58 protein-coding genes and 1 rRNA gene (1 of these 59 only partly in view) are annotated in these 54183 nt (G+C 68.1%); 30 read left to right on the top strand and 29 right to left on the bottom strand.

The annotated features are described in order from the left end of the window. The 3 genes from EDM04_RS11605 to EDM04_RS11595 all read right to left on the bottom strand — a co-directional run. On the bottom strand, positions 1–275 hold the 5' portion of the coding sequence (locus EDM04_RS11605; protein WP_123622275.1) for a TRC40/GET3/ArsA family transport-energizing ATPase. 703 nt of this gene lie to the left of the window's left edge; 275 of the gene's 978 nt are visible here — the first part of the coding sequence; its start codon is at positions 273–275; the stop codon falls past the left edge of the window. Further along, positions 275–571, bottom strand: coding sequence for a hypothetical protein (locus tag EDM04_RS11600; RefSeq protein ID WP_123622273.1), 297 nt, complete (start codon positions 569–571; stop codon positions 275–277). Before EDM04_RS11600 ends, EDM04_RS11605 begins: the two co-directional genes overlap by 1 nt. A 139-nt stretch (positions 572–710) precedes the next feature. After that, the gene (locus EDM04_RS11595) at positions 711–926 is read right to left on the bottom strand and encodes a hypothetical protein (protein WP_123622271.1); all 216 of its coding nucleotides are present in this window, start codon (positions 924–926) and stop codon (positions 711–713) included. Positions 927–1085: 159 nt separating this feature from the next. On the opposite strand from EDM04_RS11595, the gene EDM04_RS11590 reads away from it, so the two are divergent. The 6 genes from EDM04_RS11590 (at position 1086) to EDM04_RS11565 (ending at position 5461) form a co-directional block, all read left to right on the top strand. Then, the gene (locus EDM04_RS11590; RefSeq protein ID WP_123622269.1) at positions 1086–2399 is read left to right on the top strand and encodes a GTP-binding protein; all 1314 of its coding nucleotides are present in this window, start codon (positions 1086–1088) and stop codon (positions 2397–2399) included. A 192-nt stretch (positions 2400–2591) separates the two neighbouring features. Next, positions 2592–2825, top strand: coding sequence for a hypothetical protein (locus EDM04_RS11585; protein ID WP_123622267.1), 234 nt, complete (start codon positions 2592–2594; stop codon positions 2823–2825). 117 nt (positions 2826–2942) lie between these two features. Beyond that, complete coding sequence (upp, locus tag EDM04_RS11580; protein ID WP_123622265.1) at positions 2943–3620, top strand: uracil phosphoribosyltransferase; 678 nt, start codon at positions 2943–2945, stop codon at positions 3618–3620. 53 nt (positions 3621–3673) lie between these two features. Continuing rightward, positions 3674–3892: a hypothetical protein gene (locus tag EDM04_RS11575; protein WP_123622263.1), complete on the top strand. Its 219-nt coding sequence runs from the start codon at positions 3674–3676 to the stop codon at positions 3890–3892. 95 nt (positions 3893–3987) lie between these two features. Next, positions 3988–5271, top strand: coding sequence for a threonine synthase (thrC, locus tag EDM04_RS11570; RefSeq protein ID WP_123622261.1), 1284 nt, complete (start codon positions 3988–3990; stop codon positions 5269–5271). Positions 5272–5275: 4 nt separating this feature from the next. Then, positions 5276–5461, top strand: coding sequence for a hypothetical protein (locus tag EDM04_RS11565; RefSeq protein ID WP_241154898.1), 186 nt, complete (start codon positions 5276–5278; stop codon positions 5459–5461). Between the two features lie 66 nt (positions 5462–5527). Here the strand turns inward: EDM04_RS11565 and serA are convergent, their stop codons facing one another. Further along, complete coding sequence (gene serA / locus EDM04_RS11560) at positions 5528–7132, bottom strand: phosphoglycerate dehydrogenase (RefSeq protein WP_123622259.1); 1605 nt, start codon at positions 7130–7132, stop codon at positions 5528–5530. Between the two features lie 233 nt (positions 7133–7365). Between serA and EDM04_RS11555 the strand changes: the two genes are divergently transcribed. Beyond that, entirely contained in the window at positions 7366–8706 is a 1341-nt protein-coding gene (locus EDM04_RS11555; protein ID WP_123622256.1) for a hemolysin family protein, read from the top strand. 12 nt (positions 8707–8718) lie between these two features. Here EDM04_RS11555 and thpR read toward each other — a convergent pair whose 3' ends face one another. Together thpR and EDM04_RS11545 are read right to left on the bottom strand one after the other, a co-directional pair. After that, the gene (gene thpR / locus EDM04_RS11550; RefSeq protein WP_123622254.1) at positions 8719–9300 is read right to left on the bottom strand and encodes an RNA 2',3'-cyclic phosphodiesterase; all 582 of its coding nucleotides are present in this window, start codon (positions 9298–9300) and stop codon (positions 8719–8721) included. Between the two features lie 392 nt (positions 9301–9692). Continuing rightward, positions 9693–11459 (bottom strand): excinuclease ABC subunit C, encoded by a 1767-nt coding sequence (locus EDM04_RS11545; protein WP_123622252.1) that lies wholly within the window; start codon positions 11457–11459, stop codon positions 9693–9695. A gap of 143 nt (positions 11460–11602) precedes the next feature. On the opposite strand from EDM04_RS11545, the gene EDM04_RS11540 reads away from it, so the two are divergent. The 4 genes from EDM04_RS11540 to EDM04_RS11525 all read left to right on the top strand — a co-directional run bounded on the left by EDM04_RS11540 (position 11603) and on the right by EDM04_RS11525 (position 15685). Beyond that, positions 11603–13216, top strand: coding sequence for a methyl-accepting chemotaxis protein (locus EDM04_RS11540; protein ID WP_123622250.1), 1614 nt, complete (start codon positions 11603–11605; stop codon positions 13214–13216). Positions 13217–13290: 74 nt separating this feature from the next. Next, positions 13291–14700: a cytochrome P450 gene (locus EDM04_RS11535; RefSeq protein ID WP_123622248.1), complete on the top strand. Its 1410-nt coding sequence runs from the start codon at positions 13291–13293 to the stop codon at positions 14698–14700. Between the two features lie 3 nt (positions 14701–14703). Continuing rightward, a complete protein-coding gene (locus tag EDM04_RS11530; protein WP_123622246.1) occupies positions 14704–14979 on the top strand; it encodes a hypothetical protein in 276 nt (91 codons plus the stop codon). Positions 14980–15490: 511 nt separating this feature from the next. Continuing rightward, a complete protein-coding gene (locus EDM04_RS11525; RefSeq protein ID WP_123622244.1) occupies positions 15491–15685 on the top strand; it encodes a hypothetical protein in 195 nt (64 codons plus the stop codon). 68 nt (positions 15686–15753) lie between these two features. On the opposite strand, the gene EDM04_RS11520 is transcribed toward EDM04_RS11525, so the two are convergent. Both EDM04_RS11520 and EDM04_RS11515 read right to left on the bottom strand, forming a co-directional pair. Next, the gene (locus EDM04_RS11520; protein ID WP_123622242.1) at positions 15754–16368 is read right to left on the bottom strand and encodes a 2'-5' RNA ligase family protein; all 615 of its coding nucleotides are present in this window, start codon (positions 16366–16368) and stop codon (positions 15754–15756) included. 3 nt (positions 16369–16371) lie between these two features. Further along, a complete protein-coding gene (locus EDM04_RS11515) occupies positions 16372–16575 on the bottom strand; it encodes a hypothetical protein (protein ID WP_123622240.1) in 204 nt (67 codons plus the stop codon). A gap of 112 nt (positions 16576–16687) precedes the next feature. Between EDM04_RS11515 and serB the strand changes: the two genes are divergently transcribed. The 3 genes from serB (at position 16688) to EDM04_RS11500 (ending at position 19385) form a co-directional block, all read left to right on the top strand. Further along, positions 16688–17332, top strand: coding sequence for a phosphoserine phosphatase SerB (gene serB, locus EDM04_RS11510; RefSeq protein ID WP_123622237.1), 645 nt, complete (start codon positions 16688–16690; stop codon positions 17330–17332). Positions 17333–17557: 225 nt separating this feature from the next. Next, positions 17558–18352, top strand: coding sequence for a lycopene cyclase domain-containing protein (locus tag EDM04_RS11505; protein ID WP_123622235.1), 795 nt, complete (start codon positions 17558–17560; stop codon positions 18350–18352). Next, positions 18345–19385 (top strand): Brp/Blh family beta-carotene 15,15'-dioxygenase, encoded by a 1041-nt coding sequence (locus tag EDM04_RS11500; RefSeq protein ID WP_123622233.1) that lies wholly within the window; start codon positions 18345–18347, stop codon positions 19383–19385. Before EDM04_RS11505 ends, EDM04_RS11500 begins: the two co-directional genes overlap by 8 nt. A 31-nt stretch (positions 19386–19416) precedes the next feature. On the opposite strand, the gene EDM04_RS11495 is transcribed toward EDM04_RS11500, so the two are convergent. Together EDM04_RS11495 and EDM04_RS11490 are read right to left on the bottom strand one after the other, a co-directional pair. Continuing rightward, the gene (locus EDM04_RS11495) at positions 19417–20304 is read right to left on the bottom strand and encodes a YkgJ family cysteine cluster protein (RefSeq protein WP_123622231.1); all 888 of its coding nucleotides are present in this window, start codon (positions 20302–20304) and stop codon (positions 19417–19419) included. 429 nt (positions 20305–20733) lie between these two features. Then, positions 20734–21411: a class I SAM-dependent methyltransferase gene (locus EDM04_RS11490; protein WP_123622229.1), complete on the bottom strand. Its 678-nt coding sequence runs from the start codon at positions 21409–21411 to the stop codon at positions 20734–20736. Positions 21412–21547: 136 nt separating this feature from the next. Here EDM04_RS11490 and EDM04_RS11485 point away from each other — a divergent pair, with 136 nt between their 5' ends. Then, positions 21548–21991, top strand: a complete 444-nt coding sequence (locus tag EDM04_RS11485; RefSeq protein ID WP_123622226.1) for a DUF2391 domain-containing protein — start codon at positions 21548–21550, stop codon at positions 21989–21991. A 46-nt stretch (positions 21992–22037) separates the two neighbouring features. Here EDM04_RS11485 and EDM04_RS11480 read toward each other — a convergent pair whose 3' ends face one another. Next, on the bottom strand, positions 22038–22553 hold the full coding sequence (locus tag EDM04_RS11480; protein WP_123622711.1) for a magnesium transporter: 516 nt from the start codon (positions 22551–22553) through the stop codon (positions 22038–22040). Positions 22554–22627: 74 nt separating this feature from the next. After that, positions 22628–23200: a magnesium transporter gene (locus EDM04_RS11475; RefSeq protein WP_123622224.1), complete on the bottom strand. Its 573-nt coding sequence runs from the start codon at positions 23198–23200 to the stop codon at positions 22628–22630. A gap of 131 nt (positions 23201–23331) precedes the next feature. On the opposite strand from EDM04_RS11475, the gene EDM04_RS11470 reads away from it, so the two are divergent. Next, positions 23332–23913, top strand: coding sequence for a hypothetical protein (locus EDM04_RS11470; protein ID WP_123622222.1), 582 nt, complete (start codon positions 23332–23334; stop codon positions 23911–23913). Positions 23914–24032: 119 nt separating this feature from the next. Here EDM04_RS11470 and EDM04_RS18980 read toward each other — a convergent pair whose 3' ends face one another. After that, on the bottom strand, positions 24033–24164 hold the full coding sequence (locus tag EDM04_RS18980; RefSeq protein WP_277424148.1) for a hypothetical protein: 132 nt from the start codon (positions 24162–24164) through the stop codon (positions 24033–24035). A 42-nt stretch (positions 24165–24206) separates the two neighbouring features. Between EDM04_RS18980 and EDM04_RS11465 the strand changes: the two genes are divergently transcribed. After that, positions 24207–25550, top strand: a complete 1344-nt coding sequence (locus tag EDM04_RS11465) for an RNA-guided endonuclease TnpB family protein (protein WP_123622220.1) — start codon at positions 24207–24209, stop codon at positions 25548–25550. 47 nt (positions 25551–25597) lie between these two features. Here the strand turns inward: EDM04_RS11465 and EDM04_RS11460 are convergent, their stop codons facing one another. Beyond that, positions 25598–26467, bottom strand: coding sequence for a hypothetical protein (locus EDM04_RS11460; protein ID WP_123622218.1), 870 nt, complete (start codon positions 26465–26467; stop codon positions 25598–25600). A gap of 212 nt (positions 26468–26679) precedes the next feature. Here EDM04_RS11460 and EDM04_RS11455 point away from each other — a divergent pair, with 212 nt between their 5' ends. After that, the gene (locus tag EDM04_RS11455; RefSeq protein WP_123622216.1) at positions 26680–27081 is read left to right on the top strand and encodes a hypothetical protein; all 402 of its coding nucleotides are present in this window, start codon (positions 26680–26682) and stop codon (positions 27079–27081) included. 50 nt (positions 27082–27131) lie between these two features. Here EDM04_RS11455 and EDM04_RS11450 read toward each other — a convergent pair whose 3' ends face one another. The 4 genes from EDM04_RS11450 to EDM04_RS11435 form a co-directional block, all read right to left on the bottom strand. After that, on the bottom strand, positions 27132–28313 hold the full coding sequence (locus EDM04_RS11450; RefSeq protein WP_123622215.1) for an aspartate kinase: 1182 nt from the start codon (positions 28311–28313) through the stop codon (positions 27132–27134). Between the two features lie 304 nt (positions 28314–28617). After that, entirely contained in the window at positions 28618–29313 is a 696-nt protein-coding gene (locus EDM04_RS11445) for a Zn-ribbon containing protein (protein WP_123622213.1), read from the bottom strand. Beyond that, complete coding sequence (locus tag EDM04_RS11440) at positions 29314–29727, bottom strand: DUF2073 domain-containing protein (protein ID WP_123622211.1); 414 nt, start codon at positions 29725–29727, stop codon at positions 29314–29316. It abuts the gene before it with no gap. Continuing rightward, complete coding sequence (locus tag EDM04_RS11435; RefSeq protein ID WP_095637036.1) at positions 29727–30368, bottom strand: Era-like GTP-binding protein; 642 nt, start codon at positions 30366–30368, stop codon at positions 29727–29729. The genes EDM04_RS11440 and EDM04_RS11435 overlap by 1 nt, the downstream gene beginning before the upstream one ends. A 1146-nt stretch (positions 30369–31514) precedes the next feature. Here EDM04_RS11435 and EDM04_RS11430 point away from each other — a divergent pair. Then, positions 31515–33302: a Cdc6/Cdc18 family protein gene (locus EDM04_RS11430; RefSeq protein ID WP_123622209.1), complete on the top strand. Its 1788-nt coding sequence runs from the start codon at positions 31515–31517 to the stop codon at positions 33300–33302. Between the two features lie 48 nt (positions 33303–33350). Here EDM04_RS11430 and EDM04_RS18550 read toward each other — a convergent pair whose 3' ends face one another. Next, positions 33351–34544, bottom strand: coding sequence for a S26 family signal peptidase (locus EDM04_RS18550; RefSeq protein WP_164471122.1), 1194 nt, complete (start codon positions 34542–34544; stop codon positions 33351–33353). Positions 34545–34666: 122 nt separating this feature from the next. Between EDM04_RS18550 and EDM04_RS11420 the strand changes: the two genes are divergently transcribed. Next, positions 34667–36334 (top strand): DNA-directed DNA polymerase II small subunit, encoded by a 1668-nt coding sequence (locus tag EDM04_RS11420; RefSeq protein ID WP_123622207.1) that lies wholly within the window; start codon positions 34667–34669, stop codon positions 36332–36334. Positions 36335–36536: 202 nt separating this feature from the next. Here the strand turns inward: EDM04_RS11420 and EDM04_RS11415 are convergent, their stop codons facing one another. The 4 genes from EDM04_RS11415 to EDM04_RS11400 form a co-directional block, all read right to left on the bottom strand. After that, positions 36537–37169: a YigZ family protein gene (locus EDM04_RS11415; RefSeq protein WP_123622205.1), complete on the bottom strand. Its 633-nt coding sequence runs from the start codon at positions 37167–37169 to the stop codon at positions 36537–36539. Next, positions 37166–37690, bottom strand: a complete 525-nt coding sequence (locus EDM04_RS11410; RefSeq protein WP_123622203.1) for a hypothetical protein — start codon at positions 37688–37690, stop codon at positions 37166–37168. The genes EDM04_RS11415 and EDM04_RS11410 overlap by 4 nt, the downstream gene beginning before the upstream one ends. Before the next feature lie 4 nt (positions 37691–37694). Further along, positions 37695–38300, bottom strand: coding sequence for a hypothetical protein (locus EDM04_RS11405; RefSeq protein WP_123622201.1), 606 nt, complete (start codon positions 38298–38300; stop codon positions 37695–37697). Positions 38301–38383: 83 nt separating this feature from the next. Next, the gene (locus EDM04_RS11400) at positions 38384–39304 is read right to left on the bottom strand and encodes an MBL fold metallo-hydrolase (protein WP_123622199.1); all 921 of its coding nucleotides are present in this window, start codon (positions 39302–39304) and stop codon (positions 38384–38386) included. Between the two features lie 113 nt (positions 39305–39417). On the opposite strand from EDM04_RS11400, the gene EDM04_RS11395 reads away from it, so the two are divergent. Beyond that, positions 39418–40389 carry an NAD(P)H-binding protein gene (locus EDM04_RS11395; protein ID WP_123622197.1) on the top strand — a complete coding sequence of 324 codons (972 nt, stop codon included), beginning with the start codon at positions 39418–39420 and terminating at the stop codon, positions 40387–40389. After that, positions 40386–41054: a hypothetical protein gene (locus EDM04_RS11390; protein ID WP_123622195.1), complete on the top strand. Its 669-nt coding sequence runs from the start codon at positions 40386–40388 to the stop codon at positions 41052–41054. The genes EDM04_RS11395 and EDM04_RS11390 overlap by 4 nt, the downstream gene beginning before the upstream one ends. A 446-nt stretch (positions 41055–41500) precedes the next feature. Here the strand turns inward: EDM04_RS11390 and EDM04_RS18545 are convergent, their stop codons facing one another. Next, a complete protein-coding gene (locus EDM04_RS18545) occupies positions 41501–41668 on the bottom strand; it encodes a DUF5786 family protein (protein ID WP_008005688.1) in 168 nt (55 codons plus the stop codon). A 180-nt stretch (positions 41669–41848) separates the two neighbouring features. On the opposite strand from EDM04_RS18545, the gene EDM04_RS11385 reads away from it, so the two are divergent. Then, positions 41849–42895: a DUF5784 family protein gene (locus tag EDM04_RS11385; protein WP_123622193.1), complete on the top strand. Its 1047-nt coding sequence runs from the start codon at positions 41849–41851 to the stop codon at positions 42893–42895. A gap of 36 nt (positions 42896–42931) precedes the next feature. On the opposite strand, the gene EDM04_RS11380 is transcribed toward EDM04_RS11385, so the two are convergent. After that, the gene (locus EDM04_RS11380) at positions 42932–43216 is read right to left on the bottom strand and encodes a DUF2795 domain-containing protein (RefSeq protein ID WP_123622191.1); all 285 of its coding nucleotides are present in this window, start codon (positions 43214–43216) and stop codon (positions 42932–42934) included. Between the two features lie 200 nt (positions 43217–43416). Here EDM04_RS11380 and EDM04_RS11375 point away from each other — a divergent pair, with 200 nt between their 5' ends. The 3 genes from EDM04_RS11375 (at position 43417) to hemB (ending at position 45611) form a co-directional block, all read left to right on the top strand. Beyond that, positions 43417–44244: a PHP domain-containing protein gene (locus EDM04_RS11375; RefSeq protein WP_123622189.1), complete on the top strand. Its 828-nt coding sequence runs from the start codon at positions 43417–43419 to the stop codon at positions 44242–44244. 72 nt (positions 44245–44316) lie between these two features. Further along, on the top strand, positions 44317–44481 hold the full coding sequence (locus EDM04_RS18540; RefSeq protein WP_008005682.1) for a DUF6757 family protein: 165 nt from the start codon (positions 44317–44319) through the stop codon (positions 44479–44481). A gap of 149 nt (positions 44482–44630) precedes the next feature. Beyond that, positions 44631–45611, top strand: coding sequence for a porphobilinogen synthase (gene hemB / locus EDM04_RS11370; RefSeq protein ID WP_123622187.1), 981 nt, complete (start codon positions 44631–44633; stop codon positions 45609–45611). A gap of 9 nt (positions 45612–45620) precedes the next feature. Here the strand turns inward: hemB and EDM04_RS11365 are convergent, their stop codons facing one another. Together EDM04_RS11365 and EDM04_RS11360 are read right to left on the bottom strand one after the other, a co-directional pair. Then, positions 45621–47258: a rhodanese-like domain-containing protein gene (locus EDM04_RS11365; protein WP_123622185.1), complete on the bottom strand. Its 1638-nt coding sequence runs from the start codon at positions 47256–47258 to the stop codon at positions 45621–45623. A 97-nt stretch (positions 47259–47355) separates the two neighbouring features. Next, the gene (locus EDM04_RS11360) at positions 47356–47598 is read right to left on the bottom strand and encodes a ferredoxin (protein WP_123622183.1); all 243 of its coding nucleotides are present in this window, start codon (positions 47596–47598) and stop codon (positions 47356–47358) included. Between the two features lie 523 nt (positions 47599–48121). Here EDM04_RS11360 and EDM04_RS11355 point away from each other — a divergent pair. Both EDM04_RS11355 and EDM04_RS11350 read left to right on the top strand, forming a co-directional pair. After that, positions 48122–48376: a hypothetical protein gene (locus tag EDM04_RS11355; protein ID WP_123622181.1), complete on the top strand. Its 255-nt coding sequence runs from the start codon at positions 48122–48124 to the stop codon at positions 48374–48376. Between the two features lie 104 nt (positions 48377–48480). Further along, positions 48481–51147 (top strand): valine--tRNA ligase, encoded by a 2667-nt coding sequence (locus tag EDM04_RS11350; RefSeq protein WP_123622179.1) that lies wholly within the window; start codon positions 48481–48483, stop codon positions 51145–51147. Between the two features lie 30 nt (positions 51148–51177). Here the strand turns inward: EDM04_RS11350 and EDM04_RS11345 are convergent, their stop codons facing one another. Both EDM04_RS11345 and EDM04_RS11340 read right to left on the bottom strand, forming a co-directional pair. Continuing rightward, positions 51178–52233: a quinone-dependent dihydroorotate dehydrogenase gene (locus tag EDM04_RS11345; protein ID WP_123622707.1), complete on the bottom strand. Its 1056-nt coding sequence runs from the start codon at positions 52231–52233 to the stop codon at positions 51178–51180. A 128-nt stretch (positions 52234–52361) separates the two neighbouring features. After that, complete coding sequence (locus EDM04_RS11340) at positions 52362–52565, bottom strand: hypothetical protein (protein ID WP_050024870.1); 204 nt, start codon at positions 52563–52565, stop codon at positions 52362–52364. Between the two features lie 331 nt (positions 52566–52896). Here EDM04_RS11340 and EDM04_RS11335 point away from each other — a divergent pair, with 331 nt between their 5' ends. Together EDM04_RS11335 and EDM04_RS11330 are read left to right on the top strand one after the other, a co-directional pair. Continuing rightward, on the top strand, positions 52897–53226 hold the full coding sequence (locus tag EDM04_RS11335) for a non-histone chromosomal MC1 family protein (protein WP_123622177.1): 330 nt from the start codon (positions 52897–52899) through the stop codon (positions 53224–53226). A gap of 435 nt (positions 53227–53661) precedes the next feature. Further along, positions 53662–54183: ribosomal RNA gene (locus tag EDM04_RS11330) — 16S ribosomal RNA — on the top strand; the annotation flags it as partial.

Raw genomic sequence — 54183 nt, 5'->3', positions numbered from 1 at the left:
GACACCTGCTCGGAGAGCCCCTCGCGGATCTCCCGGAGGTGCCGCTGCATCTCGTCTTCGGGGTCGATCTCCATCGCGTCGAGCCCCTCGACGCCGTCGACCGACTCCGGGTCGTCGGTGAACCGCTGATCGAACACGTCGGACACCGAGTGCGCGGGGTCGGTCGAGACGACGAGCGTCCGCAGCCCGGCGTTCGCGCAGCGGGAGGCGTAGGCGCAGGAGACCGTGGTCTTGCCGACCCCGCCCTTCCCGCCGAAGAAGACGAACCGCTCCATCAGAAGTGGTACTGCTGGCCCTTCCGCTCGATGAGGCTCTCGCGGTCCCACAGCCGCCGCTCCCACGCCTCGAACTCGTCTTCGAGGTAGGGGAGCAGCTCGGCGGTGTAGTACGAGACCGGCGAGGGGATCCCGAAGGCGTCGGGGAAGCACGCGAGCATGAACTCGTCTTCCGCGTCCTCCGCCTCCTTCTCGATCTTCTCGTAGGCCGGATGGGTTATCATCCCGTGGTACAGCCCGCGGAGCCACTCCTCGAGCGCGGCTCGAAACGCCTCGATCCGGTCGGCGACTGTCATTACCGATCGTGACGGTCGAGACGTGTTAAAAGGTATCGCGGTCGGGCGGCGGGCGCTCGTGAGCGCTCGTCAGCGGATCGGAGGCGGTTCGCGTCGGCGTCTCAGCGCTCGGTCCGGCGGAGACGGGGTCCGATCGCGGTCAGGCCGAGTCGACGCCGTCGGTCAGCTCGCCCTGCGTCTCCTCCCCGTCGCCCGCCTCGTCGCCGTCGCCGAAGTCGGAGTGTCCCGTTCGATCGGGACTCGGCGTGTGTGCGTCCCCGTCGAGCGCGTCCCAGACGAGGTACAGCATCGCGACGACCATCAGAACGGTCACCGCGATCGCCACGATCCCCACCACGGCTGAGTAATCGATCATGGTCCGCGATCCGCGGGGGCGACGTTTCAACGTATCGGCTTCCGGCGAACACGGGACCCGACGGTCGCCGACGCGGACGGGGAGGTCGGCGTGACACCGGCGATCGCGACCGCTTCCGCCGCCGCGACGTTGAAGGGTCCGGCACGCCCACCGAACGCCATGGACGACGATCGGATCCCGGTGACCGTGCTCTCGGGGAGCCTCGGCGCGGGCAAGACGACCCTGTTGAATCACCTCCTGCGGAACGCCGGCGACCGCGACATCGCGGTGCTGGTCAACGACATGGGGGACGTGAACGTCGACGCCGAGCTGATCGCCGAGGAGTCCGAGATCGACGTCGAGGGCGTCACGGAGCTGTCGAACGGCTGTATCTGCTGTGAGCTGCAGGACGACCTCGAAACGGCCGTGGTGCGGCTCGCGAACGAGCGCTCCTTCGACGCCCTCGTCGTGGAGTCGTCGGGAATCTCCGAGCCCGCGCCGGTCGCGCGGCTGTTCACGACCGAGTCGCGCGCGGCGGCCCGGTACCGGGTCGACGCGCTGGTGACCGTGATCGACACGCGGCAGTTCCTCGACGCCTTCGCGGGCGAGGGGACACCGGAGCGTCGCGTCGACCCGGACGCGGAGGGCGGGAACGGCGGCGTCGGCGCGAACGGGGAGGGAGACGGGAGCGACGCGAACGGGGAGGGAGACGGGAGCGACGACGGCGAGCGCCCCCTTTCGGACCTCCTCGTCGAGCAGATCGAAGTGTCGAACCTCGTGGTCTGCAACAAGGCGGACCTCTGTACCGACGCGGAGATCGACGAGGCGGTCGAGCTCGTCGGCGCGCTCCAGCCCGACGCGGAGACGGTGGTCGCGGAGTTCTCCGCGGTCGATCCGGACCGGATCCTCGGCGTCGGGCTGTTCGACGCGAGCGAGCTCGGCGACCTCCCGGGGTGGAAGCGGGCGCTGGCGGAAGGGAGCGGGGGTCACGGCCACGGGCACGGGAGCGGCGACCGCGACCACCGCCACCCCGACGAGGTGTACGGCGTCACCTCCTTCACCTACCGCCGCCGGCGACCCTTCCACCCGGACCGGGTCGCCGCCCTCCTCCGCGACCTCCCGGACGACGTGGTCCGCTCGAAGGGGACGCTGTGGGTCGCCGGCACCGACCAGCGTCAGCAGGTCGAACAGGCCGGCGCGTCGGTGCGAGTCGAAGCGCTCGGTCCGTGGATCGCGAGCCTCCCGGCCGTCGAGCGCGACATGCTGCGCTCGAACCGACCGAACCTCGACTGGGACGACGAACACGGCGACCGCCTGACGGAGTACGTCGTCATCGGCACCGGCATCGACGAGGCGGCGCTCCGCGAGCGCCTCGACGACGCGCTCGTCACCGACGACGAGTGGACGGCCTTCGAGGAGGACGGCGGCGAGATCGACGGGGAGCTCCCTTTCCCGACCGAGCAGGGCGAGGCGCTGGCGCTCCGGAAGCCGTAAACGGAGTCGACGCCCCGAGCGCGGAATCGCCGGACGAGGGCGGCGCTCTCAGCAGGCGCAGCCCGTTCCGCTCGCGCGCTCGAACCGAATCGGGCCACCGGGACGGTTACGAGGCGCGGCGGGGAGGATGTCACGAGTGCGGTACGTCTCCGACGGACAAGAGCTAAGTGGCGCACACGCGCCAGTCGCCGTATGAGCGAGGAGCGCGGAGAGCCGAGCGACGGCGAGGGGATCCGATCGGGCGTCGAGGAGTCGACCGGCGACCCGCGGGTGGTGCTCGCGCTGAACGCCGTGCTCTCGACGTGGTTCGCGTGGGTCGTCGTCTGGGGGCTCGACTTCCTCGGGTTCATCGCGCTCACCCTTCAGAACGTCGCGACGCTGGCGCTGATCCTCTTCGCGGTGACGTACGTGGCCGTGTTGCGGTAGCGGTCCCCGCGGGCCGGGATCGGCGGCCGCGTTCGGAGACCGAACTCGCGAGCCGACGAGCCGACGAGCCGGCGAGTTTCGTCATCCTTTAACTCGAACGCGGCTCTTTTTCCGACAATGACGATCGAAGACCGCGACGACGCCCACCTCATCACGCACGCGCTGGCGAAGGACACCCTCTCGCGGCTCCGCGACGTCGAGACCGAGCAGGTCGCGTTCCGGAAGGGGCTCGTGAAACTCGGCCGGATCTGCGGCTACGAGATCATCGACGGCGCGATGGAGACGGAGTACGTCCCGGTCGAGACGCCCCTCCAGGAGACGACCGGCGAGCGCGTGAAGGGACTCGACGACGTGGTCATCATTAACGTGCTCCGGGCCGCGACCCCGTTCGTCGAGGGACTCTTAAAGGCGTTCCCGCGGGCGAAGCAGGGCGTCATCTCCGCCGGCCGCGACGAAGAGGCCGGGATGACCGACGAGGGGGAGTTCCCGATCACCATCGACTACGTGAAGCTGCCCGAGATCCGGCCCGAGGACACCGTGATCGTCGCGGACCCGATGCTCGCCACCGGCTCGACGATGTGCGCGGTCCTCGACCACGTCCTCGAGGAGGCCGACGACTTCGAGGACCTGTTCGTCCTCTCGGCGGTCTCCGCGCCCGAGGGGCTCGTGCGCGTGAGCGAGTCGGTGCCCGAGGCCGACCTGCTGACGGTCGCCATCGACGACCGGCTCGACGGCGACGGGTTCATCCTCCCCGGGCTCGGCGACGCCGGCGACCGCGCGTTCCGGACCGTCTGAGGCGACCGTCGCGGCCGACGTACTTTTAAGAGCCGCCCGCGCGACCGATCCGTATGAGCGACGCGCCGACGACCGAGCCCTGCGACGGCTGCGGCGACCCCACCACGGACGCGCTCGCGCGGGTCGTCCGGCTGAGCGTCGACCGGGCGAACATCGACACCCAGCGGCTCTGTCCCGACTGTTTCGCCGACTGGATCGAGCGCTATCAGGACCGGCTCGGCTCCGGCCCCGACGAGGGCGACGGCGGCAGCTCGGAGATCATCGTCGACTGAGCGGTCGGGGACGGTGCCATCCACGCTTCCCGTCCGCACGGCAACGTCCGTCCCGACCGCCCGTCTTAAGCCGCGGCGGCACGGACGACGACGTAATGGACCTCGCCATCGACGCCCCGGCCCCGGCGGCGCCCGACTGCGCCGACGACGGGACGTGGCTCGCCTGTATCGCGTGCGACGAGACGTTCGCCCCCTTCGAGGCGGTCCGGTACACCTGCGACGAGTGCGGCGGCCTCCTGGAGGTGCGCTACGCCGACCCGCCGACCTTCGAGGAGTTCGGCGCGGACGCCCCCTCCGAGGGCCCCGACCGCGGCGTCTGGCGCTACCGCGAGGCGCTCCCCTTCGACCTGGGCGTGACGCTCCCCGAGGGCGACACCCCGCTCCACCGCGTCCCGCGGATCGAGGAGTCCGTGGGGGTCGAGGCGCTCCGGATCAAACACGAGGGGATGAACCCCACCGGCTCGTTCAAGGACCGCGGGATGACGGTCGGCGTCCGGGTCGCGGAGGAGCTGGGCGTCGGCGCGCTCGCCTGCGCGTCCACCGGAAACACCTCCGCCGCGCTCGCGGCCTACGGCGGCCGCGGCGGGATGGAGACGCTCGTGCTCCTCCCGGCGGGGAAGGTCGCCGCCGGGAAGATCGCGCAGGCGAGCCTCCACGGCGCCCGCATTCTGGAAGTCGACGGCAACTTCGACGCCTGCCTCGACATCGTCCAGGAGCTGGCCGCCCGCGGCGAGGCGTACCTGCTCAACTCCCTGAACCCGTTCCGCCTGGAGGGCCAGAAGACGATCGGCTTCGAGATCTTAGAGGAGTTCCGCGACGACTACGGCGAGTTCCCGGACCGGATCGTCCTCCCCGTCGGCAACGCGGGCAACACCTCGGCACTTTATAAAGCGTTCCGCGAGCTGGTCCAGTCGGGCGCACTCGCCGTCGACGAGGTTCCCAAGCTCACCGGCGTGCAGGCCGAGGGCGCCGCACCGATGGTCGAGGCGATCGAGGAGGGGAACGACGAGGTCCGGCGCTGGGAGGAGGTCGAGACCCGCGCGACCGCGATCCGCATCGGCAACCCGGTCAACGCGCCGAAGGCGCTCCCCGGCATCCGGAACACGGGCGGCACCGCGGTCGCCGTGAGCGATTCGGAGATCACCGACGCGCAGCGCGACCTCGCCGAGGAGGGCGTCGGCGTCGAGCCGGCCTCCGCAGCGAGCCTCGCCGGGCTCCGGAAGCTCCGCCGCGAGGGCGTCGTCGACGACGACGAGCGGGTCGTCTGCCTGACGACGGGACACCTCTTGAAAGACCCCGACGCCGCCTACGAGGCCGGCGGCGACCCCGAGCCGGTCCCGAACGACGTGGACGCGGTCGTGGAGCACCTGCGGGACTGATCGAGTGAATCGGCTGATCGACGAGAGCGAGGGCGACTGGCGCGACGGCTTCGGGGCGCTGTCGGCCGAGGAGACGGAGTCGCTTCGCGAGGCCGCGGCCGCGTCGCGAGAACGCTTCGACGAGTCTGCGGGCGACCGACAGACCGCGGCGATCGATCGGTTGGTGGGCACCACTGACGGGGACGAATGACCGTCGTCACCCGGAACGTCGACGACTTCGAGCCGTTCGTCCCGGTCGCCGAGTACTGACCGACGCCTACTCCGCCGGCCGCTCGTCCGCCTCGTCCAGCGTGATCTCGGTGACCTCGACGATCCGGTCGTCGGCGAGCAGCGCCTCGACGGCCTCGTCCGGCACGTCCTGATCGAGGTTGTAGACGGTGAGCGCCTCGCCGCCCTGCGTCTCGCGGGCGTTGTACATCCCGGCGATGTTCACGTCGTGGTCGCCGAGCACGGTGCCGATGAGCCCGATGACGCCCGGCTCGTCGGTGTTGCGCGCGACCAGCATGTGCCCGTACGGGACCGCGTCGACGCGGAAGCCGTCGATGCGGACGATTCGGGGGTCCTCGCCCGCGAACAGCGTCCCCTCGACCGCGATCGAGTCCTCGCCGTTGTGGACGGTGACGCGGATCAGGCTCTGGAAGTCGTCGGTCTGGCGGGTCTTCGACTCGGTCACGTCGATGCCGCGCTCCTCGGCGAGCCGGGGCGCGTTCACCGAGTTCACCTGCCACTCCAGCGGCTCGAAGACGCCCTTCAGCGCGCTCGCGGTGACGAGCTCCACGTCCTCCTCGGCGATGTCTCCCTCGTAGGTCGCTTCCACCTCAGTGATCCGGCCGTCGAGCAGCTGCGCGGCGACCTTGCCGGCGGTCTCCGCCACGGCGATGTACGGCTTGATCCGAGGGAACGCCGTCTCGTCGACGGAGGGCGCGTTGAGCGCCGTCAGGACCGGCTCGTCGGCGAACGCCGAGAGCACGGCCTCCGCGGTGTCGACCGCGACGTTCTCCTGTGCGGCCTCCGTCGAGGCGCCGAGGTGCGGCGTTAAGACGACCTCCTCGACGTCGAGAAGCGGCGAGTCCTTCGAGAGCGGCTCCTCGGCGAAGGAGTCGAGCGCGGCGCCCGCGAGGACGCCGTCGTCGACGGCCTCGGCGAGCGCGTCCTCGTCGACGATCCCGCCGCGGGCGCAGTTGATGAGGTAGCCGCCCTCCAGCTGGGCCAGCTCGTCTTCGCCGATCATCCCCTCGGTCTCGGGGAGGAGCGGGGTGTGGACCGTCGCGAAGTCGCCGCGCGCGAGCGCGTCGTGGAGGTCCTCGACGAGTTCGGCGCCGAGCCGGTCGGCGCGCTCCTCGGAGATGTACGGGTCGTAGACGACCAGATCCATCCCGAGCGAGTCGAGCCGCTTGGCGACCTGCTGGCCCACGCGGCCGAGCCCGACGATGGTGAGCGTCTTGTTGTTGATCTCGGTGCCGAGGAACTCGCCTTTCGCCCACTCGCCGCCGACGAGGCGGCCGTGCGCCTGCGGGATCGAGCGCGCGACGGCGAACGTCATCGCGACCGTGTGTTCGGCGGCGGCCCGGACGTTCCCCTCGGGTGCGTTGGCGACGATGACCCCGTGGTCGGTGGCGGCCTCGATGTCGATGTTGTCGACGCCGATGCCGGCCCGCCCGACGATGACGAGCTCGGGAGCGGCCTCGAACACCGCCTCGTTCACGTCGGTCCCGGAGCGAACGATCAGCGCGTTGGCATCGCTCACGGCGTCGAGCAGGTCGTCGCCCTCGATCTCGTAGTCCGTCACGACCTCGTGGCCGGCGTCTCGGAGTCGGTCCAACCCCGCGTCCGCGATGGGGTCGGTCACGAGTACCTTCATGGGCGATTTCACCGGCGGCGCGAGGTTAACCCTTTCCTCATCGCTCCGTTTTGCCGGGCAGTACGATCCGCTATCATGCATTAGTAACCCCTTCGTTTCGGATGGAGACCCCTCGTTCGTGGGTACCGATCGTCCGCGACGGATACCGGTCCGTTCTCCGCGAATTCGTCCGCCTGATCCGGAACCGCGCCGCCCGGCGGTACTCCCTTTTATATCGGGACGTTTGGTCGGGTATGGACATCACGATCGCGTTCGCCGGCGTGGCCGCGATCCTCGTGTTGACGGGGATCAGCGCCTTCTTCTCCAGCTCCGAGCTGGCCGTCTTCTCGGTTCCGACCCACCGCGTCGACTCGCTGCTCGCCGCCGACGTGCCCGGCGCGCGGGCGCTCTCGGCGCTACGAGGGGACTCGCACCGCTTCCTCGTCACCGCCCTCGTAAGCAACAACGTCGCCAACATCGCGGCCGCGTCGGTCGCGACCGCGGTGTTCGTCCGGTTCGGCTTCTCCGGCGGCGAGGCGGCCACGGGCTCGACGCTCGTCACCTCGGTGTTCGTCATCGTCTTCGGCGAGATCGCGCCGAAGTCCTACGCGGTCGCGAACGCCGAGAGGCACGCGCTCCGCGTCTCGCGGCCGGTGGTCGCGATCCAGCGCGTCATCCGTCCGGTGCTGTACGTCTTCGAGGCCCTTTCCGGGATCGTCAACCGGTTCACGGGCGGCGAGTCCGCCATCGAGTCGTACCTCACGCGCGAGGAGATCGAGACGCTGGTGCTCTCGGGGGAGGCCGGCGGCGCGCTCGATCCCGAGGAAGGGGCGATGATCCGCGGCGTCCTCGATCTGGAGGCGACCCGCGTGTCGGCGGTGATGGTCCCCCGGACCGACATGGTCGCGCTGCCCGACACCGTCACGCCCGCGGAGGCGGTCTCGACCGCCGCCGCGGAGGGGGTGACGCGGATGCCGGTGTACGGCGAGAACCGCGACGACGTGGTCGGGATCCTCGACATGCGCGACGCGGTCGCCGCCAACGAGCGCGGCGAGCCCCTCGCGAGCGCGCTCCGCGAGCCGACCTTCGTCCCGGAGACGCAGGCGGTCGACGAGCTGTTCGCGACGATGCGGTCGAGCGACCTCCGGATGGCGGTCGTCGTCGACGAGTTCGGCGCGGTGGTCGGGATCGTGACCTTAGAGGACGTGGTCGAGGAGGTCGTCGGCGAGCTGGTCGGGCGGTGGGAGACCGACCACGTCGACGTGGTCGCGCCCGACGCCGCGGTCGCGCGGGGGTGGACCACCGTCGCGCACCTCAACGAGACGCTCGGGCTGGCCCTCCCGGTCGACGGGGGCGCCGAGACCGTCGCGGGGCTGATCACCCAGCGGCTCGGGCGGATTCCCGCCGAGGGCGACCGCGTCGAGATCGGCGACGTGACGCTCGCGGTCACGGGCGCGACCCCGACGAGGGTGACCCGCGTGCGGGTGGAGCATCCGGGAGAGGCGAGAAGAGAGGGAGGCGGCGATAGCGTCGGGAGCGACGAGGGACCCGGAGGCGAGGGCGACGCTGAGGGCGATACCGACGAGGCCGAGTGACCGCGGTGCCCGCTAGAGCCCGAACGACGCGACCGTCTCGTACTCCGGCCCGTCGCTCGTCAGCGTCGACTTCACGAGCCGGACCGCGTCGACCTCGAACCGACCGATCTCGGGGTCGCGCTCGCGGACGACCTCCTGCACCAGCTCCTTCCCGCGAGCGTCGTTCATCCGCGCGAGCGTGACGTGCGGCGTGAACTCGTGGTCCTCGGGGTCGACGCCGAGCGCGGTCGTCTCCGCTTCGAGGGCCTCGTGGAGCGCGGTCAGTTCGGGAGTTCCCCGATCGACCCCCGCCCAGACGACCGAGACGTAGTCGAGGCTCGGGAAGACGCCGAACCCCTCGACGGCGCACTCGAAGGGGTCGATATCGGTGTTCGCGACCGCCTGTTCGCCGGCCGCGATCACGTCGTCGACGGCGGGGACGTTCGGGTCGCTTCCCGCGCCGTCTTCGGCGATGTCACCGAGGAACTTCAGCGTCACGTGCGTCCGTTCGGGATCGACGAACCGCAGGCCGTCGGCGTCCTCGAAGGCGGACTGTGCCTCCGCGACGGCGGGCGCGAGCTCGTCCGGGAGGTCGACGGCGAAGAACGCGCGCATGACGAGTGGGACGTTGGGCGAGACCGCTTATAAGTCGTTGATGACGTGGGGAACGAGTTCGAAAGGGTGGCCGTTCGCTTATAAATAGCGAACAGCAGATCGGCGGTGAACGCCCCCAAAGCCCCAGCCGCGAGGGCGCCGCACACTCGCTGCGCTCCTCACTCGGTCGCTCACGGTGTTCGCTCCCTCGTTGCGGTGCTTGGGTCGTCTGCGCCGCCCTCGCGGCTGCCCCTTTGAGTCCCACCCAACCGCATCGCAACCGCGCCCCACGCCTCCCCAGCCTCGCCGCTCGCTCGGGGCTCCCTCCGGTCGCCCGTCGCTCACGGCGTCCCTCGCGCGTGCACCTCGCGCCCTGCGGGCGCTCGGCGGCACGCGCCGACCGCATCGCTCACTTATAAACGCTCTCGCAGCGTCTGGGCGGTCGCGTCGCCGATGCCGTCGACGTCGGTGAGATCGTCCGCGGAGGCGTCGCGCACGCTCTCGACCGATCCGAACCGGCGGAGGAGCCGGCGGCGGGTCTGGGGGCCGACGCCGGGCACGTCGTCGAGGACCGTCTTGACCTCGTCGCGGACGGTCTGGTGGTAGGAGACGGCGAAGCGGTGCGCCTCGTCGCGGACGCGCTGGAGCAGGTGAAGCTCCGGGGCGTCGTCGGGCCATTTTTGCGTGCCGGTCGGGGTCACCACCAGCTCCTCGGCCTTCGCCAAGGCGACGACCGGCACGTCCCAGCCCGTCTCCGCCAGGGCGTCGCGGGCGGCCCCGAGCTGGCCCTCGCCACCGTCGATCAGGAGGAGGTCGGGGTCGGGGCGATCGTCCTCGCCGGCGAGCGCGCGCTCGGCGCGCCACCGGACCAGCTCGCGCATGTTCGCGTAGTCGTCGTTGCGGTCGGTGAGCTTCTTCCGGCGGTAGCCGCTCGTCTCCGCGCTCCCGTCGGCGAAGCACACGTCGGAGCCGACCACGGCCGTCCCCTGCGCGTGGCTCACGTCGAACCCCTCGATCCGGGCGGGGCGGGAGACGCCGAGCCGCTCGCCGAGCGCGCCGACCGGGTCCTCGCGGCCGCCGCGCTTCCGAGCGTTCTTCAGCGCGAGCTCGACGAGCTTCGCCTCCCGCCCCGCGCCGGGGACGTGGACCGAGACCCCTTCGGCCTCCAGCCAGTCGACCACGTCCGGGTCGGAGGGGTGCTCGGCGAGGAGGACCGCGTCCGGGAACTCCCGCTCGGCGTAGTACTGCGCGAGGAACGCGGACAGCACCGCGGCGGGGGTGTTGGCGTCCTCTCCGGCGTGGTCTCCCTCGTCTTCGTCCCCGGCCGCCGCGTCCAACTGGTGTCGGCTGCGGTCGACCAGCTGGCCGCGCTCGCTGTGGAGCCGCGCGACGCGGGCAGTGTCGCCCTCGACCGCGGCCGCGAGCACGTCGACGGTGCGGTCGTCGGTGCGGTCGCTGACGGCCTCGCCGCCCTCGCCGTGGAACGCCTCGACCGCCTCGAGCCGGTCCCGGAGGTTCGCGGCGCGCTCGAACTCGTTCGCCTCGGCGGCGGCCTCCATCCGCCGGCGCAGGGGGTCGGCGAGGACGCCCGTCTCGCCCTCGAAGAACCGGCGGGCGGCCGCCACGTCCTCGGCGTAGCTCTCGGGGTCGATCTCGCCGGTGCAGGGGGCCGAACAGATCCCCATCTCGTAGTCGAGACAGGGGCGGTCGCGGTTCGCGTACTTGTGGTCGGAACACCCCCGGAGGAGGTACTCGTCGCGGATCGCCTTCACGACGGCGTCCACGCGGCCCTTGTTCGTGAACGGGCCGTACGCGACCGCGCCAGCCTCGGGGTCCCGCGTCACCTCGATCCGCGGGACCTCGTGGTCGGAGAAGGCGACCAGCGGATACGACTTGTCGTCTTTCAGCCGGACGTTGTATCGGGGGCGGAGCCGCTTTATCAGGTTCGCCTCCAGTAAGAGCGCCTGCGTCTCCGTGTCGGTGACCGCGAACTCGATCCGGTCGGCGCGCCCGACCATCCCCCGAATGCGCCCCGAGCGCGGGTCGGCGTACGACCTGACGCGGTCGCGGAGGTCGACCGCCTTGCCGACGTACAGCGTCGTCTCCCCGACCCGGAACTGGTAGACGCCGGGCTCGGTCGGGAGGTCCGCGGCCCGCTCGCGCACGGCGTCGGCGTCCATCGAATAGTCGTAGCCGCCGAACGCGTTTGAACGCTACGGGCGGATTTCGAGACCGTCACGTCGCCTGACAAGTCGGCCGATTATCAGTCGTGAATAACGGGGGGAACGGTTTATCTGAGTGCTTGGGAGAGTCCCGCGTAGAAATGACGGGTATTCGAGGGCTACTCCGACGCGCGTTCGGTCGGGACCGCGACTCGCGGTCAGTCCCGGACGGCGGGGTCGTCGTGGACGATACCGCCGCCGACGCGACCGGAACGGACGCGCGCGAGGGGGACGGGTACGATATCGCGGGAGAGAACGGGAGCGGCCGCGCCGAGACGATCGCCGCCGCCGGTCTCGATCAGGTGTTCAACTCGACCGGCGTCCCGACGTTCATCCTCGACGACGAGGGGAGCGTCGTCGAGTGGAACGAGTCCATCGCGTCGCTCACCGGGAGCGAGCGCGCGGAGGCGATCGGCCACGCGCACGTCTCGGAGCTGTTCTACCCCGACGGGCGGCGGGCCGACACCCTGGCCGACAAGGTGCTCGACGCGCCGGAGAACGCCGACGAGGCGTACGGCGTCGAGCGCTGCGACTCGGCGCAGACCCGCTACCGCGACACCAGCACGATGGTCGACCGCCACGGCGACGAGAAACACATCGAGTTCACGGCGTCGCCCCTCTACGACGGCGACGAGCTCGTCGGCGTCACCGAGGTCGTCATCGACCGGACGCAGAACATCAACCAGCGGACCGCGACCGAGACGCTGGTCACGGAGGTCCGCGAGACGGCCGAGGCGATCGGCGAGGGGAACCTCGAGGCCCGGGCCGTCCGTCACGAGGAGTGCGAGATCCTCGACGAGGAGCTGTTGAGCGTCGTCGACGTCGTCAACCGGATGGCGGAGAACCTCCAGGACCTCTCCGAGAGCGTCCACGAGCAGGCTCGCCAGATCGACCAGACGGTCCAGAAGGCCAGCACCGCGGCCGCGGACATCGCCGAGAACGTCGACGAGCAGAACGAGCTGTTAGAGGAGAGCGTCTCGGAGATGCAGTCCTTCTCGGCCGGCATGGAGGAGGTCGCCGCGACGGCCGACCAGGTCGACTCCGCCGCGGTCGCCGCCAGCGAGGCCGCCGACCAGGGGCTCGACGCCAGCGAGGACGCCCGACGAGCGACCGAGGACGTGGTCGAGATCGGCGACGAGCTCGTCGAGAGCGTCGGCGCGCTCTCCGAGCGCATGGACGACATCGAGGAGGTCATCGAGGTCATCTCCGACGTGGCCGAGCAGACGAACCTGCTCGCGCTCAACGCCAACATCGAGGCCGCCCGCGCCGGCGAGGGCGGGGACGGCTTCGCGGTCGTCGCCGAGGAGGTCAAGAAGCTCGCCGACGAGACCCGCGGCTACACCGAGGAGATCACGGAGAGCCTCGCGGAGCTGCAGGCGCAGTCCGACGAGACGAGCACCGCCGTCGAGCGCTCGCACGACCGCATCGAGGACGCGGGCACCGAGATCGAGACGGTTCTCGACTCCCTCGAGGACATCGCGGACGCGGTCGACGAGGCCGCGGCCGGCGTCGCCGAGGTCGCCCGGACCACGGACGACCAGGCCGCCACCGTCGAGGAGCTCACCTCGTCGCTGGAGGCGGTCCGAGAGCGCTCCGACCGCACCGAGGAGGCGACCGACCGCATCGTCGACGCCACCGACGACCAGGAGGTCGCCGTCGACGAGCTGATCACCCGCGTCGAGCGGCTGGACGCGAAGCGGGACCGGGGGCAGTAGCGTTCCCACCCCTCCGCAGCCACCGTTCTCTCCGCCGCCGAACGTTTAACCGCGCCGAGCCCTCCGATCCCTCCATGTCCGCCACGCCGCCCGGACCCATCGGGGATCCCCTCTTCGGGAACGGTCGTCAGTACGCCGCCGACCCGTTCTCGTTCATGCGCGCCTGCGCCGACAGCTACGGCGACGTGGTCCGCTTCGACCTCGGCCCGCGCGAGACGTACATGCTCACGAACCCGGCCGACGTCGAGCGCGTGCTCGTCGCCGACGCCGAGCGGTATCGCAAACCGGACTTCGGCGACGACGCCATCGACACCCTGCTCGGGAACGGACTCCTGATGAGCGAGGGGGAGACGTGGCAGCGCCAGCGCGAGCTCGCGAACCCCTCGTTCCACAACCAGCGGATCGGGGCGCTCGCGGGGACGATGGTCGACCACACCGAGTCGCAGCTCGCGGACTGGAACGACGGCGACGTCGTCGACGTGCACCTCGAGGTCGCCCGGCTCACCGTCAAGATCATCGTCTCGGCGATGTTCGGCGCCGATATCACCGACGAAGAGGTGAAGACGGTGCAAGCGAAGCTGGAGCCGCTCGGCGCTCGCTTCGAGCCCGACCCCCGTCGCTTCCTGATCCCGAACTGGATGCCGACCCGCGAGAACCGCGAGTTCGACGCCGCCATCGGCACCCTCGAGTCCGTCATCGACGGGATCGTCGACCGGCGCCGCGGGACCGAGCGCGACCCCGCCGTCGACCCGGCCGGCCCGAAGGGCGTCGCGGTGCGCGGTCCCGCGGGGGACGGTCCCGCCGGAGACGGCGGCGGCGACCTCCCCATAGACCTGCTCTCCGTCCTGCTTCGCGCCCGCGACCGCGGCGAGCAGACCGACGAGAACCTCCGCGACGAGATGGTGACGATGCTGTTAGCCGGCCACGACACCACCGCGATCGCGTTAACGTACACCTTCTACCTGCTCTCGAACCACCCCGAGGCCCGAGAGCGCGTCGCACGGGAGTCGACAGTGGCGACTTCCGACGGCCCGCCGACTGCCACTGACGCCCGCGAGATGCGGTACACCGAGCGCGTGCTCGACGAGTCGATGCGGCTGTACCCGCCCGTCTACACCCTCTTTCGCGAGCCGAAACTCGACGTGAAACTGGGGGGCTACCGGATCCCCGAGGGCGCCGCGCTGATGTGCCCGCAGTGGGTGGTTCACCGTTCGCCGCGGTGGTACGGCGACCCCGACGCCTTCGATCCGAGTCGCTGGGAGCCGAAACGCCGGAGTCAACGTCCTCGGTTCGCCTTCTTCCCGTTCGGCGGCGGCCCGCGCCACTGTATCGGCAAGGCGTTCTCGCTGCTGGAGGCCAAGCTGATCCTCGCGACGGTCTGCTCGCAGTACGACCTGGAGTACGAGGGTCCCGACCTCTCGCTGCGGGGCTCGCTGACGATGCACCCGGACCATCCGGTGCCGATGCGCATCCGGGAGCGCTGAGCGATGGCGGGCGACGAGGAGTCGTACTGCCGCCTCTGCGGGGAGCCCCTCTCTCGGGGCGCCATCGCGAGCCAGCAGCGCGCCTGCTGTCTCAACGCGACCCCGATCGCCGGCGTCTGTCTGACGCACGGGCCGGTCGGGCCGCATCACGCGGTCGGTGAGCCGGACGGGAGCGACGGCGAGAGAGGCGACGGCGAGAGAGGCGACGACGAGAGAGGCGACGACGAGAGAGGCGACGATGACCTCGATCGGAGTAGCCGTCAGCGTAGTGGTTTATAACCGAACTGCGGTGGCGCGCGCCTGTGAGCGGGCCTCCGGCCCGCGAGCGGCGCCGCGCGAGGGAGTCGGGCGGCCGGAGCGAAGCGGAGGGCGACCGACGAGGCTGGGGAGGCGTGAGGTGCGGGGCGGTGCTGTGCGGGGTGGGACTCAAAGGGGCAGTCGCGAGGACGCCGCAGGCGACGTAAGCACCGGAAGGAGCGAGTGAAGCGAGCGACTGAGGAGCGAGTGAAGCGAGCGACTGAGGAGCGAGTGAAGCGAGCGACTGAGGAGCGCAGCGAGCGTGCGGCGTCCTCGCGACTGGGGCTTTGGAGGCGTTCACCGTCGATCCGGTGTGAGCAATCACTTATAAACGAGCGGTTGGGGCTTGGAAGGTGTTCGTCGATCCGTCATCGACATTTTATGTCCGAGCGACTGGGAGCTTTGGAGAGGTCGCTGCCGATCCGTCGACAACTCGCGTTTAGCGCGAAGCGAGAGACATACGCTTATTAAATTCGGCCAGTGTGTTTGAGATATGAAGTCTCGCGTGATACTGCCACTCTCCATCCTCGGGGCCTTCTTCCTCGGATTCGCCGTTTCCGTCGTGCTCGCTCCGAACCCGACAGGTCTCCTCCCCCTAGTCGGCGGCGTCGTCCTGACTGGTGTGTTAGCTCCCGTGTTCTACGTCGGACTCCAGCGAATAACCGCTTCGAACGGGGGATCGACGTAGGAACGGGTCCCCGATATCCGGTACGCGATACCCGTCACACTCTACAGATCGCAACGAGAGCGACCGATTCACAACTCGATCGACGCGGCGACTTCACGGTATTCGGGGTCGTACAGGTCGAGCGCGTGGACCCGCCACCGGATCGGCTCGAACTCGGCGCCGACCAGCCCCGCGACGACGCCCGGCTCGGGATTCCCGCCGCGAGCCACGGTAACGTGCGGCACGTACTCGTCCCCCTCGATCCCCTCGATCGCGCCGTAAGCACCGCAGAGCCGGCGGTGGATCCGGACGAGCGCGTCGCTCTCGACGACCAGATAGAGCACCGGTCCCGACCCCGAGGCGGGCGCGTCGAAGACGTCGATCCCGGTCACGGCGACCGGGAAGGGGTCGGTCCCCGCGAGCAGCGGGCGGAGGTCCTCGCGCAGGGCGTCGAGCGCCTCGGGCTTGGGCGGTGTGGGTCCGCCGGCGGAGCCGCCGGGGGGCGCGGTCGCGCCGCCTGCGCCGCCCCCGCCGGCCGCGCCGCCCTCCTCGCTCGCGACGCGGTCCGGCACGTCCGCGACGCCGAACCGCTTACAGACGAGCGTGTGTCGATCGCGCACCCGATCGAACCCCGGGCATTTCGACTGGAGATCCGCCGCGAGCTCCTCGACCGCGGGCGCGAGCGGGACGTTCAGGCTGAACACGCCTCAGATCCGGTCGGTGAGCCATAAGACGATCAGGACGACGATCACGATCGCGAGGAGCGTCGGAACGGCGTTCAAGAGCGCGAACGTCAGGCCGATCACCGTGTCGACGATCTCCAAGAGAAGCCACACGATAGCGAGGACGAGGACCACCTTCAGGAGGTCGTCGGCGTCGACGTCGGCGCGGGCCGTGTCGGTTCGGTCCATACGGTGAGCGACGACCGCGACGGGCAAAAAGACCACCGGGGTCCAGTCCCGATAGTCCGTCTCGAGTTGCGCGATCAGGTGCTTCAAAACCCCGCCGCGCCGAACGGACCCTATGAGCCTCATCGCGTTCGACTTCGACGGCACGCTCTCCGACTCCGAGATGACGGTCCTGCTCGCGCGGCGCGCGGGCGTCGCCGACGAGGTGGCACGGATTACGGAGCGGGCGATGAACGACGAACTCAGCTACGCCGAGAGCCTCTACCAGCGCGCGGAGCTGCTCGGTGGGCTCGACGAGGACGAGGTCGACGCCGCGTTCGACGAGGTGGCGCTCCGGCCGGGCGCCGGAGAGTTAATCGAGCGCCTGCAGGCCGAGGGGCACCACGTCGCCGTGCTCACGGGCGGGTTCGAGCGCGGGGTCGAGCGCGCGCTCGCGAAGCAGGGCGTCGAGGCCGACACGATCGTCGCCAACCGCCTCCCGATGGACGGCGGGGCTCTCACCGGCGAGGCCGAGGGTCCCCTCATCGAGGGGACGAAGGACGACGCGCTGGCCGAGCTCGCCGACGATCTCGGGATTCCGATGGCCTCCACGGTCGCGGTCGGCGACGGCGCGAACGACCTCCCGATGCTGGAGGTCGCGGGGATCGCGATCGGCTTCGTTCCCAAGGACGCGGTCCGACCGGTGTGCGACGCCGTCGTCGCCTCGATGTTCCGCCTCGGGAAGGTGCTGGAGGGATACGACGTGCTCCCCGCAGAGTAGGCGGCGACTGCCGGCGGAGACGATGACTGCCGGCGGAGACGATGACTGCCAGCGGAGGCGATGACTGCCGGCGGAGGCGATGACTGCCGGCGGAGACGATGACTGCCGGCGGAGGCGACGAATGTGGTCCCGTCGACCGGTGGACACGGACACACTGTTCGGACGGGTTCTTAATAAGCGGCGGAGAGAAGGGGGAGACATGACCGGGGTCGTCGGGGTGATCGGATGCTGCCGACGCTGACGTATCTGCAGTTTCATCTCGTCTTCAGCCTCCCCGTACTCGCCGGCCTGTGGCACCTCGCGCCGCGGTACGACGACGTTCGTCAGCGACGCGCGACGGCCGGGATAGCGATCCTCGTCGCCATCGCGTACCTGTACACGACGCCCTGGATCAGCCACATGATCCGGCAGGGGGCGTGGTCGTACGCCGACGGCGCGGTGCTGGTCCGCGCGCTGTCGATCCCGCTCGGCGAGTACCTCTTTTTCACCGTCCAGACCGTCGTCACCGCGTTCGCGCTCCACCTGATCGGGTTCGACCCGGCGTTCCGCGACGGCGACTTCGACCGAGCGCCCCGGATCGCGGGCGTCGCGGTCGGGATCGCGATGGTCGTCGTCGGCCTCTGGCTGGTGACGCTCGACCCGTCGTACCTCTACCTGGGCGGGCTGATCGCGTGGGTCGGTCCCGTGCTCGCGCTCCAGTGGGCGGTCGGCGGCGGGTATCTCGTCCGCACGCCGCGGACGTGGCTCGCCGCGACCCTCCTGCCGGCGGCGTACTTCTGGGTCGCGGATCGGATCGCGATCGAGATGGGAACGTGGGTCATCTCGGCGGAGTACACCACCGGAGTCGCGGTCCTCGGGCTCCCGATAGAGGAGATGCTCTTCTTCGTCTCGGCCGGCGTAATGACGGTCAACGGGCTCGTGCTGTTCGAGTGGGTACTCGACTGGAACGACCGCCGGAGGGCGGCCAACGCGTCCGCGGAGGCGGTCGACGAGACCGTTCCCGGACCGGGCGATGACTGAGGCGGCGTCGCGCGCGGACCGGCTCTTCGCGTTGTACCCGGCGCTGGCGCTCGCCGCGCTGCTGCCGGTCGGCGCTGCGACCCCTTTGTTTCCGGTCGAACTCGGCGTCGCGGCGTTCACGCTCGGGACGCTCGCGGTCGGGATGGCCCACGGCGCGGTCGACCACCTCGTCCCGCTGCGGGCGGCGCCGAGGGTGTCACTCCGGCGGTCGATAGCGGTCGTCTCCGTCGTCTACGCGGTCCTCGGCGGGACGGTCGTCGCCGCGTTCTTCGCCGCGCCGGTCGCCGCGTTCGCCGGATTCGTCGGGCTCACGTGGCTTCACTGGGGACAGGGCGACGTCGCCGCGCTCGCGATCGCGGGCGTCGAGCACCTCCCCACCTCGGCGGAGCGCTGGCTGAGTCTCGTCGTCCGCGGCGGGCTCCCGATGGGCGTCCCCCTTCTCGCGCACCCGGAGGAGTACCGGCTGGTCGCGGAGTGGGTCGTGGGACTGTTCCTCGTCGAGCCGGGCGCGGCGACGGCCGCGGTCGAGCCCCTGTTCGCCCCCGATACGCAGCTGGCGGTCAGCGGGGTCGTGATCGCGGCGACGCTCTCGTCGCTCGGGGTGGGGTACGCGCGGGTCCGCCGCGGCGCCTCGCGGCGCGGGTGGCTCCGCGACGCGGGAGAGGTCGCGGTGCTGTGGGCGTGGTTCCTGCTCGCGGCGCCCGTCTTCGCGATCGGGGTGTACTTCGCGCTCTGGCACGCGCTCCGGCACGTGGGACGGCTGATCCTCGTCGATTCGGGCGCGGCGGTCGCGCTCGGGGAAGGCGACGTTCGGCGGGCGCTCGCGCGGTTCGCCCGCGACGCGGCTCCGCTCACGCTCGGAGGGTTCCTCGCGCTCGTTGGAGTCGGGCTCGCGGCCCCCGCGGGGATCGCCGCGCCCGGCGACCTGCTCGCGGCGTCGCTCGTCGGTATCGCGGCGCTGACGCTCCCGCACGTCGTCGTCACCGCGTGGCTCGACCGGAAACAGGGGGTCTGGCGACCGGATTCGGTGTGAGTCCCCTCCTGCCGTCGGTTCCGTCCCGCCGTCACTCCCACCCCGGCGTTCCGGGCGCGCCCGCGTCGTCCTCCAGTTCTCGGACCAGCCGCTCGCGGTCGTCCGGGGCGAGCGCGACCCGGTCGCCGTCGCCCGCGGCCCGCTCGCTCCACGCCCGGATCGCTCGGCCGGCCCAGGAGTCGGCGTCGCGGGCGCGGGTCCGGGCCTCGGCCATCCGGTCGCGATCGACGGAGAGCGAGCCGGGGCTGGAGCCGACCGCGGCGCCGACGAACCGGGCGCGGTCGTCGGGAGTGAGCCGCTCCGCCCGGAGTCGGTCGATCACGCCGTCGAGGTCGTCGGGGTCGGGGTACGCGAAGACGGTCGAACCGGCGGCGTACGGGCCGAACGGGAGCGGCGGGGTGTCGTCCGGGACCGCGTCGTCGAGGAGGCGGTCGCCGCCGCCGGCGGCCTCGACGCGCTCGCACTCGGTCTCGGCGTCCAGTTCGAGGCTGTGAGCGGGGTACGTCGAGCAGGCCCGGGGGTAGCGATCGCCGCCGTGGATCCGGCACTGGAGCGTGGTCGGGTCGAGGAAGGCGCAGGCGTCGAGCCAGCGGTGTTCGTCGGTACCGATCGGCGCGACCGGCTTGGGGGGCTTTCGCAGGCCGACCGCGAAGACGGGGCGGTCGCCGGCGGCTGCGACCGCGACGCCGCCGATCCGGACCGAGCCGTCGCCCGCGGCGGGCTCGAACAGCCGGGGGACTAACACGTCGCCGAGGCCGTCGTCGAGGAACCCGGCGATCTCGTCGCGCGTGAGCGGCACGAGGTCGTAGGCGTCGTCGAGCGGGGGGCGGCGACCGGTGCGGTCGGAGCCGGCCGCGTCGGGCGCGAGCGGCCGCCAGTCGACGCAGCAGCCGGCGCAGCCCTCGCAGCGGAGTTCCATCGTGATCACCTGTGCCAACGGTTCGCACACTTAAAAGGGATCGCCGGACGTGAGCAGGGGCTTTATAAGCGACCGTGCGGCCGGCGCGCCCCGGCGAGCGGCCCCGCGGGCCGCGAGCCGACGGTGCGAGGGACGCGGTGAGCGCTCGGAGAGCGCGAACCGCGAGGCTGGGGAGGCATGAGGTGCGGTTGCGGTGCGGTCGGGGTGGGACTCAAAGGGGCAGCCGGTGAGGCGGGCGCAGGCGATGTAAGCACCGCAACGAGGGAGCGCTAGCGACGGAGTGAGGAGCGCAGCGAGCGTGCGCCCGCCTCACCGGCTGGGGCTTTGGAGGTGTTCGCCGCGGAGCCACCGATCAGGATTCACTGAGCGATTAGAGCGTTAGAACTGTCACCACCGACGACAATGACTACTGATACAGAAACGGACGATTCAGGGCGAGACGCCGACCGTCAGCAGCGTCCCCCACGTCCGGTACCGGTCGACCATCGCCTCGCGGGAGTCCCAGTCGTCGGTCGGGAACGCCGAGGCGTCCGGAATCTCGATCTCTCGGTCGGGGATCGCGTCCTGCTCGGCGACGTGCAGGCCGGCCTCCCGGAACGCCTCGCGGTACTCGTCGCGGCTCCACAGCGTCATGTCGACCGAGATGTTGTCCTGCCAGGCGTGGGTCCCCTCGCTCTCCGCGAAGTAGTTGACCGCGCAGTAGAAGGTTCCGCCGGGCCGCAGCACTCGCCGGATCTCTTCGAGGGTGTGGTGCGGGTCGGCCGCGTAGTAAAACGCCTCCATCGAGAAGACGTGGTCGAGCGAGTCGTCGGCGAAGGGGAGCGCGTCGAAGTCGCCGACGAGGAACCCGACCGCGTCGTCGTCGGTGTAGCTCCGGGCGTTGCGCGCCATCTCGGGCGCGCCGTCGAGGCCGTACCCCCGGCCGATCCCCCGTTCGCGGAGCGCGCGGAGGGCGTAGCCGGAGCCGGTGCCCAGATCGAGGACGGCGTCGCCCTCCTCGACCGGCATCCGCGCGAGGACGTGCTTGGCGGTGTGCCAGTGTCGGTCCTCCATGCCGCGGTCCTTGCCCGCCGCCGCCCACTCGTCGAACTCCTCGCGAACGCTCATACGCGGGCGAACGAGCGGGCGGGTGAAAACCGGTTCGGAGGGGACCGCCGACTCGCCGCGCGCGGCGACGCACAGGGGACGAGGGGGGCGACGAGAAAGCGTCGGCGTTTTATCGGTCGGCGGCCCTCCCGAGAGTATGAAACGGCCACGGAGCCTCCGACGACCGAAGTTCCGTATCGCGGACTCCGCACAGCAGGCGGTCGGGGGGTTCCTCCTCGCGGGCCCGTTCGTCGTCACCGAGGAGGTGTGGGTGCTGGCGGCCAGCATGAACTGGCTGCAGGCGGTCCTGACCGCCTGCGTCGTCGGGCTGATCGGCTACGCGGCGCTCTACCGGGCCGACACCGATCGCGATCCGGACGACGAGCGAGATGTCGGTGGCATCCCCGTTCGGTTCGTCTCGCTGATGATCGTCGCGTTCGGGTCCGTGACCGTCCTCGCGCTGCTCTTCGACGCTCCCGGGACCTTCCTCGTCGAGGCGGGCGTCGCGGGCGCCGAGCTGTGGGGGACGACGTTCAAGGCGATCTCCGTGGGGGCGGTGTTCAGCGTGGTCGGCGCCGCGACCGCCGACAGCGTGTTCTGATCTCACCCGACCACCGAAACGACCTCACACGACCACCGAAACGACCTCACACGACCACCGAAACGACCGCGAAGAGGATGAGCACGCCGGCGACGTCACAGAGGTTGGTGACGACGGGGATGGTCGTGTCGTCGGGGTTGAGCCCGACGCGGTACGAGGCCTCGACCGCGGCGACGCTGGCGACGACGACGAGGACGGCGAGCAGCATCCCGGAGACGAGCGAGACGAGAAGCACGCGCCCGAACCCGAGGGTCCCGCCGAGCGCGACGCCGATCCCCCACGCGGCGACGCCGACCGCGCCGAAGACGGTCCCCGCGAGCGCGAACACGGCGCCGACGTTAGCGCGGAGGTCGGGATTCGACGGGTCCAGCTCGTAGGTCCCGAGGTAGAGCTGCGTGGTGAGCCGCGAGCAGGTGATCGACGCGAGGTTCCCCGCCGTCCCGATCTGGACCGGCACCAACACGAGGAGCGCGGGGTTTTCGACGAGCGTCTCCTCGTACGTTTCGAGGACGGTCCCGGAGACGAGTTGGAGCACCGACAGCGCGGCCAGAAGCGGGATCATCGTCCGGACGATGCGGCGGATCGACCACTCGTCGACGTACTCGCGGCCGGCGTCCGAACCGGAGTCAGGCGAACTCACAGTACCGCCCCCACGACGTAGATCCCGACGAGCAGGAAGAGGATCCCGAACACGTCGCCGAGGGTCGTCACGACGGGTCCGATCACGTTGTCGGGGTCGAGCCCGCGCCGGTAGCCGACGAAGATGACCGCGATCAGCACCGAGATCATGAGCACCGCCGAGAGGAAGCCGGCGACGACCATGATCCCGACCAGTTCGAGGAGGTTCCCCTCGTTTCCGAACAGCCGCAGCCAGAGGAACGTGATCACCGCGATGAACACGGAGACGGTCATCCCGTTGATAAAGGAGGCGACGATCGCGTTCGTGAGGCGACGGTCCAACCGGAAGCGCGGCTCGATGAGCCCCTGATGCAGGCCGGTCGAGAGCCGCGCGCCGAGCGAGCCGTAGACGCCCCCGCGGGTGGCGAGGAACGCCGGGAGCAGCAGGAGGAGTCCCGGCACCTCCGAGATCCCGGCCCGCATCGTCTCCGAGCCGAGGATCGTCCCGGAGAACAGCCCCGCGACGAGGCTGACGAGGATCACCGGGAGCGCCTGCCGGTAGACGTCGCGGGCGGTGTCGTGGCCGGGCATCGACCGTGTCGACGGAGCCGACGGTGAAAAAACCGGCCGGGAGCGGGGTCCGTCGTCCGCCACCGCTCCGGTCTCGTCGCCCGATCGCCGTGGCCCGCATCGTTAAGTCGGTCGGGCGGGTTTCCGATCCCATGGACTATTCGCTCGCCATCGAGAACGGGCCGGAAACGATCCCGGGCGGCACCGGGCTCCTCCTCGTTCACCCGAGCATCGGCGAGACCGACCGGATCGACACGGACTTCCTGAAGACCGACACCGACGCCTTCCTCGTCGTCTCCACGCGAACCACCGCGCGCGAGGTCGAGCAGAAGCTGGAGTACTACGACGTCGACGAGACGAAGGCGACCATCCTCGACACGCTCTCCGTCGAGCGGGGGTACTCCCGACGCACCTCCGACGACGTGTACTACGTCTCCGCGCCGGACGACCTCGACGGAGTCGTCGACCGAGTGGAGCGGTTCCTCACCGAGCACGAGGGGAAGCGACGCGTCTCCGTGGACTCGCTCACGGAGATGGCGTACTACGCCGACGACGACGCCGTGTACGAGGCCGCTTCGGACATCCTCGACCTCCTCGACGAGCACGACGCGGTCGGCATCTTCCACCTCTCCGAGGAGGTCCACGAGGTCGCGACCCTCGACCGGTTCCGAGAGCTGTTCGAGGGCGTGATCGAGCTCGACGGCGAGGGGAGCGTGACCGTCGACGTGAAATAGCGCGGCGCGTTCGACGATTCGTCGTCTCCTACAGAAATTAAGGAGAGAGCCCACGGCTTTAACCGTGGGGTGAATCCGACAACTGGGAGGACAACCACGCACGAGATTCTCTCGGATATTCACTCTGTGAGTACGTCTAACCCTGCCTCCAGTACCTCTGTATAGGCCTCCGAGAGATCCAGATCGTTCGCTTCTGCGTAGTCCTTGATCCTGCCACCGAGCGTGTGTGTAATGTCGATGTTCGGGCGCATGACAAAAAGACTTTAAGACTAAACGTATATACGTCTGTTGTCGTGAAGCGTACCAACACGTTCGTCGTGCGACCGCTCTCCGACACCGGAGCGCAACTGCTACGGGACTTGTTGGACGCGTCCGCCGCTCTCTGGAATGAGGTCAACTACCAGCGCCTCATGCGGTACAACGATGAAGATGGGTTCGAGGGAGACATCTGGGACGCCGACACTGGCAGTCTCGAAGGCCGGTACAAAGGGGTTCTCGGTGCATCTACCGCTCAACAAGTGATCCGAAAGAATAGCGAAGCGTGGCGCGGGTTCTTCCGAGTTAAAGAACAGTACCACGATGAGTCGAACACGTCGATTACGGATCATCCTGAGCCCCCGGGGTTCCGCGGCAACGAACGTGAGGGGCGCCAGCTCAAGACCGTCATCCGCAACACGTCGTACACTATCGAGTGGGGCACTCGTTCCCGGTTAGAGATATTGGTCGGGAAAGAACTGAAAGACCGATACGAGCACACCGGGCGTCTCCGACTGGAGATCGCTGGTAACCCAAATTGGCCCGAGTACGAGAAACAGGGCCGGTTAGACCTATGGTACGACGAGACTGCCGACACCTTCCGAGCTTCACAACCCGTGACTGTTTCTGACGATATACGGGACACTCCACTGGCCTCAGAGAAGGCCGCTCTGGACATCGGTGCAAACAATCTCGTCGCGTGTACCACCACGACGGGCGAGCAGTACTTATACGCGGGCCGCGGACTCTTTCGGCGCTTTCGTGGGACGACACAGGAGATCGCCCGGTTGCAGTCGAAAATCGAAGAGGGCAGAGACAGTAGCGCCCGTATTCGACGGCTGTATCGCAAGCGAACCCGTCGCCGCGATCACGCCCAAGAGGCGTTATGCCGCGACTTGCTCGAACGACTCTACGAGGAGGGCGTTGATACCGTGTATCTCGGCGGATTGACTGACGTGCTGGAGACACACTGGTCGGTCCAGATCAACGCCAAGACTCACAACTTCTGGGCGTTCAAGAAATTCTCCGAGCGGTTGGCCTGTACCGCCGAGGAATACGGTATCTCGGTGGAAGTCCGATCGGAAGCGTGGACGAGCCAGGAGTGCCCGCAGTGCGGGTCACGAGATCGGACGATGCGGCATCAAGACACGCTCACCTGTCCGTGTGGATTTGAAGGCCACGCCGACCTCACGGCGTCAGAAACGTTCCTCGAACGGCAGATAGGAGACGAAGCCAGGCCGATGGCACGGCCCGTGCGATTCGAGTGGGACGACCACGAGTGGTCGGAGTCATCATACTCTCCCGTCAGGGCGAGTCCCAAAGAACAGCGCACAAACCGGAGTACTAGCGATGGGAAAATTGCCACTGGGGAGACGGCATAACCAATATCCCACCAGAGGAATTCCACGGCTGAATCCGTGGGAGGATGTCAATCCGACGCCTCGACCATCGACGCCACCGTCTTCTCCGCCCACGTCACCGCGTAGGGAGCGCCGCGGTCGCGGTACGCCGCGGTGTCGAGCGCCGCGAACGGCGCGGGCAGATCGAGGCCGTGACGGACCGCCGAGCAGGCGTACTCCGTCGCGCTCGCGAAGTCGGTCTCGCCGCGGGCGACCTCACCGGCGAGATCGCCGAGCCTCCCTTCGAGGCTGTCGCCGGCGTCGACCCACGCCTCGAACAGCCGGGGGTGGGTCCCCTCCCACGACGCGAAGGCGTCGCGGGTGTACAGCCCGACCCACGCGTCGAACAGCGCGGCCGCGATCTGGAAGACGTCGCTGGGACCCAGTCCGGTCGTGGACGCGCCCGTCTCGGGGTCGGGACGCCGGATCGCGGCGTCGAGGTCGCGGTAGCGCTCGCCGAAGAGCGGGAGGAAGCTCTCGGGGAGGCGGGTGCTCGTCACCGCCTCCGGCAGGGATCCCGGCGCCGGTTCGACGCCGATCTGGACCAGCCGGTCCGCGATCAGGAACGCGAGGAAGTCGTCTGGGGTCCCCTCGGCCCGGTGTTTGACGAGGACCGTCTGGGGATCGGTCTGGGTCGTTCGGACGACGGTACCGTCCCCCGGAAGCCCCACCGTGAAGGTCGGGACGGCGTACTTACGGAGCAGGTCGGGAGCCTCGTCGGGGAGCCACTCGACCGGAAACGACGCGGGCGAGAGCCCGTCGACGAACAGCCCGAGGTCCTCCGCGGCGGCCGGTGGGAGCGTCTCGAAGTCCGCGTCGACGTCGAGCACCGGCGAGCCCGGGGCGTGGGCCTCGCGAAGCGCGTCGAGGTCGTCGTCGAGCGGACGCGTCGAGAACATCAAGCGAAGACGTACGAGAGAATGATGAGGACCGACAAGACGGCCGAAACGCCGATCGTGCCGACGACGATCTGGGTGGATTTGCTCATGGGAGTTTCTGGGTCCGCCCGTCGTTTAAAGCTATATTTTTCGGCGAAGCGGCGATCGGAGGTAGTCAGGAGGGACCACGGCACCGACACCGCTTTTATCACTGAACGGCGGATACGCGTAGTATGCGAATCCGTGACGCGCTCGAATCCGACGCCGAGGCGCTGGCCGCGGCGACCGATCGGCCGCCGGGGGTCGTGAGAAACACGATCCACGATCGGTCGGTTCGGGTCGCGGTGGACGACGACGGAGAGGAGGTGCTCGGGTTCGTCGCGTTCGACGTCCGCGACGGGACCGTTCACGTGACCGACTTCGACGGGAGCGGCTCGACGATCGAACGGCTCTTCGAGGAGCCCCGTCGGTTCGCGCGCCGGGAGAGAATGGGGGTCGAGGTCGTCGTCCCGAACGACGAGGAGACGAGCGAGGTCATCGAGGCGTCGGGGTTCGCGGCGGCGGGCAGGGGGCCGCGGTTCGAGGGCCGACGAACGACCCGATACCGGATCGAGTTCGAGGAGTTAGACGGGTAGAAAATCAGTCGAAACCGGCTCGGTCGGTCAGTCGAAACCGGCTCTGACGATCAGTCGAACCGACCCTGAACGATTTCGAGCGCCTCCTCTCGATCGTCCCAGTCGACGAACACCGCGACCGAGGTCGCGCTGGTGATCAGATCGATGATGTTGATCCCGTCCTCGGCGAGCGGCGCGATGATCTCCTGGATGACGCCGGACTGGTTCGGGAGCTCGCCGCCGGTCACCCGGATCACCGCGATCGGGTCGGCGACGGTCACCGAGGAGAGGGCCTCGTCGTCGACGACGGCTTCGTGGAGCAGCGCCTCCGCCGTCTCGGCGAGGTCGACGTCGACGTAGAAGGTGACGGAGTCCATCCCGGACGCGACCGCGTCGATGTTGATCTCCTCCTCGCGGAGCGCGTTCGCGAGCTGCGAGAGGATTCCAGACCGGTTTCGGATTGCGCGGCCGGCGATGGTGAGACACGCGAGCGGCTCCTCGCGCATGTCGATCAGGCTCTCGAACTCGCCCTCGATGCGAGTACCGCCCCTGAGTAAGTCGCCGTGCTGGTAGTGGACGACCCTGACGGCGAGGTCCTCGTCCTTGTACGAGAGCGCGGACGGCGCGACGACCTCCGCGCCGCGGAAGGAGAGGTTCCGCAGCTCGTCGACGGTGATCCGTCCGACGTTGCGCGCCCCCTCGACCACTCGCGGATCGCCGGTCATCACGCCCTCGACGTCGGTGACGATCACGACCTCGTCGGCGTCCATGTAGTTGCCGAGCATGACGGCGGTGGTGTCGGACCCGCCGCGCCCCAGCGTCGTGACGTTCCCGTCGTGGTCCTCCGCGAGGAAGCCGGTGATGATGGGGACGACGCCGTCCATCTCGGCGGCGATCTTGCGCGCGCGCTTCTTCGTCTCCTCGACGTCGACCTCGCCGAGCTCGTTCGTGATGACGGGCCAGTCCGGGTGGCCGGGCTCGAGGAAGACGGCGTCGACGTCGCGGACCGACAGCGCGGCCTTCAGCATGCGGACGCTGGTGCGCTCGCCCATCGAGACGATCTCGGCGCGGTCGGCGTCGTCCGTCTCGAAGGTGATGTCGTCGAGGAGGTCGTCGGTCGTCGACCCCATCGCGCTCGCGACGACCGCGATCTCGTGGCCCGCCGCGACCGCGTTCGCGACCGAATCCGCCGCGCGCTCGATCCGGTCGCCGCTGCCGAGGCTCGTGCCGCCGAACTTGGCGACTACGCGCATACGGCCACCTCGCTATCGGCCGGTCGACTCGAAAGGGAGAGCGAACGAGACGCTGCACTGAGAGTGTGATCGGTAGACATGGGCTTCCGTAACGGAGGAAGCCGCATAAACTGTGTCTTTTCGACAAGGGTCGCCAAGCGATTCGAATCGATCGGGAATCGGGGCGGTTCTCGGTTGTTATCGATCGTCCGATCACTCATTGGCGATAATCGATCGCTGAATCGGTGGAGAATCCGGTCGGGACGTTAGAACCGTCGGCAGGTATGAGGTCGTTAACGAGGACGCGAGGGTCGGTAAGCGCGAGCTACTCGTCGTCGATGCCCCACGCGTCGGGCATCTCGATGACGTACCGACCGTCCTCTTGGAGCGAGATGATGTACTCCTGCCGGTCGTACAGCTCCATCAGGTTGAGCTCGTACTTCCCCGGGCTCACGATCCGGATGCTCTCGAACTGCTCGTTGAGCTCCTCGCGGAGATCGTTTATGTCGGGACGGGGACCCTCCGTATCGGTCGGCGCGTCAGAACCGGGTTCGGGGGAGGACGAACCGGTCTCTACGTCCCGGCTCGCCCGGTCGAGTTCGTCGGGCGAAACGACGTCCGAACGCGCGCTCGCCTGCGCAACGTCTTCTTGGCTTCGCTCGCGAACGTGTTCCGAGTCCGAGGCGTTCGCGTTCGCGGCCTGACCGTCCGGGGTCCCGGAATCGGGCCGGGACGATTCAGGGGCGGAAGCGTCGGCGTCAGCGGTGGAGTTGTCGTCGGCAGCAGGTTGGCTCCCTGCGGGAGATGACTGGCGATCAGTAGGAGATGACTGGCGATCAGTGGAAGGCGATTGACGGTCGGTAGCCGGCGGTTTGTCTCCGCCGGGTGACGGCTGCTCGTCGGCCGTCTCGCTGGCCGGCTTGAACTGAAACTTGTTCCCGCCGCAGTCCGGACAGCCCGAAAGCATCTCCTTGGAGCCGTCGGGGAACGTCCGGCCGCAGGTGGTACACTGGTGTGGCATTTACTTGCGGGAGACGAGCGTGCTGATGAGGTTCTCGTCTTTGTGCAGGGTCTCGATCTGGTTGGCCGGGCCGATGACGGTGAGCTTCTGGGTCGACTCGCGGCCCATCAGCTTGTCGAGGAAGCTCTGATTGGCCGTCTCCGCCTTCGGGTACGTCTCGATTTCGATGCCGGTGAAGTCGTCGGGGCTGATCTCGGTCATCGTCACCTCGATGAGCTTCGACTCCTCGTCCGGAGAGAGCCCCTCCTCGAGGATGACGATGTTGCCGTCGCGGACCCCGTCGAGGATGAGCCGGATCTTCTCCATCCCGGTGAGTCCGTCCATCCGAGCCCCGCTTATCATGTCGATCCGGACCCCGTCGTCGGAGTCGTCGGAAGGGGCGTCGCCGTCGACGTTGGGGGTTGGGCCCGGCATTAGCCGAAGTACTCCGCGATCTTCGTGTACACTTCGTCCATGTTGTCGCCCTCCAGCGCCGACAGCGGGATCGTCTCGTGTTGCGGGAAGGCGTTCGCGATCTGCTGGACGTCCGATCCGGGGAGGTCCGTCTTGTTCGCGAGGATGAGCGCGGGGAGGTCCTGCGACTCGATGATCCCGATGAGCATGGTGTTCACCTGCGTGAACGGGTCCGTGGTGGAGTCGAGCACGTAGATGACGCCGTCGACGTCCTCGCGGAGCCAGTGCATCGCCTCCGCGACGCCCTCGGTCGCCTCGCGCGACCGGCGCACGGCGTCGTCCTTCTCCATGTCGTGGTCGAGGAACTCCTTGTAGTCGACCTTCGTCGTCACGCCGGGCGTGTCCACGATGTCGATAGTGACCTTCCGCCCGTTGCGCTCGATCTCCACGTTCTCCTTCCGGCGCGCCCGGCGAGTTTCGTGTGGAATGTGGCTCTCCGGCCCGACGGCGTCACCCGTCCAGTCGCGTGCGATCCGATTCGCGAGGGTCGTCTTTCCGGCGTTCGGCGGTCCGTAGATCCCGATCCGCTTGGGCTCGTCGGCCGCGAACAGCCCGTCTGTGACCCGTGATATGCTGTCTTTAAGATTCGTGAGCAGTCCCATCCTGACCTCCAGTCCTGTGTTCTCTCCCGGACACTCTGTGCGGTGTGGTAACGCCTGATACCGCGTATCCAGCGTGCGTTCGGGGAATTACGATAGAATCTACGCCCCTCTCACTTAAGAACTGCGTCAGACGCGGCCGATTTGGCAATATTCGGGTCGTGTAGTCGTTGACGCCCGCGATATCCGCTATTTATTTACCCGATCTTATTTATATATTTTTAGCTATCGGGATATGAGTCGACGCTCGGGTCAGAGGCGAAGAGTCGAACGCTGGATCGAGGTGTCGAAAGGAGGGATGAGAATATCGAACCTGCTTTTCCTCGTGTTGTGTTCTTCTCGTGATTCGCTCTCCTCCCAACTCGTTTTGTTGGGTTGTTCTACTCCCCCCCCACCCCTTCGTTTCGACTGGAGACGGGTGTCAGTGTGGGGGGTGGAGACGGTCGATGGCGAGTCGAATGATTATACTAGATGAAGACGCCTTACTATATCCAGCAATAGAAACAAAATAAAGGATGACGGTTTGTCGAGGGTACTGTTCGATAGGGGTGATAATAAAACCACCGGAGTTATTACACGATCCTCTCCACCCCCTCCCCCACCAAATTCGTGTTCCACCCGAAACGAAGGGGTGGGGGGGTCAACGGAATCAGAGCACCAGAAATGACGAACCACCAGAAATGACGAACCGGCAATCAGATCGAACAGTTGTCACCGACTGAACGAGCGGGTACCGAACTGGCGTGTGCCGAAAGTTGGCCCCGTGCCAGCTTCCCACCTCTAGATGTCTTCAAAACGAACAAAACGAACAGATCGCGGTTCGCTCATGACTCAATTCGGGAGACGACACCCTCGTTTCCTGTCCGGCGAGTCTCTCCAGTTATCGTTTCGATCGGGTATGGTCTATCGACCTCTCGATCTGGTTGCTGCGGTATTCCCGGATTCGACGTTCTTTCCTCATCGATCTTCCGCGGAACGGTCCGTTTCGGGTCCGGAGAGTAACACTTTTGTCCCCCCTCTTCATCTGGTTCGACTGCATCAACTGGACGTATCCGACCGCAACCACGGTCGAATACTGTCGTTTCAGGCCGATATACGACATCTGTCGTTGTTGCGCGCACGACTTCCACCTGAAACAGGGGGGTTCCAATGGACGAAGGAGAGAACACATCCCATACCGACGAATCGGCGGACGACAGCGGGATCGCCGGTGCTCAGTCCGGAACCAACGACGCTGAGGCCGACGACGCTGAGGCCGACGACGCTGACACGACTGACGCCGATCTCGACGATCCGCCATCAACCGACTCCTCGGGAGCAGACCCGGTGGATCCGAACCCGGTAGAGGCAGATCCGGTAGAGCCGGGCTCGGCAGAATTGGAGCCAACAAGCCCGAATGCAACAGCACCGGATTCGGATGAGTCAAACTCCCCGACTGACGTTTCGACGGACATCGACGACGTTTCGACGGACATCGACGTCGGAAGCGGGGGTCGAGACCGCTCCTCTCCGGACGTCGACTTCGACGGCGTCGTCCTCGACGACGGCGACGACAACCAGGGCCTGTTCGACGATCTGCTCTCCGGGGAACCGATATTCGAGAACAAGGAGGTCCTCCGCCCGTCCTACACTCCCCACGAGCTCCCTCACCGCAACGACCAGATCAACCGGATGGCGACGATTCTCGTCTCCGCGCTTCGCGGGGAAACGCCCTCCAATATCCTCATCTACGGGAAGACGGGCACGGGGAAGACGGCCTCCGCGAAGTTCGTCTCGCAGGAGCTCGAGTCCACCTCACAGAAGTACGACGTACCTTGCGAGGTCGAGTACATCAACTGCGAGGTGACGGACACGCAGTACCGCGTCCTCGCACAGCTCGCGAACACCTTTATCGAGGAGAATCAGGCGGTCATCGCGGACCGACTCGATCGGTATCGGGAGCTCCGCTCCGCCGCCGTCGACGACCCGACCGCCCTCGCCGACACCGAGTTCCCGACCCTCGACGACCTCGACGCCCGGATCGAGGAGCTCGAAACCGACGCCGACGAGATGGAGGAGGTCCCGATGACCGGCTGGCCCACCGACCGCGTCTACTCGACGTTCTTCGAGGCGGTCGACTACCACGAGCGCGTGGTCGTGATCATGCTCGACGAGATCGACAAGCTCGTCGAGAAGAGCGGGGACGACACCCTCTATAACCTCTCGCGGATGAACTCGGAGCTCGACCGCTCGCGCATCTCGATCATGGGGATATCGAACGACCTGAAGTTCACCGACTTCCTCGATCCGCGCGTCAAGTCCAGCCTCGGCGAGGAGGAGATCGTCTTCCCGCCGTACGACGCGAACCAGCTCCGGGACATCCTCCAGCACCGCGCCGACATCGCGTTCAAGCAGGACGCGCTCACGGACGACGTGATCCCCCTCTGTGCGGCGTTCGCCGCGCAGGAACACGGCGACGCCCGCCGCGCGCTCGATCTGCTCCGGACCGCGGGGGAGCTCGCCGAGCGCTCGCAGGCCGAGATCGTCGGCGAGAAACACGTCCGACAGGCGCAGGACAAGATCGAACTCGACCGCGTGGTCGAGGTCGTCCGCACCCTCCCGACCCAGAGCAAGATCGTGTTGTTCGCGGTCATCCTCCTGGAGAAGAACGGCGTGCACAACATCAACACCGGCGAGGTGTTCAACATCTACAAGCGGCTCTGCGAGGAGATCGACGCCGACGTGCTCACGCAGCGCCGCGTCACCGACCTCATCAGCGAACTCGACATGCTCGGGATCGTCAACGCCGTCGTCGTCTCGAAGGGGCGCTACGGCCGCACGAAGGAGATGGGCCTGTCGGTTCCCGTCGAGGAGACGGAGGCCGTCCTCCTGTCGGACTCCCGGCTCGGCGACATCGAGAACGCGCAGCCGTTCGTTCAGGCGCGGTTCGACAACTGAGACGCCCCGTCGCGGAATCCACTTCCCGTCTAGTTCCCCGGTTCACCTTCAGCCGACCGCGCCCGCGGTCGCGGCTCCACCCGAAACGGTGGCCTTTCCACCTGAAACGGTGGGATTCGACTCGAGAGAGTCTCCGCCGTAGCCCTCGTCGATGCCGACTCCTCCAGCCTGAACATGGACAGTCGTCGCCACCACGTCGCCCGGATCCGCCTGCCCGGTCGCGATCAATCGGACGTAGCCGAGGTAGGGCACGCGAACCCGCGCGACTCCCGTTACCCAGTCGGCTCTGACCGGCGGGGCGAGGCCGTTCGCCTGATCGTACGCGCCGTTGTCGTCGCCGAGCGTGACGAACCCGCCGTGGGGTGCGGGACAGTGGTTGAGCTCGCCGCAGTCGGCGGCGCTGTGGTACCGATCGTCGGCGCGGTCGTACCAGTTCTCGCCCTCTTCCACGTGAAACATCGCCCGGTGGATGATCGGCGAGGCCGTCCGTCCGGGCGGCCGGTAGATAACCACCGAGCCGTAGGACCCGAACGTCCGGTAGCCGGTCCGCTCGCCGACCTCGTGGGTTACTACGCCGATGTCGTTGTCGGCGGCGTCGGGCGCGAGCCGCCCCGGCTCCGTGACGAAGACGAGGTCGCCGACCTCCATGTTCGGCTCCATGCTTCCGGACTCGACCGCGACCATCGGCGGCCACACCCCGCTGACGCCGAACAGGAGCAGTCCGATCACGAGCACGATGGCGACGCTGGAGAGCATCTCCCGGATCCACATCAGCGGCCCCTCCCTGTCGTAGCGGAACTGGTGCAGAACTCCCTCGTCGGAGGCGCTCGGATTCCGGCTCGGTTCGGCTTCCGGTCGACTCGGTTCGGTTTCTGGTCGGCTCAGTTCAGCCGTCGGACCGTCAGTGTCGGTTCTGTCCCCGTCCGTTTCACCTCCAAATCGACCGCCTTCGTTCCCACTCCCGGAAACTCGTTCGTTTTCACCACTCGACCCGACATCGCTCTCGGATACGATCCGGTCGCCGTCGCTTTCGTCGTCGCCGTCGGCTGAGCTGGCATCGGCTGAGCCGGTGTCGGCGGGACCGTCGCCAACGAAATCGTCGTCAGGTGAACCGTCACTGTCGCGGTCGTCGCGGATGCCGGAACCGTCCTCGTCGGGACCGTCGTTCCCGGTGTCGTCGTCCACCGTCCCGGTCCCCCGGTCGGGTTCCTCGTCGTCGCCCGACCGATCGCCTTCGTCCATTACGTTCGGATTGACGGGTTTCGGCCATAAGCTTCCGGGTCCCGGTCGCCGCGATCGCGGTCGATCCGGGTGAATCGACGGGCTCCGGAACCGTTTTGAGCCGCGCCCGCCTCTCGGATGTCGTGCCGCTGGAGTCGAACGCTCGGATCGCCAAGGAGCTCGCCAGACACGGATACAACGCCGAACGCGAAGCGATCACCCTTCTGGCGAGTGCATCCGACTCCACCGCCGCCGTCGAATCGGTCGTCGATCACGCCCCCGACGACGCCCTCCGAATCACCTCCGACCACGTCCGCGCCGTCACAAACGGCGAACCCGCTTCCGGGGCCGATCCGACTCCCGCCGACGGCGGCTCCGCCGATCCGATTCACTCCGACGGCGACTCCGCCGATTCGGAATCCGATACGACCAGCGAATCCACTCCAGACCAAACCAGCGATGAGCGGTCCTCTGCGACCTCTAAGTCTCGTTCTCCAGTCGAAACAGAGGGGTCTTCGAACCCCGATCCCGACCACACCGTCGAACACAACACCGACCCTGCTTCCGACCCCAGCACCGACACCGCCCTCCACCACGACCCCGACCTGCGGGAGCTGGAGGTCGGCAACGACATGACCGGCCGGAGCACCGGCACGGGCGAGTACGGAGACTTCGTCAAGACGTTCCGCGACCGCTACGAGCGGCTCTCGAAGGTGCTCCGCGGGCGCGTCAACCACCGTCCCGCCGAGGCGATCGCGGAGATGCCCGGGGGGAGCGACGCCGCGATGATCGGGCTCGTCAACGACGTCCGGTCCACCAAGTCCGGCCACTGGCTCGTCGAACTGGAGGACACGACCGGGACCTTCCCCGCGCTGATCATGAAGGACAAGGGGCTCGCCGACCTCGTCGACGAGATATTGATGGACGAGTGCCTCGCCGTCGAGGGGACCCTCGCCGACGACTCCGGCATCCTCTTCGCCGACTCCCTCCACTTCCCCGACGTTCCCCGGACCCACCGGACCGGGGCGGCCGACCGCCACGTGCAGGCCGCGCTGATCTCCGACGTCCACGTCGGCAGCGACGAGTTCATGGCCGACGCCTGGAGTCGGTTCACGGACTGGCTCCACACGCCCGAGGCCGAGCCGATCGAGTACCTGCTGCTCGCCGGCGACATGGTCGAGGGCGTCGGCGTTTACCCGGACCAGGACGAGGAGCTGGAGATCGTCGACATCTACGACCAGTACGAGGCGTTCGCGGAGCACCTCAAGGAGGTGCCGGCGGACACCGAGATCGTGATGATCCCGGGCAACCACGACGCGGTCCGACTCGCGGAGCCCCAGCCCGGGTTCAACGACGAGATCCGCTCCATCATGGACGTCCACGACGCGCAGATCGTCTCGAACCCGGCGACCGTCACCGTCGAGGGCGTCGACGTGCTGATGTACCACGGCGTCTCGCTCGACGAGGTGATCGCGGAGCTTCCCGAGGAGAAGGCGAGCTACGACGAGCCGCACAAGGCGATGTACCAGCTCCTGAAGAAGCGGCACGTCGCCCCGCAGTTCGGCGGGCACACCCGGGTCGCGCCGGAGGAGCGCGACTACCTCGTCATCGAGGACGTGCCCGACGTGTTCCACACCGGCCACGTCCACAAGCTCGGCTGGGGGAAGTACCACAACGTGCTCGCCGTCAACTCCGGCTGCTGGCAGGCCCAGACCGACTTCCAGAAGTCCGTCAACATCGACCCCGACTCCGGCTACGCGCCCATCCTCGATCTGGACACCCTCGAGATGACCGTCAGGAAATTCGCCTGACTCCACCGCCCCGCTCCCCGGAACCTCCGATGGCTCTCCCGACAGTTGAAGTGCGATTCCGCCGCCAGCCTCGCCGTGACCTGACCGTCGCTCGCGGCGCACTGGGCGGGAGCGCGACGCACCGCCGCGGGCAACGAACCGAAGCAGCGCGTCGCCTGTTCGCCATCGCCCTTCTCGCGACCGATCGCCACCACCACCCCGGCTATCGGTCGATCTCGACTCTGCCGCTAGTCGCGCTGTTGAGCCGCTCGACGAGCGCCTCCACCTCGGCCACGGGGACCCGAAGTGCGAACCGCACGCGCTCGTCGTAGTCCGCGTCGAACTCGACGCCCGACGACTCGATCACGCCCCGGACGGTCCCCGAGTCGTCGTACGCGGTCTCCACGACCAGTTGGCGGTGCGGTCGCTCCTCGATCACGCCCGCCTCGTCGACCCCCTCTTTCACCGCCCGCGAGTAGGCGCGTGCGAGCCCGCCGACGCCGAGGTTCGTCCCGCCGTAGTAACGCGTCACCACTGCGACGACGTTCCGTATCTCGCGCTGCTGGAGCACGTTGAGCGCCGGCTTCCCGGCGGAGCCGGTCGGCTCGCCGTCGTCCGAGGAGTACTCTCGGAGCATGACCTCGCTGCCGGGCGTCCGGGCCGAGGCCTCGCCCGCGGGCACCCGGTACGCCGGCACGTTGTGGGTCGCGTCGTCGTACTCGGTCCGAACGCGCTCGATGAACTCCTCGGCCGCCGCCACCGTGTCGGCCGGGGAGACGTGCCCGAGGAACTCCGAGCCCTGCACCTCGAACGTCGCCGTCGCGGACTCCTCGACCGTTAGGTACGTCCCGCTCATGCGCCCGCGTCTCGGTCCTCCTCGGTGATTTCCCTCTCCCCATCATCGCCGGGCCCGCTCTCGCTCCCGGTCCCGCTCTCGGACTCCTTCCGCCGCTCGATCACGACGCTCGTCGGCGGCGCGAGCCGGTACAGCGCAAGGAACGCGGCGACGCCGACGGCCTCCGCTCCCTTGCCGACGATCGCCAGCGGGTCGCTCGCGAGCGCCGCGGCGGTCCCGCCGCCGTGCCACCCGGCGTAGCCGACGAGGAACGCGGCGAGGGTGCCGGCGCCGAGCGCGTACAGCCGTCGGTACTCGTCCGCGCGCAGCGTCGCGACCGCGATCGCGACGGTGAACGCCCCGCCGAGGAGGAACACGTAGGGGCGCGCGTCCGCGGGCTGGGCGAGCCGCGGCCACGCCCACAGGAAGTGGACGGCCGCGCTCAGCGCCGCGGTCTGTGCGGCCACCGCCCGGAGAAGGCGCTTCTGCGTCGCGTCGCGCTCGGCGAACTCCCGGTCCGAACCGGCCTCCGTCGCGCTCATCGACTCACTCCCACGGGTGGTCCCCCGGTGCGTCGGGCCACAGCGGGTACCAGTAGGACTCGTCGTCTTCGAGCCCCAGCTCCCCGTCGAGGACGGACTGGAGCTTGAACTCGACCTGCTGGTTCCGGTCGCTCGCCCCCTTCGGCGAGAAGGGGTAGTACGCGCCGCGACGGAACGAGTAGATCCAGTAAGCGTCGACGCCGTCTCGTTCGAAGCCGAAGACGGCCGCGAGCAGTCGGGAGCCGAACCCTTCCTCGATGAACTGGTCGGCCGCGAAGTGGACGCTCGTCACCAGATCCTCGGGGTCGTCGTCCTCCAGCACGAACCACTGGTAGCCGTGGTCGTCCTCGTGGCGATGGAACCCGGTCCCGGTGTCGATCTCGCCGGCCTCCAGGATGGCCTCGACCGTCTCGACCGCGTCGTCGAACCGGGTGCTGTCGACGCCGGAGAAGCACAGCGCGGCCTCCCCGCAGTGGTCGTAGCCGAGGTCGGCCTCCATCGTCATGTACGCGGTCGACATCCCGAAGAGGTCCTCGGGGTCCGCCTCGCGGGTCGCGTCCGTCTCCGCGCTCGTCCCGAGCACGGCGCGGATCGTGTCGAAGATACCCATCTCTGGAACCGGCTAGGCGGCGCGGGGTTTAGGAGGTTTCCGTCGGGGGCGCGGATCGACCTCGGTTCCTTGCGTCGGCGCCTCTACTCCTCTGACTCCTCGTCAACGCGATCGAGGTACGTCAACACGCCGCGCGAGTTCAGGCTCGCGTCGGCCCGCGCGCGCTCGGGGTTCCAGAACTCTACGTCCCGGCTCGTTTCCTCGAAGTGGTCGACGACGGCGTCGTCGTCCCCGAGGTCCTCGCGCTTCTCCCGGACGGCCTCGACCCACTCGACGTACGCCCGCTTCGCCTCGCCGATCAGCGAGGGGTCGTACTCGCGCGGCCCGAAGTGGCCGAAACAGAGGTAGTCGGGGTCGATCTCTTCGATCGCCGAGAGGTCCCTGAGACACTGGTCGAGGTCGAACTGCGGCGGCGGCGACGTGGGTCGGACCGTGTCGACCTCCGGAACGTAGATCCCGGCGGCGTCGGCGGTGAAGACGACGTCGGCGTCGGGCTCGTGGTAGAACGCGTGGTGCGGGGCGTGCCCGGGCGCCTCGTGGACGACGAGCTCGCGGTCGCCCAGATCGATCCGGTCGCCCTCGGCGACCCCCGCGATGCGGTTCTCGGGCACGGGGGCGGGCTCGTCGTAGTACTGCCACTGGTCCCGCACGGCGGACTTCGTGCCGGCGACGAGCGCTCCCGGGTCGACGAGGTGTCGGACCCCCTTCTCGGGGACGCGGACCTCGGCGTTCGGGTAGCGCTCGGCGAGGTGGCCCGCGCCGCCCGCGTGGTCGAGGTGGGCGTGCGTGGCGAGGATCCACGTGAGCTCCTCGCGCCCGATCCCGACCTCGTCTATCGTCTCGAACAGCGACTCGCGGTTCGCCCCCGTCCCGGTGTCGATCACGATCGGTCGCTCGGCGTCGTACACGTACACCGCTCCGTACTCGTCGGTGTCGTACATCCCGGTGTCGTGGACGTACAGGTCCGGCACCCCGCGGACCGGCTCGAACTCGCCTGCGTTCATGTGGTCACGACTCGCGCGCGACGCCTTTTAACGATCGGTCGGGGCGAGACCGGCTGGGGACCCGACCGCCGAGCGTGGCGGACGCTTATGGTCGCCCCGTCCGAGGGATCGGTATGCGCGTGCTCGTCACCGGCGCCACCGGATTCGTCGGCAGCCGGCTCATCCCGGCGCTCCTCGACCGTGGTCACGAGGTGGTCGCCTTGGTCCGCGACGCCGACGGCTACGCTCCGCCCGCGGGCGTTCGCGTCGTCGAGGGCGACCTCCTCGAACCCGACACCCTCCCGCCCGCGTTCGAGGTCGACGGCTCCCCCGTTGACGCCGCCTACTACCTCGTCCACTCGATGGACGGCGGTCCAGGCTACGAGGAGCGGGACCGCAACTGCGCTCGAAACTTCGTCGAGGCGGCGTCGGACGCGGGCGTCGACCGGGTTATCTACCTCGGCGGGCTCGGCGAAGACCGCGAGGGCCTCTCCGAGCACCTGCGGTCCCGCCGCGAGGTCGAGCGGATCCTCGGAACCGGCGAGCCGGCGCTCACGACCCTGCGAGCGGCGATCATCGTCGGCGCCGGCAGCGCGAGCTTCGACGTGATCTACGGCCTCGCGAGCCGGCTCCCGGTGATGACCACGCCGAAGTGGGTCGACACTCTCTGCCAGCCGATCGCGATCGACGACGTGGTCGGCTACCTCCTCGGGACACTCGAAGAGCCGGCGACCGCCGGCGACACCTTCGAGATCGGCGGCCCAAACGTGTTGACGTACGCGGAGATCCTCCGTCGGACCCGCCGTCAGCTCGGTCACAGGCTACGGATAATTCGGGTGCCCGTACTGAGCCCGGAGCTGTCGGCGAAGTGGCTCCGGCTGGTCACCGACGTGAACCCCTACCTCGCGCGGTCGCTCGTCGAGGGGCTCCGCAACACCGTGATCGTCGAGGACGACCGGATCCGCGATCTCGTTCCGATCGATCAGACGCCGTTCGAGGTGGCGGTCGCTCGGGCGATCGACGAGATGAATCGATCCGAGGAGCAGGTCGATCGATCTGAAGAATATCGGCCGGAGCCGACCCGATCGGAGGGACCGGAGCCGTGAGTCGCAACTACGGGGAGACGTGGGTGTACGAGAGCCTCGTCGGCGGGATTCCCGGACTCGGGATCTCCCGGTCGCTCGCGGTCGCGATCCAGTTCGTCCTGTTCGAGGTCGGCGTGGTGGCGCTCGGCTGGTACTACGGGCTGTGGGACGCGGTCGTCGCCGGGACCGTCGCCGTCGTCGTGGCCGCCGTCGGCAGCGTCGAGATGCACCGCCTCGGCGCGATCAACCGCCGGCTCCCGACGCCGGCGGCGCACAAGCGGCTGCTATTCGGGTCGAGCATCGAGATCGTCCTCGGCGTGCTGGCGTTCATCGCCCTGACGACGTACCTGATCGCGTGGGACGGCGCGCTGATCGCCCGGCTGTTCGGTCCGGACCCGTCGATTCCGGTGGTCTACCTCACGCTGTTGATCCTCTGGGACCTCACCTACCGGATCGGCACCTCGTGGTGGAGCGCGGTCGTCGCGCTGTGGCGCGCGGTCCACGTCGACCTCCCCCCGGACGCGACGTCGCGAACCAGGCGTCTCGACGCGGAGAACATCGCCTTCTCGGCGATGCAACTGGCGCTCGTCCCGTTCCTGCTCGAGGAACCGATCCTACTCGGGGCGGTCGTGGGGCACGTCCTCGCGGTCGCGATCGTCTGTTCCGCGGCGATCGCACTCTCGTGACTCGGGTCCGAGCGTTGGTTTGATCCGCGAGGGGAAGTAACCGACCCCACCCTACTTCGCTCGCCCTGAAGGGCTGGCTCGTTGAGGGTGTCGTCAGAACGCGTTGCGTTCTGACTGCTAACCAGAAATCTCCGATTTCTGGTGATGGGGCTTTGATGTGGTCCTCGCCGTCAGTTGACGCGACGGGGCGTTTTGTGCGCCCCGCCCACCGAACGCCCTTCGAGGTCGACGAACCCACCATTTGGGGCCGGGCTACTGCGGCCCGTACTGCGCGGGACTTGTGCCAGCACAGCACTAACTGGTAGTACGGGAGGCTGCAACTTAACGGCTGCTCAGTACCATGTCGGTTTCCTCTCCGGCCTCACGGAGCGACCGGAGGGAGCGAGTAGGCCGGAGGCTCCACCTCGAAGTATGCTGAATCGGAGAAGAAGGCGGCCGACGACGGTTCACTCGCCCTGCAGTTCTTGGAACTTGTCGAGGAGTGCCTCCGTGGAGTCGCCGGAATCGTACGTGAGCGATCCGGAGTACTCCGGCCGCTCGGCGTCGAAATCGGCGTCGACTTCGCTGGTCTTCTTCTCGCGACGCTCGTGTTCGGCCTCGTCATAGGCACCCATTGACATGGTACACTCTCGCTTGGAAACTGTCAGTAATATATGTGTCGGTGAAATGGTCGATCCGAAAACGTCTGTCGAGTGATCGCGATACGGGATCGATCGACCGACGGGACCGGCGACCGATTGCGGACCGGTTCGGCCCACCGGAACCGATTAACCCCGCCGTGCGGTAGCACCGGCGTGGCACAACCGCTCCGATTCAGGCGCGCGCCCGGCGGCTGGAGCGCCGACCGCGTGCGCTCGCGGCTCGAACGCCCCCTCGACGACAACCTCGGGGCCACCGCGGGCGACCCGTGGTTCGTCCCGCCGACGGGCTACGAGGCCCGCCGGTTCGACATGGACGACGGTTCGTTCGCGCTGTTCTGCTGGACGGACGGCGACGCCGACCCGCCGGACGGAGTCGACGGCGGGCCGGTCGGGTACTGGATCGGCAACACGGAGACGCCGAGCGAGCTCTGGCGGACGGACAAGTACGGCTTCGACGAGGTCCCCTACCCGGTCTCGCGGTGGGCCCAGCGGGAGCTGCTCGCGGGGCTTCACGACGACGAGCCGTGGCTCGCGGCGTACCCGCACGTCTCGTGGTTCTTCCTCCCGGTGTTCTGCTCGAAGGACGGCGCCGAGACGACGCGGGCGTTCTTCCGCGACCACGCGGCCGGGTTCCCCGACGCGACCCGCGAGGAGGGGACGGGGTTCGTCGAGGAGACGCTCCGACCGGGGTCACTCGACGACTACCGCGAGATGATGGCGGGGAAGCTCGGGACGTCGGCGTCGCTCGATCTGGTCCGGATGAGCGCCGCGATCGCGGAGTTCACCGCGGCCCGGATCCTGACCGAGGCCGGCTACGAGGCGACCCCCGAGATCGAGGTGACGACCGGTCACTCGCTCGATTACCGCGCGACGGACCCGGACACCGGGGCCGCCTCGCTGGTCGAGGTGACGCGCCCGCAGCCCGTCTCCGGGCGCTCCGCGAGCGACCCCGTCGCGGCGGTCCGCGACACGGCCGAGACGAAGACGAGCGGACAGCTGGAGGCGCACGGCGGCGGGGTCACTCTCTTCGTGGACTGCACCTCTTTCCCCGTGGACGACTGGGAAGCGGTCCGCGAGGTGCAACCGGAGGTCCGACACAGGCCGGCCGTCGTCCTCCGCGCGCGACCGGACGGGTACGTCGAAGGGTACCGGAAGGGATCGGTGCCGATCGACCTATCGGCCGCGATCAACTGGGTCTGAACCGCTCGAAAAACGAAGGTCGGTTCCGCTGCCCGCTCAGAACGAGACCGGCGACGGTCCGTCGTCGGCGTCGGTCGTGGGGTCGCGGTCCGAGTAGAACCGCCGACCGACCCCCCGGTGACAGACGCCCGCGCGGAGCGCGGTGAACACGTCGTCCGCGTCGTCGAACGTCTGCTCGCCGAACCGCTCCAGCACGTCTCCGAGACGCTCGGAGCCGTCGGCGAGCTCTACGGTCGCGTTTCCGTGAGCCGCGATCAGTTCTTCCGAGGTCGTCGGGTAGTGGTGCCGTTCGAGTCGGTCGTCGACGCCGTTCAAGCGCATCAACTACTGCGAGCCGCCGATGGTTCTTAATGATTGTCCATGCACAACCTTAGTCCGGAGAATCAAATTATATTTCCTTATATTGTCGATATTTCACACGGACGGTAGTCCACGATCAACCGACGGTCGGCCGACGACCGATCGACAATCGACCGACGCTCGACCGCCGACGCTTAGTGCGCCGTCGCCGAACGGCGGGCATGGACACGGACCGGATCGTCGCCGACCTCCACGCGCACACGACGGTCTCCGACGGCACGATGACGGCCGCCGAGCTCGTCGACGTCGCCCGCGAGACCGGCCTCGATTGGGTCGCGATCACCGACCACGACCGCGTGCACCCCGACGTGGGCGCGCCGGTCGTCGAGCGCGACGGGGTCCGGGTCGTCCGCGGGATCGAGCTCCGCGTCGACGCCGGCTTCGAGCGCCTCGACCTCCTCGGCTACGCGGTCGAGCGCACCGACGCGCTCGACGCCGAGATCGAACGGCTCCAGACCGATCGGGAGCAGCGAGGGGCCGCGATCCTCGACGCGGTCGAGGACCGGCTCGGCGTCGACCTCGGCGTGGAGCCCCGCTCCGGACTCGGGCGCCCGCACATCGCCCGCGCGATCGAGGAGTCGTCCGCGCCCTACGACTACGCCGGCGCCTTCGACGAGCTGATCGGGAACGACGGCCCCTGCTACGTCGCGCGCGAAGTGACGGGGCTGGAGCGCGGCGTCGACCTGCTCCGGGACGCCTGCGCGATCGTGGGGCTCGCGCATCCCTTCCGGTACGAGAACGTCGACGCCGCGCTCGACGTGGCCCGCGAGCTGGACGCGGTTGAGCGGTTCTACCCCTACGGACGCGCGGTCGACCACGCGCGGGTCGAGCGGGTGGCCGCCGAGAGCGACCTCCTGTTGACGGGCGGCACCGACGCGCACGAGCGCACCCTCGCCGAGGCGGGGCTGACGGCGGAGGACTTCCCGCCGGTCCGCGAGCGGTTGCCGGAGCCGGTCTCCGATCCCGACCCCCGGTCCGACGCGGCCTGAGGGCGCACACCGGCGTCCCGACCTTCCCGATCGACGAACAGGGTTAAGCCCGACGCCGACAGAGTGTGGCGTATGCGGTGTCACTACTGCGAGCGGGAGGCCACCTACGAGGCCGAGCAGAGCGGCGTGGTCGTCGGGCTCTGCGAGGAGCACTTCAAGGCGCGCGTCGAGGAGCTCGCCGAGTCCGACGAGCTCGCCTCGCTCCGCGACAAGATCGACATCGAATCGTCGGAGTAGCGGTCGATCGGCCGACCGGCCGTCGACCCGCTGACTCGCCGTCGGCCGGAGCGATTCGTCGATCCGCGTCTTCCTTTCTCCCGTTCCCCTTCCTCAACCGGGTCGCCGCGGACGGATCATAAAAGGCGTCTCGGAGTCAACGTCCGAGTATGCACCCAACGGACCGGCCGCGGCGGCTCCGCACCGACGGCGTCCGCCCGCTCGTCAGCGAGACCTCGCTGTCGGCGTCGGACCTCGTCGCGCCCGTCTTCGTCGACGCGACGACAGACGAACGCGTGCCGATCGAGACGATGCCGGGCCACGAGCGCGTCCCCGTGAGCGAGGCGGTCGCCCGCGTCGAGGAGGTCCGGGAGACCGGCGTCGAGGCCGTCATCGTCTTCGGGATCCCCGAGTCGAAGGACTCCGAGGGCACCCGCGCGTACGCGGAAGACGGGGTCGTCCAGCGCGCGATCCGGCGGATCTCCGCCGAGACCGACGCGTACGTGATCGGCGACGTCTGCCTCTGTGAGTACACCGACCACGGGCACTGCGGCGTGATCGAGGAGTCGGCGGAGACGGACCCGACCCTCACGGTGAAAAACGACGAGACGCTGGAGCTGCTCGCCGAGACCGCCGTCTCGCAGGCGGACGCGGGCGCGGACATGGTCGCGCCCTCGGCGATGACCGACGGGCAGGTCCGGGCGATCCGCGACGCGCTCGACGACGCGGGCCACGAGGCGGTGGCGCTGATGAGCTACGCGGTCAAGTACGAGTCCGCCTTCTACGGGCCCTTCCGCGACGCGGCCGACGGCGCGCCCGCCTTCGGCGACCGCCGGCACTACCAGATGGACCCCGCGAACCGCCGCGAGGCGCTCCGCGAGGCCCGGATCGACGCCGAGGAGGGCGCGGACGTGCTGATGGTGAAGCCCGGGCTCCCCTACCTCGACGTCGTCGGCGACCTCCGCCGGGAGTTCGACCACCCGATCGCCGCGTACAACGTCTCGGGGGAGTACGCGATGTTGCACGCGGCCGCGGAGAAGGGGTGGCTCGACTTGGAGGCGACCGCCCACGAGTCGCTGCTGTCGCTCAAGCGCGCGGGCGCGGACCTGATCATCACGTACTTCGCCGAGGACCTGGCCGAGCGGCTGTAGGCCGTCGAGTCATTCGACGAGGTTCTCTTCCCACTCCAGATACCGCTTCATCTCCCGCGTTCCCTGTGCGTACGGCTTCCGTACCACCTCGCGCGGCTCGATCACCGTGCGTCCGTCCCCCGTCTCGACGTCGCGCTTGGAGTCTCGCCACGCTGCCACTCCCCCCTCGAGAACGAGGATCGTGACGTCGTCTGAGACCGACGAAACGCCTTCGCGAGCGTCACCCCGCTGCCCCTCGATCGAATCCCGACAGTATTCGAGCTGTGCCGCCGCGAGCGCGGACACCTCGCCCGACTCGCACGTCAGTACCAGCGTCCCGCCGTCCTCCTGTTCGGCGGCGATTGCGGACTCGATCTCGGAGCGGGGTGCCCACGCCGCACCCGGCAGGTGACCGTCCACGAACGAGTCCCGTGCGCCGACGTCGAGAACCGTCGGTCGATCGGCGTCGAGCAGGTCGGCGAGGTCGTCCGGGGAAACGGTCGTAACCGTCGCTGCGACCCGATCGATCCCGAGCGGTTCGGTCGTCTCGGCCCCCTCGACGAGGTCGGAGCCAGCGTCCTCCCAGGCGCTCGTCCCGCCGCGAAGCACGTGGACGTTCGGATATCCCATCTCGGCGAGCCAGTACGCGGTTATCGACGACCGGACGTGTGTCTCCGAGACGAGGACGATCGCCGCGTCACGGACGGCGATGTGCTGGCCGGCGGTCTGGATGAGCTGTCCACCGGCGACGGAGCGCGCCCCGGGCACGTGTCCCGCCTCGAACTCCGGTTCGGTCCGGACGTCGAAGAGATACGTCGTTCGCCCGTCGTCGGTCTCGCTGCGGAAGGCCGCCAGTTCGGCCGAAGAGAGGTACGACGCGTTCGATCCCTGCAGGAGTTCCTCGACGGAAGACCGAAGGCGACGATATCGGTCAGAATCGACGTCGACGCCGTCAGGTTTGCCGGGACCCGCCTCCAGTTCGTGGCCCGCAAGCTCCCATCCCATCGTCCCGTTTTCCAGCTCGTACACCTCCTCGATCCCGAGCGCCTGGAGGGTCGCCGCACCGATGATGCTCCGCGTTCGACCGGCACAGTGGACGACCAGCGGCTCGTCGTCCCGGAGCTCGTCGGCGTACAGCGCGAGGTCCACGCCTTCGACGTTGATCGACCCGGGGATCGTCCCGTACCGCTCGTATTCGGGGGGGTTCCGCACGTCGACGACGGTGACCGCCGCTCGTCGCTCGGCGACCTCCTTCGGGTCCATCTTCGGGAGGTCTCGCGACACCTCGACCCGCTCGCCGAACTCCTTGCTCTCGTAGCCGAACGCCGTCGCATGGACGCCATCGACCGCTTCCACGAGGTCCAGCCCGGCGCTCCGCCACGCCGCGATCCCGCCGTCCAGATGGTCGACGCGGTCGTAGCCGAGCGACTCGATCCAGCGTGCGTCGAGCGCCGCGCGCTCACCGCGCTCGTCACAGAGGACGATCGGCGTCGAGCGGTTCGGGACCAGCGCCGGAAGGCGGCGTTCGAGGTCGCCTCGCGGGACCCACGTGCTCTCCATGACGTTCCCGTTGACGTAGTCGAGCGACTGCCGGACGTCGAGTATCGCGACCGGATCGCTGGAGTCGATCGCGTCCCGTACCGCTGAAGGTGAGAGTGGGGCTCCCATTGTACGTCTCTACCATAGGATCTATCACTATTTATAATACTACCGGGCGTACTCGCGCGGTACGCTCGGATCGACTGAGACTATCCGTCGAAGCGGACTACACCACCTGTTCGCCGTCGTCGTCGTAGACCTCGATGGCGTCGACCGGGCAGACCCGCGCCGCGAACTTCGCGTCGAACTCCTCGCCGTCCGGAACCTCGACGACGAACAGGTCCTCTTCCTCCTCGGTGCTGCCCGCGAGGTCCGCCTTCCCCTCGTTCAGATTCTTCTCGAAGGCGTCCCACTCGGCGGCGCACTGGAACATCCCGACGCAGGTGTCGCGGTCGAACTCGACGTGCATGGGTCCCGGTTCGGCGAGGCGGTACAAAGCGCTGGCGACGCCGTACGCTGGATCGGCCGAATCGGGTGACTGACCGATCGCGGACCGATGCGATCGCTGACGGGATATCGCTTCGAAGACGCGGACCTGCAAAGTCCCAACCGCTCGCTTATAAGTGATTGACTGCGGATCGACGGCGAGGGCCTCTAAAGCCCCAGCCGTGAGGCGCCCAGACACTCGCTGCGCTCCTCGTCACTCGTTACACTCGTTCCTGCGGTGCTTGCGTCGTCTCTGGGCGCCTCACGGCTGCCCCTTTGGGACCCACCCGTTCACACAGCACCGCACAGCCTCACGCCTCTCCAGCCTCGTCGGTCGCCCTCCGCGTTGCTCCGGGCGCCCGCCTCCCTCGCGCGGCGCTGTTCGCGCCCTTCGGGCGCTCACAGGCGCGCGCCGACCGCATCAACCGTCAAGATCCAGTCCCATCGCTGGGTGTTCCTCCGCCGCGACCGTCCTTTTTAAGCGTCGCAGGCACCCATCGCCGCGTATGACCACGGTCTGGCTCGTCGATCGGCAGTTCGACTCGAAGGGGCTCGTGCGGCTCACGTACGCCACCGAGGACGGGAAGCGGATGCACACGAAGGAGCTGGCCGAACAGCGGCTCGTCACGGGCGACGGGATCACCGCCGGTCGCGAGGTCGAGGAGAACGCGCTCGGGGAGAGCCCGGCCGACGAGGTCGAGCGGTTCGCGTCGGAGGCGTCGAAGATGGCCGCCGAACACGACCTCGACGACACGGTCTGATCGCGGCCGACCGCACGACCGACCGAAGCTGGCCGCGCTACCCCGCGATCCCGTTCCGCACAACCGAGTCCGTTAAGGGGGAACCGGCGGAAGATGCGCGTGAAATGCCCAGTGGTGAGTACGACCCCGACGCCGTCGAGCCGCGGTGGCAGCGGCGATGGGTCGACGAGGAGACGTACGCCTACCCCGACGACGACCCGGTCGATCCGAACACCGTCTTCTCCATCGACACGCCCCCGCCGACGGTATCGGGGAGCCTCCACATGGGCCACCTGTACGGGTTCACCCTCCAGGACTTCGTCGCGCGCTTCGAGCGCATGAACGGCGGGGCGACGTTCTTCCCGTTCGGCTACGACGACAACGGGATCGCCTCCGAGCGGCTCACCGAGGACGAGCTCGACATCCGGCATCAGGACTTCGAGCGCCGGGAGTTCCAGGCGAAGTGCCGCGAGGTCTGTGCCGACTACGAGGCGCAGTTCACCGAGAACGTCCAGTCGCTCGGCGTCTCCGTCGACTGGGACCACACGTACCAGACCATCGAGCCGCGCGTCCAGCGCGTCTCCCAGCTGTCGTTCGTCGACCTGTACGACCAAGGTCGCGAGTACCGCGAGAAGGCGCCCGCGATCTGGTGTCCGGAGTGCGAGACCGCCATCTCGCAGGTCGAGACCGAGGACGACGAGCAGGCCAGCCACTTCAACGACATCGCGTTCCCCGTCGCCTCCGCAGACGAGGACGACGACACCCCCGACGAGTTCGTTATCTCGACGACGCGTCCGGAGCTCCTCCCGGCCTGCGTCGCCGTCTTCGTCCACCCGGACGACGACGAGAACCGGCACCTCGTCGGCGAGTCCGCGGAGGTCCCGCTGTTCGGCCACGAGGTGCCGATCATCGCCGACGAGCGCGTCGACATGGAGACGGGCTCCGGGATCGTGATGTGCTGTACGTTCGGCGACCAGAACGACATCGAGTGGTACCAGGTCCACGACCTGGACCTCCGGGTCGCCATCGACGAGTCCGGTCACCTGACCGAGGTCGCCGAGGAGTACGAGGGGTTACACTCCTCCGAGGCCGGCGAGGTCATCGTCGAGGACCTCGACGAGGCCGGCGCCCTGCTCGACCGCCGCGACATCACCCACACCGTCAACGTCCACGAGCGCTGCGGGACGAGCGTCGAGTTCCTCGTCACCGAGCAGTGGTACGTCGAGATGCTCGACAAGACCGACGAGTACCTCGAGATCGGCCGGGAGATGGAGTGGTCCCCGGAGAAGATGTTCAGCCGGTACGAACACTGGGTCGAGGGGTTACAGTGGGACTGGCTCATCTCCCGGCAGCGCTCCTCCGGCATTCCGTTCCCCGTCTGGTACTGCGAGGGCTGCGGCGAGGAGATCATCGCGGAGAAGGCCGACCTGCCCGTCGACCCGCTCTCGGACGACCCGCCGGTCGACGCCTGCCCGGAGTGCGGCCACGATCAGTTCGAGCCGGAAGACGACGTGCTCGACACGTGGGCCACCTCCAGCCTGACGCCGCTCATCAACGCCGGGTGGGACTGGGACGAGGAGGCCGGGGAGTTCACCATGGAGCACCCGGAGCTGTACCGGTTCGACCTCCGTCCGCAGGGCCACGACATCATCAGCTTCTGGCTGTTCCACACGCTCGTCAAGTGCTACGAGCACACCGACGAGGTCCCGTTCGAGGAGACGATGATCAACGGGCACGTCCTCGACGAGAACCGCGAGAAGATGTCGAAGTCCGTCGGCAACGTCGTCGAGCCCGAGACCGTGCTCGAGGAGTTCCCGGTCGACGCCACGCGCTACTGGGCCGCCGGTACCGCCGTCGGCGACGACTTCCCGTTCAAGGAGAAGGACCTCCGCGCGGGCGAGAAGCTGATCCGGAAGCTGTGGAACGCCTCCAAGCTCGTCGAGTCGCTCGCGCCGGCGCCGTATCCGGACGAGCCCGACGACGAAGAGCTCCGGGAGCTCGACCGCTGGCTGCTCGCCGAGCTCGACGGTCAGATCGAGCGGCTCACCGAGCTGTTCGAGGACCGCGCGTTCTCGAAGGCCCGCGACGAGCTCCGGAGCTTCTTCTGGAACACGTTCTGTGACGACTACCTCGAGATCGCCAAGCAGCGCGAGGACGCCGCCGCGGCGTACACGCTCCGGACCGCCCACCGGCGGTTCCTGAAGCTGTTCGCCCCGCTGCTCGCGCACGTCACCGAGGAGCTGTGGCACGACATGTACGCGGACGCCGCGACCGAGGCGGCCGACGCCGTCGACGGCGCCGGTGATTCCGTCCACCTCGTCGACTGGCCCGAGCCGCTCGGGATCGACGCCGACCGGGACGCGGGCGCGGCCGCGACCGCCGTGGTCGGCGTCCTCCGGAAGTACAAGAGCGAGAACCAGCTCCCCCTGAACGCCGAACTGGACGCGGTCGAGGTGTACGCCGACGTCCGCGGGTTCGAGGACGACATCACGGGCGTGATGCACGTCGCCGATCTGGCCGTCCACCCCGACGAGGACGCCCCCGTCGAGACGGTCGTCACCGGGATCGACCTCGACTACGCGACGGTCGGCCCGAAGTACGGCGATCAGGTCGGTGACATCGAGGCGGCGCTCGCGCGGGGCGAGTACGAGATCGACGGCGACGAGCTCCGCGTCGCGGGCGTCACGCTCGTCGAGGAGGAGTTCGAGATCGAGGAGGAGCGGCAGTATCGGGGCGACGGCGAGCTGTTGGAGGCCGAGGACGTGGTCGTCATCGTCCGCGACGACGCGTAGGAGGCCGCGTTCGGCGGGTCCGCGGTCCGGCTACAGGTCCGCGCCGACTGCCGCCTCGACCGAGTCGAAGCCGTCGCGGTCGAGGAGGTCGAGAATTCCCTCGTTGATGTCGCGCGCGAGGCCCGGGCCCTCGTAGACGAGTCCCGTGTACAGCTGCACGACGGACGCGCCCGCCCGAATCTTCTCGTAGGCGCCCTTCGCGTCCGAAACCCCGCCGACGCCGATCACCGGAACGTCGGTGCGCTCGGCGACGAACCGGATCCGCTCCGTGGCGATCGACTCTATCGGCTTCCCCGAGAGTCCGCCTCGCTCGGCCTTCTGGGGGCTTTTCAGGGAGTTCGGACGCGACGTCGTGGTGTTGGTCGCGATCACGCCGTCGAGACCGAGGTCGTCGACGACTCCGAGCGCGTCTTCGACCGCCGGCTCCGGGAGGTCCGGGGAGAGCTTCACGAGGAGCGGGTCGGCGCCGGCGTCCGCGAGCGAGCCGAGTATCTCCTCTAGCGCCGCGCGGTTCTGGAGATCGCGGAGCCCGGGCGTGTTGGGGCTCGAGACGTTGACGACGAAGTAGTCGCCCGCGTCCGCGACGCGCTCGTACGTGTAGAGGTAGTCGTCCGGGGCGTCGTCGAGGGGCGTCGACTTCGACTTTCCGATGTTGATCCCGACCGGGACCGCCGGCAGCGGCTCCCCGTCGAGCCGTTCGCCGACGATGTCGGCGCCCTCGTTGTTGAACCCCATCCGGTTTATCAGCGCCTCGTCCTCGCGCAGTCGGAACAGCCGCGGCCGCGGGTTCCCCGGCTGCCGCTCGGCGGTGACGCCGCCGACCTCGACGTGGCCGAACCCCAGCGCGGCGAGGCCGCGCGGGACCTCCGCGTTCTTGTCGAAGCCCGCCGCGACGCCGACGGGGTTCGGAAACTCGTTCCCGAACGCCTCGACGCGCAGACGCGGGTCGTCCACGGCGAACCGATCGCGGAGGCGATCGGTCACCGTCGTCCCCTGTACCGCCCGCAACAGCCGGTGTGTCAGCCCGTGTGCGGTCTCCGGTGGGAGACCGAACAGCGCCGGCTTCAACAGATCGTACGCGCCCATCGTTTCGGTCTCGTCACGGACGGGCATCAATCCGCCGACCGCCGCCGGACCCAACGGCCCTCGGCGTTTCGGTTGTCCGCTGTCTCGGTCCGGTTTCCGAAGGGAAGTGTGACGGAACGCCCGGCGTCTCAGAAGTCGTGTTCGAGGTCTTCGGGGCTCGAGTCGGCCTTCTGGATGATGATCTTCCCGTCTCGCACCCGAACGAACACCTCGTCGCCGATCTCCATCCCGGCGACGGCGAGCTCGTCTTCGTGGAGGTTCACGTGGACGTTGTGGTACTCCCCGTCGTCGTCCTTGGCGCCACTTGGGCTGAGCTTCTTTTTACGGACCATCGCGGTTGTACTGGTCGGAGTTCGCCATACCAGACACATAAGTGTTGTTTACGGAGAATCGAAGAGAAAGCGTCGCGCTTCAGCGGGGAGGATGTCAACCGAACAGGCCGGGTACCGCTGCTTCTCGAACCGTCGAACGCGACGACGAGTCGACCGCCGCTTCGCGCGCGGCCGCCGTCGTGAACTTCCGATTTCCGTGCCCATCTCCTCGTCGCCGGGGCAAAATCGCTAGCCGGTACCGAGTTAGTATATAAATATTGTGGAGGGCAGCTTTCATTTCCCCGATATATTTATTACAGACTGTGTGTTGGGTTCGCACGGAGGATAAACCATGGTACGTGAAGACGGTAAGCGAAACTTCGCCCTTCGAGAGGAAGACGGATCGGAACCGAGCGAATTCTCGGGCAACATGCCTCGTCAGGCCGCGCTCAAGGCCGCCCGCACCCTCGATCCCGCGCCTTCGGAAGAGGAGGCGGAACGAATCACGCTCCGGCTCCGCGAAAAGGGGACGCAGAAGGTCCACGAGTACGAGGGATGGGCCTGGAAGGACAGCGCCCCCGAGGTCGACGACGCCGACGACGAGTTCTGGCTCAACGACCTCGACGACATCACGAAGGCGAACGTCTCGAAACAGGGGATCGAGTACATCGACGACGAGTAGCCTTCGAGGGCAGACCGAGTTTTTTCGCCGTGCCGGCCCGCCTAGCTATCCGCTCGTTCACACTTCTTCGCCATGAAACCGCATGACGTGGCGTCGATAGTTCGACGGGGTTAAATACAACCCGGCCATCGTGACTAATGCGAAGAACGCACCTGCGAACTCGGGCCGTTCAACTCGGTCCGGTTTCGCTGGATCTAGAGAGCTTCGATGGGTTTATACCCACCCGAGGCCTACAACTAGATCCGCGAAGATGAGGATTTCGCCCCCTGCGCTCCGGCGTAAGAGGAAATCTGATGTGAGCCGTGGTAGTTCGGTGTCATCCAGGTCGCTGGGTGATTCGGACACCACATAGACCATGCAATGGTGTTTTGACTTATCGCAAGTCAAAACCCGCCAACACCCCTCCGAGCCGGGAATCAGGCTCGGAGGTTATACATTCCGGTTGATCCTGCCGGAGGCCATTGCTATTGGAATCCGATTTAGCCATGCTAGTCGCACGAGTTCAGACTCGTGGCGAATAGCTCAGTAACACGTGGCCAAACTACCCTTCGGAGCTCCATACCCTCGGGAAACTGAGGCTAATAGAGCATACCACAATCCAGCTGGAATGAGGATTGTGCCAAACGCTCCGGCGCCGAAGGATGTGGCTGCGGCCGATTAGGTAGACGGTGGGGTAACGGCCCACCGTGCCAATAATCGGTACGGGTCATGAGAGTGAGAACCCGGAGACGGAATCTGAGACAAGATTCCGGGCCCTACGGGGCGCAGCAGGCGCGAAACCTTTACACTGCACGCCAGTGCGATAAGGGGATTCCAAGTGCGCAGGCATAGAGCCTGCGCTTTTGTACACCGTAGGGAGGTGTACGAATAAGGGCTGGGCAAGACCGGTGCCAGCCGCCGCGGTAATACCGGCAGCCCGAGTGATGGCCGATCTTATTGGGCCTAAAGCGTCCGTAG

Source organism: Halorubrum sp. CSM-61, assembly GCF_003781945.1.
Taxonomy (GTDB): domain Archaea; phylum Halobacteriota; class Halobacteria; order Halobacteriales; family Haloferacaceae; genus Halorubrum.
The sequence above is the reverse complement of the archived record's forward strand: the minus strand, read 5'-3'. Positions and strand labels throughout refer to the sequence as shown.

Bases quoted from the DNA above. Each gene is read 5' to 3' on its own strand.
- EDM04_RS11530 (WP_123622246.1), top strand. From the start codon at position 14,704: ATGGCGGGCGACGAGGAGTCGTACTGCCGCCTCTGCGGGGAGCCCCTC.
- thpR (WP_123622254.1), bottom strand. From the start codon at position 9,300: ATGCGCGCGTTCTTCGCCGTCGACCTCCCGGACGAGCTCGCGCCCGCC.
- EDM04_RS18545 (WP_008005688.1), bottom strand. From the start codon at position 41,668: ATGGGTGCCTATGACGAGGCCGAACACGAGCGTCGCGAGAAGAAGACC.
- EDM04_RS18540 (WP_008005682.1), top strand. From the start codon at position 44,317: ATGCGGTGTCACTACTGCGAGCGGGAGGCCACCTACGAGGCCGAGCAG.
- EDM04_RS11540 (WP_123622250.1), top strand. From the start codon at position 11,603: ATGACGGGTATTCGAGGGCTACTCCGACGCGCGTTCGGTCGGGACCGC.
- EDM04_RS11335 (WP_123622177.1), top strand. From the start codon at position 52,897: ATGGTACGTGAAGACGGTAAGCGAAACTTCGCCCTTCGAGAGGAAGAC.
- EDM04_RS11445 (WP_123622213.1), bottom strand. From the start codon at position 29,313: ATGCCACACCAGTGTACCACCTGCGGCCGGACGTTCCCCGACGGCTCC.
- EDM04_RS11415 (WP_123622205.1), bottom strand. From the start codon at position 37,169: ATGAGCGGGACGTACCTAACGGTCGAGGAGTCCGCGACGGCGACGTTC.
- serA (WP_123622259.1), bottom strand. From the start codon at position 7,132: ATGAAGGTACTCGTGACCGACCCCATCGCGGACGCGGGGTTGGACCGA.
- EDM04_RS11435 (WP_095637036.1), bottom strand. From the start codon at position 30,368: ATGGGACTGCTCACGAATCTTAAAGACAGCATATCACGGGTCACAGAC.
- EDM04_RS11500 (WP_123622233.1), top strand. From the start codon at position 18,345: ATGACTGAGGCGGCGTCGCGCGCGGACCGGCTCTTCGCGTTGTACCCG.
- EDM04_RS11485 (WP_123622226.1), top strand. From the start codon at position 21,548: ATGAAACGGCCACGGAGCCTCCGACGACCGAAGTTCCGTATCGCGGAC.
- EDM04_RS11545 (WP_123622252.1), bottom strand. From the start codon at position 11,459: ATGGACGCCGACGCCGTGCGCGAGCGGGCCGCGGACCTCCCGACCGAG.
- EDM04_RS11340 (WP_050024870.1), bottom strand. From the start codon at position 52,565: ATGGTCCGTAAAAAGAAGCTCAGCCCAAGTGGCGCCAAGGACGACGAC.
- EDM04_RS11535 (WP_123622248.1), top strand. From the start codon at position 13,291: ATGTCCGCCACGCCGCCCGGACCCATCGGGGATCCCCTCTTCGGGAAC.
- EDM04_RS11355 (WP_123622181.1), top strand. From the start codon at position 48,122: ATGACCACGGTCTGGCTCGTCGATCGGCAGTTCGACTCGAAGGGGCTC.
- EDM04_RS11470 (WP_123622222.1), top strand. From the start codon at position 23,332: ATGGACTATTCGCTCGCCATCGAGAACGGGCCGGAAACGATCCCGGGC.
- EDM04_RS11360 (WP_123622183.1), bottom strand. From the start codon at position 47,598: ATGCACGTCGAGTTCGACCGCGACACCTGCGTCGGGATGTTCCAGTGC.
- EDM04_RS11365 (WP_123622185.1), bottom strand. From the start codon at position 47,258: ATGGGAGCCCCACTCTCACCTTCAGCGGTACGGGACGCGATCGACTCC.
- EDM04_RS11350 (WP_123622179.1), top strand. From the start codon at position 48,481: ATGCCCAGTGGTGAGTACGACCCCGACGCCGTCGAGCCGCGGTGGCAG.
- EDM04_RS11515 (WP_123622240.1), bottom strand. From the start codon at position 16,575: ATGGACCGAACCGACACGGCCCGCGCCGACGTCGACGCCGACGACCTC.
- EDM04_RS11430 (WP_123622209.1), top strand. From the start codon at position 31,515: ATGGACGAAGGAGAGAACACATCCCATACCGACGAATCGGCGGACGAC.
- EDM04_RS11395 (WP_123622197.1), top strand. From the start codon at position 39,418: ATGCGCGTGCTCGTCACCGGCGCCACCGGATTCGTCGGCAGCCGGCTC.
- EDM04_RS11450 (WP_123622215.1), bottom strand. From the start codon at position 28,313: ATGCGCGTAGTCGCCAAGTTCGGCGGCACGAGCCTCGGCAGCGGCGAC.
- EDM04_RS18550 (WP_164471122.1), bottom strand. From the start codon at position 34,544: ATGGACGAAGGCGATCGGTCGGGCGACGACGAGGAACCCGACCGGGGG.
- EDM04_RS11590 (WP_123622269.1), top strand. From the start codon at position 1,086: ATGGACGACGATCGGATCCCGGTGACCGTGCTCTCGGGGAGCCTCGGC.
- EDM04_RS11585 (WP_123622267.1), top strand. From the start codon at position 2,592: ATGAGCGAGGAGCGCGGAGAGCCGAGCGACGGCGAGGGGATCCGATCG.
- EDM04_RS11505 (WP_123622235.1), top strand. From the start codon at position 17,558: ATGCTGCCGACGCTGACGTATCTGCAGTTTCATCTCGTCTTCAGCCTC.
- thrC (WP_123622261.1), top strand. From the start codon at position 3,988: ATGGACCTCGCCATCGACGCCCCGGCCCCGGCGGCGCCCGACTGCGCC.
- EDM04_RS11345 (WP_123622707.1), bottom strand. From the start codon at position 52,233: ATGGGCGCGTACGATCTGTTGAAGCCGGCGCTGTTCGGTCTCCCACCG.
- hemB (WP_123622187.1), top strand. From the start codon at position 44,631: ATGCACCCAACGGACCGGCCGCGGCGGCTCCGCACCGACGGCGTCCGC.
- EDM04_RS11495 (WP_123622231.1), bottom strand. From the start codon at position 20,304: ATGGAACTCCGCTGCGAGGGCTGCGCCGGCTGCTGCGTCGACTGGCGG.
- EDM04_RS11600 (WP_123622273.1), bottom strand. From the start codon at position 571: ATGACAGTCGCCGACCGGATCGAGGCGTTTCGAGCCGCGCTCGAGGAG.
- serB (WP_123622237.1), top strand. From the start codon at position 16,688: ATGAGCCTCATCGCGTTCGACTTCGACGGCACGCTCTCCGACTCCGAG.
- EDM04_RS11475 (WP_123622224.1), bottom strand. From the start codon at position 23,200: ATGCCCGGCCACGACACCGCCCGCGACGTCTACCGGCAGGCGCTCCCG.
- EDM04_RS11405 (WP_123622201.1), bottom strand. From the start codon at position 38,300: ATGGGTATCTTCGACACGATCCGCGCCGTGCTCGGGACGAGCGCGGAG.
- EDM04_RS11410 (WP_123622203.1), bottom strand. From the start codon at position 37,690: ATGAGCGCGACGGAGGCCGGTTCGGACCGGGAGTTCGCCGAGCGCGAC.
- EDM04_RS11480 (WP_123622711.1), bottom strand. From the start codon at position 22,553: ATGATCCCGCTTCTGGCCGCGCTGTCGGTGCTCCAACTCGTCTCCGGG.
- EDM04_RS11525 (WP_123622244.1), top strand. From the start codon at position 15,491: ATGAAGTCTCGCGTGATACTGCCACTCTCCATCCTCGGGGCCTTCTTC.
- EDM04_RS18980 (WP_277424148.1), bottom strand. From the start codon at position 24,164: ATGCGCCCGAACATCGACATTACACACACGCTCGGTGGCAGGATCAAG.
- EDM04_RS11575 (WP_123622263.1), top strand. From the start codon at position 3,674: ATGAGCGACGCGCCGACGACCGAGCCCTGCGACGGCTGCGGCGACCCC.
- EDM04_RS11555 (WP_123622256.1), top strand. From the start codon at position 7,366: ATGGACATCACGATCGCGTTCGCCGGCGTGGCCGCGATCCTCGTGTTG.
- EDM04_RS11375 (WP_123622189.1), top strand. From the start codon at position 43,417: ATGGACACGGACCGGATCGTCGCCGACCTCCACGCGCACACGACGGTC.
- EDM04_RS11460 (WP_123622218.1), bottom strand. From the start codon at position 26,467: ATGTTCTCGACGCGTCCGCTCGACGACGACCTCGACGCGCTTCGCGAG.
- EDM04_RS11490 (WP_123622229.1), bottom strand. From the start codon at position 21,411: ATGAGCGTTCGCGAGGAGTTCGACGAGTGGGCGGCGGCGGGCAAGGAC.
- EDM04_RS11455 (WP_123622216.1), top strand. From the start codon at position 26,680: ATGCGAATCCGTGACGCGCTCGAATCCGACGCCGAGGCGCTGGCCGCG.
- upp (WP_123622265.1), top strand. From the start codon at position 2,943: ATGACGATCGAAGACCGCGACGACGCCCACCTCATCACGCACGCGCTG.
- EDM04_RS11595 (WP_123622271.1), bottom strand. From the start codon at position 926: ATGATCGATTACTCAGCCGTGGTGGGGATCGTGGCGATCGCGGTGACC.
- EDM04_RS11380 (WP_123622191.1), bottom strand. From the start codon at position 43,216: ATGCGCTTGAACGGCGTCGACGACCGACTCGAACGGCACCACTACCCG.
- EDM04_RS11400 (WP_123622199.1), bottom strand. From the start codon at position 39,304: ATGAACGCAGGCGAGTTCGAGCCGGTCCGCGGGGTGCCGGACCTGTAC.
- EDM04_RS11440 (WP_123622211.1), bottom strand. From the start codon at position 29,727: ATGCCGGGCCCAACCCCCAACGTCGACGGCGACGCCCCTTCCGACGAC.